Source organism: Phaeodactylibacter sp., from assembly GCF_022763345.1.
Classification (GTDB): Bacteria; Bacteroidota; Bacteroidia; order Chitinophagales; family Saprospiraceae; genus Phaeodactylibacter.
Map to the genome: position 1 here is coordinate 1 of NZ_JALEGS010000075.1, position 47847 is coordinate 47847.

42 protein-coding genes are annotated in these 47847 nt (G+C 50.5%); 24 read left to right on the forward strand and 18 right to left on the reverse strand.

Annotated elements, in window-relative coordinates; translation table 11 throughout:
• A partial coding sequence (locus tag MRY86_RS20400; RefSeq protein ID WP_293567077.1) for a T9SS type A sorting domain-containing protein occupies positions 1–1097 on the forward strand: 1097 nt, incomplete at its 5' end.
• Positions 1098–1295: 198 nt separating this feature from the next.
• Positions 1296–3365, forward strand: coding sequence for a TonB-dependent receptor (locus tag MRY86_RS20405; protein WP_293567078.1), 2070 nt, complete (start codon positions 1296–1298; stop codon positions 3363–3365).
• Here MRY86_RS20405 and MRY86_RS20410 read toward each other — a convergent pair.
• The gene (locus MRY86_RS20410) at positions 3362–3730 is read right to left on the reverse strand and encodes a phage holin family protein (protein WP_293567079.1); all 369 of its coding nucleotides are present in this window, start codon (positions 3728–3730) and stop codon (positions 3362–3364) included. The genes MRY86_RS20405 and MRY86_RS20410 overlap by 4 nt on opposite strands.
• On the reverse strand, positions 3730–4050 hold the full coding sequence (locus tag MRY86_RS20415; protein WP_293567080.1) for a hypothetical protein: 321 nt from the start codon (positions 4048–4050) through the stop codon (positions 3730–3732). The genes MRY86_RS20410 and MRY86_RS20415 overlap by 1 nt, the downstream gene beginning before the upstream one ends.
• A gap of 200 nt (positions 4051–4250) precedes the next feature.
• On the opposite strand from MRY86_RS20415, the gene MRY86_RS20420 reads away from it, so the two are divergent.
• Both MRY86_RS20420 and MRY86_RS20425 read left to right on the forward strand, forming a co-directional pair.
• Entirely contained in the window at positions 4251–5456 is a 1206-nt protein-coding gene (locus MRY86_RS20420) for an acetyl-CoA C-acetyltransferase (RefSeq protein ID WP_293567081.1), read from the forward strand.
• A 49-nt stretch (positions 5457–5505) separates the two neighbouring features.
• Positions 5506–7620, forward strand: a complete 2115-nt coding sequence (locus MRY86_RS20425; RefSeq protein ID WP_293567082.1) for a 3-hydroxyacyl-CoA dehydrogenase NAD-binding domain-containing protein — start codon at positions 5506–5508, stop codon at positions 7618–7620.
• Here the strand turns inward: MRY86_RS20425 and MRY86_RS20430 are convergent.
• The gene (locus tag MRY86_RS20430) at positions 7617–8927 is read right to left on the reverse strand and encodes an ATP-binding protein (RefSeq protein ID WP_293571856.1); all 1311 of its coding nucleotides are present in this window, start codon (positions 8925–8927) and stop codon (positions 7617–7619) included. The genes MRY86_RS20425 and MRY86_RS20430 overlap by 4 nt on opposite strands.
• A 243-nt stretch (positions 8928–9170) precedes the next feature.
• On the opposite strand from MRY86_RS20430, the gene MRY86_RS20435 reads away from it, so the two are divergent.
• The 4 genes from MRY86_RS20435 (at position 9171) to MRY86_RS20450 (ending at position 13371) form a co-directional block, all read left to right on the forward strand.
• The gene (locus MRY86_RS20435; RefSeq protein ID WP_293563389.1) at positions 9171–10403 is read left to right on the forward strand and encodes a lycopene cyclase family protein; all 1233 of its coding nucleotides are present in this window, start codon (positions 9171–9173) and stop codon (positions 10401–10403) included.
• Complete coding sequence (locus MRY86_RS20440) at positions 10400–11359, forward strand: Brp/Blh family beta-carotene 15,15'-dioxygenase (RefSeq protein WP_293563388.1); 960 nt, start codon at positions 10400–10402, stop codon at positions 11357–11359. The genes MRY86_RS20435 and MRY86_RS20440 overlap by 4 nt, the downstream gene beginning before the upstream one ends.
• A 113-nt stretch (positions 11360–11472) precedes the next feature.
• On the forward strand, positions 11473–12255 hold the full coding sequence (locus tag MRY86_RS20445) for a bacteriorhodopsin-like (RefSeq protein ID WP_293563387.1): 783 nt from the start codon (positions 11473–11475) through the stop codon (positions 12253–12255).
• 363 nt (positions 12256–12618) lie between these two features.
• Positions 12619–13371, forward strand: coding sequence for a hypothetical protein (locus tag MRY86_RS20450; RefSeq protein WP_293563386.1), 753 nt, complete (start codon positions 12619–12621; stop codon positions 13369–13371).
• 61 nt (positions 13372–13432) lie between these two features.
• On the opposite strand, the gene MRY86_RS20455 is transcribed toward MRY86_RS20450, so the two are convergent.
• The 3 genes from MRY86_RS20455 to MRY86_RS20465 all read right to left on the reverse strand — a co-directional run bounded on the left by MRY86_RS20455 (position 13433) and on the right by MRY86_RS20465 (position 17520).
• Positions 13433–15160 carry a M3 family oligoendopeptidase gene (locus MRY86_RS20455; protein ID WP_293563385.1) on the reverse strand — a complete coding sequence of 576 codons (1728 nt, stop codon included), beginning with the start codon at positions 15158–15160 and terminating at the stop codon, positions 13433–13435.
• Between the two features lie 312 nt (positions 15161–15472).
• Entirely contained in the window at positions 15473–15886 is a 414-nt protein-coding gene (locus MRY86_RS20460; RefSeq protein WP_293563384.1) for a DUF5606 domain-containing protein, read from the reverse strand.
• 284 nt (positions 15887–16170) lie between these two features.
• Positions 16171–17520 carry a hypothetical protein gene (locus tag MRY86_RS20465; protein WP_293567412.1) on the reverse strand — a complete coding sequence of 450 codons (1350 nt, stop codon included), beginning with the start codon at positions 17518–17520 and terminating at the stop codon, positions 16171–16173.
• Between the two features lie 78 nt (positions 17521–17598).
• Between MRY86_RS20465 and add the strand changes: the two genes are divergently transcribed.
• The 7 genes from add (at position 17599) to MRY86_RS20500 (ending at position 24778) form a co-directional block, all read left to right on the forward strand.
• Complete coding sequence (gene add / locus MRY86_RS20470) at positions 17599–18594, forward strand: adenosine deaminase (protein WP_293567415.1); 996 nt, start codon at positions 17599–17601, stop codon at positions 18592–18594.
• Between the two features lie 112 nt (positions 18595–18706).
• Positions 18707–21100 carry a TonB-dependent receptor gene (locus MRY86_RS20475; RefSeq protein WP_293567417.1) on the forward strand — a complete coding sequence of 798 codons (2394 nt, stop codon included), beginning with the start codon at positions 18707–18709 and terminating at the stop codon, positions 21098–21100.
• 217 nt (positions 21101–21317) lie between these two features.
• Positions 21318–22361, forward strand: coding sequence for a histidine kinase (locus tag MRY86_RS20480; RefSeq protein ID WP_293567419.1), 1044 nt, complete (start codon positions 21318–21320; stop codon positions 22359–22361).
• Between the two features lie 71 nt (positions 22362–22432).
• On the forward strand, positions 22433–22954 hold the full coding sequence (locus MRY86_RS20485) for a ferritin (protein ID WP_293567421.1): 522 nt from the start codon (positions 22433–22435) through the stop codon (positions 22952–22954).
• Positions 22955–22973: 19 nt separating this feature from the next.
• Entirely contained in the window at positions 22974–23429 is a 456-nt protein-coding gene (locus MRY86_RS20490; protein ID WP_293567424.1) for a DUF2007 domain-containing protein, read from the forward strand.
• Between the two features lie 55 nt (positions 23430–23484).
• On the forward strand, positions 23485–23877 hold the full coding sequence (locus MRY86_RS20495) for a hypothetical protein (protein ID WP_293567427.1): 393 nt from the start codon (positions 23485–23487) through the stop codon (positions 23875–23877).
• Complete coding sequence (locus MRY86_RS20500) at positions 23870–24778, forward strand: hypothetical protein (protein ID WP_293567430.1); 909 nt, start codon at positions 23870–23872, stop codon at positions 24776–24778. The genes MRY86_RS20495 and MRY86_RS20500 overlap by 8 nt, the downstream gene beginning before the upstream one ends.
• 414 nt (positions 24779–25192) lie before the next feature.
• On the opposite strand, the gene MRY86_RS20505 is transcribed toward MRY86_RS20500, so the two are convergent.
• Complete coding sequence (locus tag MRY86_RS20505; protein ID WP_293567433.1) at positions 25193–26641, reverse strand: hypothetical protein; 1449 nt, start codon at positions 26639–26641, stop codon at positions 25193–25195.
• 398 nt (positions 26642–27039) lie between these two features.
• Here MRY86_RS20505 and MRY86_RS20510 point away from each other — a divergent pair, with 398 nt between their 5' ends.
• From MRY86_RS20510 to MRY86_RS20530, 5 genes are all read left to right on the forward strand, one after another.
• Complete coding sequence (locus tag MRY86_RS20510; RefSeq protein ID WP_293567436.1) at positions 27040–27375, forward strand: HTH domain-containing protein; 336 nt, start codon at positions 27040–27042, stop codon at positions 27373–27375.
• Between the two features lie 68 nt (positions 27376–27443).
• Entirely contained in the window at positions 27444–28583 is a 1140-nt protein-coding gene (locus MRY86_RS20515; protein WP_293567439.1) for a 5'-methylthioadenosine/S-adenosylhomocysteine nucleosidase, read from the forward strand.
• A gap of 114 nt (positions 28584–28697) precedes the next feature.
• Positions 28698–29558 carry a hypothetical protein gene (locus tag MRY86_RS20520; RefSeq protein WP_293567442.1) on the forward strand — a complete coding sequence of 287 codons (861 nt, stop codon included), beginning with the start codon at positions 28698–28700 and terminating at the stop codon, positions 29556–29558.
• 6 nt (positions 29559–29564) lie between these two features.
• Positions 29565–30494 (forward strand): FlgO family outer membrane protein, encoded by a 930-nt coding sequence (locus tag MRY86_RS20525; RefSeq protein WP_293567445.1) that lies wholly within the window; start codon positions 29565–29567, stop codon positions 30492–30494.
• Positions 30495–30504: 10 nt separating this feature from the next.
• The gene (locus MRY86_RS20530) at positions 30505–31551 is read left to right on the forward strand and encodes a hypothetical protein (protein WP_293567448.1); all 1047 of its coding nucleotides are present in this window, start codon (positions 30505–30507) and stop codon (positions 31549–31551) included.
• Positions 31552–31613: 62 nt separating this feature from the next.
• Here the strand turns inward: MRY86_RS20530 and MRY86_RS20535 are convergent, their stop codons facing one another.
• The 3 genes from MRY86_RS20535 to MRY86_RS20545 are packed head-to-tail and all read right to left on the reverse strand — an operon-like array spanning position 31614 to position 35809.
• Positions 31614–34238 (reverse strand): TonB family protein, encoded by a 2625-nt coding sequence (locus tag MRY86_RS20535; protein WP_293567451.1) that lies wholly within the window; start codon positions 34236–34238, stop codon positions 31614–31616.
• Between the two features lie 11 nt (positions 34239–34249).
• Positions 34250–34621, reverse strand: a complete 372-nt coding sequence (locus MRY86_RS20540) for a BlaI/MecI/CopY family transcriptional regulator (RefSeq protein WP_044147240.1) — start codon at positions 34619–34621, stop codon at positions 34250–34252.
• A 6-nt stretch (positions 34622–34627) separates the two neighbouring features.
• Positions 34628–35809: a tetratricopeptide repeat protein gene (locus tag MRY86_RS20545; protein WP_293567462.1), complete on the reverse strand. Its 1182-nt coding sequence runs from the start codon at positions 35807–35809 to the stop codon at positions 34628–34630.
• Positions 35810–36054: 245 nt separating this feature from the next.
• Here MRY86_RS20545 and MRY86_RS20550 point away from each other — a divergent pair, with 245 nt between their 5' ends.
• Genes MRY86_RS20550 through MRY86_RS20560 form a run of 3 tightly spaced genes read left to right on the forward strand, consistent with a single transcriptional unit; the run spans position 36055 to position 38448 of the window.
• Positions 36055–37122, forward strand: coding sequence for an MraY family glycosyltransferase (locus MRY86_RS20550; RefSeq protein ID WP_293567465.1), 1068 nt, complete (start codon positions 36055–36057; stop codon positions 37120–37122).
• Positions 37123–37126: 4 nt separating this feature from the next.
• Positions 37127–37489 (forward strand): fluoride efflux transporter CrcB, encoded by a 363-nt coding sequence (gene crcB / locus MRY86_RS20555; protein WP_293567468.1) that lies wholly within the window; start codon positions 37127–37129, stop codon positions 37487–37489.
• Between the two features lie 20 nt (positions 37490–37509).
• Positions 37510–38448 carry a tryptophan 2,3-dioxygenase family protein gene (locus MRY86_RS20560; RefSeq protein ID WP_293567469.1) on the forward strand — a complete coding sequence of 313 codons (939 nt, stop codon included), beginning with the start codon at positions 37510–37512 and terminating at the stop codon, positions 38446–38448.
• Here the strand turns inward: MRY86_RS20560 and MRY86_RS20565 are convergent.
• The 5 genes from MRY86_RS20565 to MRY86_RS20585 all read right to left on the reverse strand — a co-directional run bounded on the left by MRY86_RS20565 (position 38445) and on the right by MRY86_RS20585 (position 44872).
• Positions 38445–39935 carry an O-antigen ligase family protein gene (locus tag MRY86_RS20565; protein ID WP_293567470.1) on the reverse strand — a complete coding sequence of 497 codons (1491 nt, stop codon included), beginning with the start codon at positions 39933–39935 and terminating at the stop codon, positions 38445–38447. The genes MRY86_RS20560 and MRY86_RS20565 overlap by 4 nt on opposite strands.
• Positions 39936–41039 (reverse strand): Wzz/FepE/Etk N-terminal domain-containing protein, encoded by a 1104-nt coding sequence (locus MRY86_RS20570; protein WP_293567471.1) that lies wholly within the window; start codon positions 41037–41039, stop codon positions 39936–39938.
• A 53-nt stretch (positions 41040–41092) separates the two neighbouring features.
• Positions 41093–42019 carry an FkbM family methyltransferase gene (locus MRY86_RS20575; protein ID WP_293567472.1) on the reverse strand — a complete coding sequence of 309 codons (927 nt, stop codon included), beginning with the start codon at positions 42017–42019 and terminating at the stop codon, positions 41093–41095.
• Positions 42020–42168: 149 nt separating this feature from the next.
• On the reverse strand, positions 42169–43614 hold the full coding sequence (locus MRY86_RS20580; RefSeq protein WP_293567473.1) for an oligosaccharide flippase family protein: 1446 nt from the start codon (positions 43612–43614) through the stop codon (positions 42169–42171).
• A 19-nt stretch (positions 43615–43633) separates the two neighbouring features.
• On the reverse strand, positions 43634–44872 hold the full coding sequence (locus tag MRY86_RS20585; protein ID WP_293567474.1) for an ABC transporter permease: 1239 nt from the start codon (positions 44870–44872) through the stop codon (positions 43634–43636).
• 68 nt (positions 44873–44940) lie between these two features.
• Here MRY86_RS20585 and MRY86_RS20590 point away from each other — a divergent pair, with 68 nt between their 5' ends.
• Complete coding sequence (locus MRY86_RS20590) at positions 44941–45114, forward strand: hypothetical protein (protein WP_293567475.1); 174 nt, start codon at positions 44941–44943, stop codon at positions 45112–45114.
• An 8-nt stretch (positions 45115–45122) separates the two neighbouring features.
• Here the strand turns inward: MRY86_RS20590 and MRY86_RS20595 are convergent, their stop codons facing one another.
• Genes MRY86_RS20595 through paaE form a run of 3 tightly spaced genes read right to left on the reverse strand, consistent with a single transcriptional unit; the run spans position 45123 to position 47310 of the window.
• The gene (locus MRY86_RS20595; RefSeq protein ID WP_293567476.1) at positions 45123–45632 is read right to left on the reverse strand and encodes a hypothetical protein; all 510 of its coding nucleotides are present in this window, start codon (positions 45630–45632) and stop codon (positions 45123–45125) included.
• Between the two features lie 13 nt (positions 45633–45645).
• Positions 45646–46230, reverse strand: coding sequence for a TetR/AcrR family transcriptional regulator (locus tag MRY86_RS20600; RefSeq protein ID WP_293567477.1), 585 nt, complete (start codon positions 46228–46230; stop codon positions 45646–45648).
• A gap of 9 nt (positions 46231–46239) precedes the next feature.
• Entirely contained in the window at positions 46240–47310 is a 1071-nt protein-coding gene (gene paaE / locus MRY86_RS20605) for a 1,2-phenylacetyl-CoA epoxidase subunit PaaE (protein WP_293567478.1), read from the reverse strand.
• Positions 47311–47847: the final 537 nt, after the last annotated feature.

Sequence of the window (47847 nt, forward strand, 5' to 3'; positions counted from 1 at the left end):
GGCTTGACTACACGATCACGCCACAGCGCGACGGCGACTACCTCAATGGTGTGTCTACGTTCGACCTGGTACTGATCAGCAAGCACATCCTGGGCGTAGAGCCGCTGGACAGCCCGTACAAGCGTATTGCGGCGGATGCGAACAACTCCGGCAGCATTACCACGCTCGACCTGATACAGCTGCGCAAGCTGATCCTGTCGGTCAGCACGGAGCTGCCGAACAACACGAGCTGGCGCTTTGTGGAAGCAAGCTATGTGTTCCCTAATCCGGAGAACCCATGGCAGGAAGCCTTCCCAGAGGTGGTCAACATCAACAACCTGCCGGCAACGGGCATCCACGGAGCGGACTTCATCGCCGTGAAGATTGGTGATGTGAGCGGCGATGTAGTGGCCAATAGCTTCTCTGCGATCGACGAGCGGGGCTTTGATGGCCGCTTCCAGCTGGAAACGGCGGACGAAGCCCTGAAAGCGGGCAACGAGTACCGCATCCCATTCACTGCGCCACAGCTGGCCGCCATTGAAGGCTTCCAGGGCACGCTGGAGTTTGATGCGCAGGCACTGGAGCTGGTGGACATCCTGCCGGGCACCCTCACCGAGGGGCACTTCGGCCTGACACAGGCCGCACAGGGCCGGCTCGCGATGAGCTGGAACTGGGCCTCGGAAGCGGCGGTGCCAACGAACAGCAAAATGTTTACCCTGGTGCTGCGCGCCCGCACGGACATACAGCTGAGCGAAGCCCTGGGCATGAGCGATGCGGTGACCCCACGGGAGGCGTACGGCAATGCCGGCACGTTTGAGGATGTGGCCCTGAGCTTTGGCGAGGCTACCGAAAAAGGCATGTTTGCCCTTTACCAGAACCAGCCGAACCCATTCCGGGAAGAAACGGTGATCGGGTTTGAGCTGCCGGAGGCGGTGCCGGCAAGGGTGGTGATTTCCGATGTATCTGGCAGAGTGCTACAGGTTTACCCCGTTGATGGAGTCAAAGGGTACAATCAGATTAGTGTGAAAGCCGCAGATTTAGGGGTTCGGGGAATCGTTTCTTATACCGTCAAAACTAAAGACCACAGCGCAACCAAGCAGATGGTTGTCATAGAATAAGGAGTTTCAGGAAAACCTGGATAATTATCAGAGGCCGGGCATTCAATTGAGTGTCCGGTTTTTTATTTGTAATTGAAATTTTCAAATGCCTAAGGCTGATCGATGTTTTCAGACACCGGTCCATTTAGATTAGAGCAGGGCCGTCGGCGTGGCATGGTTCAAACCTTTGGTTTACTTTTGGGTTCTCTCCTAAAAAGCATGTTCCGCTCCTTCGTTTTTATTTTGGGCTTACAAATGTTAGGGACAGCAACCAGCACTGCCCAGTTAGATACACTGCTCACCACTGGCTTGGACTCTATGGTAGTGGTCCGTGCCACACGCCTGCCCATACCCGCTATCAGAACCCCCTACAGCATTCATCAACTGCAGGAAGCGGACTGGCAAAATGGGCGGCAGCACCTTTCGCTGGCCCCGGTGCTCCATCAGCTACCCGGTCTGCTTATCCTCAACCCCAATAACTTTGCGCAGGACCTTCGATTGTCTGTGCGGGGCTTTGGTGCCCGCTCCGCTTTTGGCATCCGCGGCATTCAGATCTGGGTGGACGGTCTTCCGGAGACCACGCCGGATGGGCAGGGGCAGGTCGATAACCTTGATGGGGGCATTTTGAACCAGGCCAGCTTGCTCAGTGGGCCGGCTTCGGGCATGTATGGCAATGCTGCTGGCGGCGTCATTCAGTTGCAAACGGAAGCCCCTCCGGAATCAGCGATGGCGGAAGCCCGGCTAAGTGCGGGCAGTTACGGTTTTCAACGGTATACGCTGAAGGGTGGTGGCCGGAGTGGAGCTTACAGTTGGCTGGCCTACGGCGCTCACACGCGGCAGGAAGGCTATCGTGAACACAGTCGGGTAGAAAACACCTTGCTCAATGGCCGGTTGCGTCGGCAGCTGGGCGATCGCGGTCAGGTAGAGCTGCTGCTGAATTATGTCAACAGCCCCATCGCACAGGACCCCGGTGGGTTGTCTGCCGATGCCTTGTCAGAAGACCGCCGTCAGGCCTGGGGGCGCAATCTCCTCTACGATGCAGGGGAATCCGTAGAGCAGGGTAGGGCAGGGCTGACCTTGGATTATGCCTTGGCAGAGGATTTGCAACTGGAAGCTTACGGCTTTGCGTTGTTCCGGGACTTTTCCAATCTGTTGCCTTTTGAAGGGGGAGGGGCAGTAGGTCTTTTCCGCCAATTTAGTGGACTGGGTGGGCGCTTGCGGCATAGCGGAACCTTGCTTGGGCAGCCCTGGCGTCAGGTATGGGGTGTGGATGCTCAGGCACAGCGCGATCAGCGGGAGCGCTTCGATAATCTTGAGGGAGAACGGGGCGATCTTGTCTTTAATCAGGACGAAGTATTCCGGAGCTTGGGCTTGTATACGGTGCAGGAATGGCAGCCGGTCAACCGTACCTGGCTAACCGCCGCATTGCGCTACGATGCTAATTTCCTGTCGGCAGAGGATGCGTTTTTGTCAGATGGGAATGACTCCGGTGACCGGTCTTACCAAAATTTCAGCCCTTCTGCCGGCATCAGCTATGACTATGCATCGGGCCATCATGTCTACTTCAATTACAGCTACAGTTTTGAAACGCCTACGCTTAGCGAGCTGTCGGCTAATCCGGGCGGGGCGCAGGGGTTTAACGAAGATTTACAGCCGCAACAGGCTCATAATTACGAGGCAGGGCTTAAGGGGCAGTTCGCCTCAGCGCTGGAATACCGGATGGCTGCCTTTTACATCCAACTGGAGCAGGAACGCCTGCCCTATGAGCTGAGCGATAGCCCGGGCCGCGTATTTTATCGCAATGCGGGGCGCTCCCGTCGGCGGGGTGTGGAGTCCTGGCTGCAATGGTCGCCATTCTCTAACTGGAAGGGGCGGCTTTCGTACACTTTTTCAGACTTTGTCTATCAGGACTATGAAGCGTCAGGGGTAGCGTTTGATGGGAATATCCTGCCGGGCATTCCACGCCACCTTTGGTCGGGCATGATCGCGTGGCAGTATTTGCCGAAAGGCAGTGTAACCCTGGAGGGGCGTTACCTGAGTGAATTGTTTGCCGATGACTCGAATATGGCAACAGCATCTGCTTTTCTGGAGCTCAACCTTCGGACGACCTACAGCTGGGCCTTTTCCTGGGGCGAACTACAAGCCTTTGGCGGCATCAATAATCTGCTGGATGCCCGGTATGTCAGTAACATTCGGCTGAATGCCTTCGGAGGGCGCTTTTTTGAGGCAGCACCCGGGCGGAATGTCTACCTGGGGCTGCAAGTTGGATTGCAGCGGGATAAGTCCTAGAGAAATATTCCGTACAGCACTGTATTGAAAATGGCCAGCAGGATGGCCAGGAAAAAGGCAGATTTGAAATTATCAATGTGAAACCCTTTTAGGAAGTAAGCTGCAATAAGCAGTAATGCACCATCCACCACAAAGCTAAAGAGCCCCAGGGTGAGGTAGCGCAGAGGCGTGGTGATAAAGTCCAGCACACCGCCCAGCGTAGCGTTCAGGATAGCCAGAACTATGGCCACCAGCATGGCCCGCACAAAGTCGTCAATGCGTACGCCACTCAGAAAATGGGCGCCAGCCATGAGTGCCAGCGCGTTGAGGATGAACTTCAGCGCCCAGTAAGTGGGTCCGTGGGCATCGAGCAAAAGCAATTCCATTACTGGTTGTTTTTCAGTTGTTCCTGTAAGTCTTTGATGGCCTGATCACGCTCTTTGATTTCGCGCTTGAGGCGGGCATTCTCCTTTTTCAGGGCTTCAATGCTTTCTGTGGCCGGCTTATCAGCAGGCTTTTCTTTGTGCTTGCGGTCTTGAGCGGGGGCTTCCTGTGGCTGTTCCGTGGCCTCCATACCGGTCAGCGATTTGAAATTGGCAATCGGGTCTTCCCCGTTGATGTAGGAGGCGCCGGCAAAGGCCAGTGGCACAATGATGATCATAGCGAGCATGAACCGGGCGAATGGTGTAACTTTTCTTCTTGGCATCGGTAGTATTCTGTATTGATTACGGTACAAAAGTACATCCTGAGCTGACGAGTTGCCAGATATTTCTACTTAATCCGGCATAAATGCGATATACGTCCTCTGGTCAGGCCCTAAATTGATCGTTCTTATTTAGGATGGGGGTATTAAAATGATATTTTTGTGCAAGGTGGGGGCATGCCCGCTCATCAAAAACTACTGCTATGCCAGAAGCTTTCATTTACGATGCCCTGCGCACGCCCCGTGGAAAGGGGAAAAGCAGCGGTGCGCTCTACGAAGTCAAGCCCGTCGAGTTGCTGTCGGCCACCCTGCAGGCCCTGCAAAGCCGCCACCCTGTTGATCCGACTCAACTGGACGATACCATCATCGGCTGTGTGACGCCCATTGACGATCAGGGCTATAACATCGCTCAGGCGGCACTGCTGCACAACGGCTGGGATACTTCAGGTGGAAGCCTACAGATCAACCGGTACTGCGCCTCCGGACTGGAAGCGGTCAATCTGGCGGCAATGAAAATCCGGTCAGGCTGGGGAAACCTGCTGCTGGCGGGCGGTGTGGAAAGTATGAGCCGTATACCTATGGGTACAGACGGTGGTGCCTTGCTCTTTGACCCTGAGGTGATGGCAGGAGCGCATTATCTGCCACAGGGCGTTGCGGCTGACCTTATTGCCACCCTGGAGGGGTTCTCCCGGGAAATGCTTGATGAATATGCCTATCAGTCTCAGCAGCGTGCCCGGCACGCCATGGAAGCCGGCTATTTTTCCAAATCACTGGTCCCTATTTACGATCGCAATGGCTTATTGATCCTGGACCGGGACGAGGCGGTCCGCCCGGAGGTGACGATGGACAAGCTCAGTCAGCTGAAGCCTGCCTTTGAGCACCTGGGGCAAATGGGGTTTGACGATATGGCCCTGGAGCGTTATCCGGTGCTGGAATCTGTCCAACATGCCCACACTGCGGGCAACTCCTCTGGGATAGTGGATGGAGCCGCACTGGTGCTTGTAGGAAGTGAGTCCGCAGGAAATGAAGCTGGGCTGAAGCCCCGGGCGAAGATCAGGGCTGCTGCGACCGTTAGCGTAGACCCTACCTTGATGCTGACCGGACCGGCACCTGCAGCTGAGAAAGTGCTTGGGCTGGCTGGGATGACGGTAAAGGATATAGACCTTTGGGAGTGCAATGAAGCCTTTGCTTCCGTAGTCCTGAAATTCCAGCGCGAGCTCAAAATACCTGACAGTAAGCTGAATGTCAACGGTGGCGCAATCGCTATGGGGCACCCGCTGGGCGCTACCGGTGCCATGCTGCTGGGGACTTTGCTCGATGAACTGGAGCGGCAAGATAAGCAAACCGGTTGCGTAACGCTCTGTGCAGGCGGAGGCATGGGGATTGCCACCATTATTGAGCGGGTTTAGCCATACCTGTTTTCCATGAATTAATGCTCAGTGCCAAATCAATAAGCTAATGATCTACTATAAAAAAGATACGGACCATATCGTCACCCTTACTCTTGATATGGCAGGACGGGAAACCAACATCATCAACCACGAAGTGACCCGTGCCTTTCTGCCGGTCATTGAGCATCTGCGGGCAGAAAAGCAGAAAGGTACTCTAAGGGGGGTGATCATTACCTCTGCCAAAAAGACCTTCTGTACAGGTGGTGACCTGGAGTACCTTTCCAAAACTGATGATCCGGAAGCCATTTTCCAATTGGCAGAGCAGCTAAAGACTACTTTCAGGGCGTTGGAAAACCCCGGGGTTCCAGTGGTAGCGGCGATTAATGGCTCGGCATTGGGCGCAGGTTTCGAATTGGCGCTGGCGTGCCACCACCGTATTGCCATTGACAAAAATACCACCCGTTTTGGGTTTCCGGAAGCCCAGTTGGGGCTGATTCCCGGAGGAGGAGGTATTACCCGGCTTACCTGGCTGCTGGGCGTTCGGAAAGCCTATCCCATTCTTACCGGTGGGCATCGTTACAATCCTCAGGAAGCTCTGCAACTGGAGCTGATCGATGAATTGGCGGTCAACGACCGGGAAATGAAGGAAAAAGCCAAAGCCTGGATCATGAATACCCGGGAGGCTCGCCGTCCGTGGGACCAGAAAGGAGCAACGATCCCGGGCGGCACCGCTCAGGATCCGGCGGTAGCCATCTTTCTGCGCAATGAATCGGCACGGCTGTTTGCTACTGGCGCCCACCGCCTGCCTGCTCAGCGTGCCCTGCTCAGTATTCTTTACGAAGGGTCAAAGGTAGATTTCGATACGGCCTGCCGCTTGGAAAGCCGGCATTTTACGAGCTTACTGCGTAGCAAGGAGACCAAAAACATGATCAAAGCCTTTTGGTCAGACCAGAACTTCATTAAAAACGGTGGTAACCGGCCTAAGGGGTTCGGGAAATTCCGCCCGCGCAAGGTGGGGATCATCGGTGCCGGGCGAATGGGGTCCGGCATAGCCTATGTGTGCCTGGACTACGGTATGGAGGTGGTGCTCAAGGACGTATCCAAGCCCATTGCCGAACGCGGGCGCGACTACGTCAGCAAACGGCTGGATCAAATGAAAGCCAGCGGGCGCAAGAAACCCGAAGAGTGTGAAGCCATGCTCAAGCGGATTCAGACCACAGAGTCTTCGGCTGATTTTGAAGACTGTGACCTGGTCATTGAGGCGGTCTTTGAAAACCGCATGGTCAAGCAAAAGGTCATGCGGGAGGCCGAGGAGTACATAGATGATTACAGCTTGTTTGGGACCAATACGATTTCAATCCCCATCACGAAACTGGCTCAGGGGTCACTCCGGCCAGCGAATTACATCGGGCTGCACTTTTTTCCACCTGCTGAAGAAGTGCCGCTGGTAGAGATTGTGAGGGGTGCGGAGACTTCAGACGAATCGGTGGCCCGGGCCTTTGATTTTGTGAGGGCGATCCGGAAGACACCAATTGTGGTGAAGGACGATTGGGGTTTCTTTGCAGCTAGGGTACAGAATACTTTTATTTTGGAAGGTATAACCATGCTGTCAGAAGGGTATGCCCCTGCCTTGATTGAGAATCTCGGTGTGCAGGCAGGTATGCCTAAGGGCGCACTTGCTCTGGCCGATAACCTGGGGCTGAACATGGTACTACGCTACGAAAACCAGGCCGCAGAGCACTATGGTTCGAAGTACATTCAGCACCCCGCTGTAGAGGTGCTCCGGGTTATGCTGGAGGAGCTGCAACGCCCGGGACAGCAGAAGCGGGCGGGTTTCTACAATTATCAGGGAGAGCGGCCCACCGGGCTTTGGAATGGCCTTGAGGAAGCATTTTCCAGTAAGAAGAAGCGGGCGAAGCATGAAGAGTTGATGGAACGTTTTCTCTTTGCACAGGTCCTTGAGGCGGTTTGGTGCATGCAGGAAAAGGTCATCCACTCGGTGCCTGCTGCCAATCTGGGCAGTATTTTTGGCTGGGGCTTTCCGGCTTTCAAGGGAGGGGTGATCCAGTACGTCAATGACTATGGTGTGGAAGCCTTTATCAAACGTTGTGGCGTCTTTAAAAAGAAATATGGGCAGCGCTTCAGTGTCCCCAGTAAACTGAAGTCTATTGTAAGCCGTTAAATCGCTGTGTCAGAGGCGATTTTGGGTAATGATACTAAAAAGGTACTGCCTTTGCCTGGCTGAGATCGAAGCTGAATGGTTCCCCCCAGGCGCTGGGTCACTTTTTTGCACATTGCCAGGCCGATCCCAGTCCCGCTGTACTGATCAGGTGGGTGTAGCCGCTGGAACATGTCAAATACCTTATCCTGAAATTCAGGAGCGATACCAATGCCATTGTCTTTGAAGCTGATTATCCATGATTCAGAATAAGATTGAGCTAAGACCTCAATGGTGGGGCGGTCTGTAGTATTGTATTTGATGGCATTGTCTAGTAGGTTCATGCAAAGTATAGACAGGAGGCTGGGCGAAGTCTGAACGGTCGGCAAATGATGCATTTTTACCTCAAATTGGTCACCGTAAGTTGCGCTCAGTTGTTCAATACAGCTGGTCACCAACTCGTTCAGGTTGGTAGATTCTGTCTTTTGAGCTTTGGTACTGTTGAGGCGGGAAAAGTCCAGGATGTCCTCCACCAGGGTATTCATCTGGTGAGCCCCTGCCTTTGCGTACCCGAAAAAAGTATGCAGGTCGTCGTATTTGCCCTTTTTCAAGTCGCGCTCCGCCAGGCCCAGAAAACTGGAGATATTCCGGATAGGCGTCTTCAGGTCATGAGAGGCGATGTAAGCGAACCGCTCCAGCTCAATATTTGCTTTTTGAAGTGCAGCGTTGGAGGCTTTCAGCGATTTCATTAGTTGTGCCTGTTCCGCTTCGTACTTTTGGTTTTCATGAAAAAAGTAGGTGATCATAAGGCTGACGGCAAGGGAGGTGCCGATAAAAGTAATAATGCTATCAAGGGGGTCTACCCTATCTGCTAGTGGAGGGCTGATCGAAAGTAGCGCAATACTGGATCCGGTAAAAAGCAAAAGGATGAATACAATAAGTGCAATGCGGACCGTCCACTTTTTGTGAAAAATAATTGCGGTGGTAATAAAAACGAACAAAGTATAGCCTCCTCCAATCGAAGGGCCATAGAGTAAAAGGACAGCTGTAAGAAGCAGAGGCAGGACAATATTCGCAGCATAGCGGGCCAGGTTGTGCAGTTTTAGATAGGACAGGACTAATTCTCCAACGAAAAACATCAGAATCGGGATCAGCACGGTTAGCTCAAAGCCCTTGAGTATAATATCTTTTACACCTACGAGTACGGCTGCACTGGCGCCCGCAAGATTGAGGCGGTTCAAAATGACGATTCGCGCCACTTCCATCCGGTTAAGGCCAGGTGTGACGCCCAGGGAGGATAACCAGGCATATAGATTAGACTTGTTGTACATAGTTGAAAATGTCAAATCAATTCTAAAGTACTACGCTTTTGGGTTTCACCCCACTTTCCGTATATCTTTTTACCGGAAACTTTCTGGCTGGGATTATTGAAGGCTGAATACAGAATTAGATATCCACGTTTCGGGTTTTTTCCAAAAAGAATTCTGTTTTCTAAACCTTTTTGAAGGTGCTTTGTCTCACTTTTATAATTTAGTGGTGCCTGTGTTGGCACTGCAAAAGATGCATTAGTAAACATGTCGGAGCACTACGATTACATCATCGCCGGGGCAGGTGCTGCTGGGTTGAGCCTCGCCTGTAATATGGTAGACGGGGCGCTGTCCGGCGCTCGAATTCTGCTCATAGATCAGGACCTGAAGCAAAGTAATGACCGAACTTGGTGTTATTGGTCTGACCAAGCGGATGACCTTGAGCATCTGGTGTATAAGTCCTGGTCTCATTTGTCTTTCCTGAACGAGGCACATCAACACGGTGGGGCACTTGGCAGTCTAACTTACAAAATGATCAGGGGTGAAGATTTTTATGAATATGCCTGGTCTAAGCTGCGCAATTTCCCAAATGTATCATTTAGACAGGAACGAGTACTCCACTACCATCCCACCGCAAATGGAGCCGGGGTCGTAACTAACCGGGCAACTTACACCGGAAGATTCATTTTTAACAGCTGCATGCTGCCAAAGCCAGACCCTGGGTCGCATTTTCTCCTTCAGCATTTCGCAGGCTGGTGGCTAGAGACCGAAACGCCTTCTTTTGATCCTCAACGAGGCTATTTGATGGACTTCCGTACCCCACAGAAGGGCAGTACCCGCTTTTTTTATCTACTCCCGATCGATGAGCGCCGGGCGTTAGTAGAGTTTACTGTTTTTTCTCCTTCCCGCCTTCAGCCATCCGAGTATCAGTCCGAATTGAAAACTTATGTTGAACAACTTTTAGGGATTTCGCATTACACCATCACGGAACACGAATCGGGAGCTATTCCCATGACGGACCAGATAATGCCAAAGCAGATGTACCCTAACGTGATCAACATCGGAACAGCAGGAGGAGCAGTCAAACCCACGACTGGCTACGCCTTCTCCAGAATCCGGCGGCAAGCGGCGCAAGTTTGCGCTCAGCTTGAGTCGGGGCAGTATCCGGACAGCAAGGTCAAAAGCCCCGGGCGTTTTCGGTTCTATGACCGGTTATTGCTCAATATTTTGCAAACCAGAGGCGGTTTAGGGAAAGGTATTTTTTCAAGCTTATTCCGCTACACGCCCATCGAGACGATATTCCGTTTCCTTGCTGAAGAAACAAAGCTGCAGCAGGAAGCAAAGATATTTTTACAATTGCCCGTCCCTACGTTCCTTAAAGCAGTTTGGCGCGTATTCGGTGCAGGGAAAGCAACCCCAAGGCAAAAGCTTGCTGACGCGACTGAAAAGCCACCGGTTGCATGGGCGATTCCTGTTCAGGATAAATTGCAGACGCCATGACATCAAGGTACCCCGTGCTTTATCGGTCTATTCAGGGGATTGCGCTGCTAACTGTGCTGGTGAGTGTGCTGGTGCCGGGTTGGCTGTCGAGTGTACAGCTTATTGTTGCGCTGGTTATGATTCTGCTGATCGGAATTCCTCACGGAGCAACGGATTACCTTATTTTTCAGCAGCTCTCCCGGCCACTCTGGGGAAGCCGCGAAATGACCCGTTTTTACATCAATTATATCCTGCTGATGGCTGCTTTTGCAGCATTATGGTGGATACTGCCGAAAGCAGCGTTGCTTGTATTCCTCGGTATCTCGGTTTATCATTTTGGTCAGTCCAATTGGAACTATGTAGCTTTTCGTTCCAAACTGGAAGCTGCGGGGACCCATTTTTTATGGGGAAGTTTTGTGCTGTTCGTGCCCATACTCTGGCATTACGAAACCGCTGCGCCGATCATTGGCAGCATAACCGGGGCGCCTGCTCCACAGATCAGCGGGGCATGGAGAGAAGCCGTTAGCATTATACTGCTGGTGCTGAACCTGTGGATTTGCGTTTACTATTTTGTGCAAAGCAGGGTTACGAGAAAAGAATTCATGGATGAAGTCGTCAATCTGTTTGCATTGGCACTTTTGCTTATCAATTTGCCATTGCTGCTCGGGTTTGCCATTTATTTTGTCTGTTGGCACTCTCTGAGTTCAATGATGGATCAGATCCGGTTTTTCCGGCGGCAGGCGCAGTCTTACAATTTGGCGCAGTACATTAAGAATGCACTACCCCTGAGCCTGGCAGCAATCGGAAGCCTGGGATTATTTGCTTTCGCACAAGTGAAAATGGACATTCCGCTCAACATCGGGATCGTGTTTGTGTTTATCTCCGTGGTTACACTGCCGCACATGATTTTGATTGATCAGCTGTACGAAGAAAGCAATGCTGTTTCGGCATTTAATTCCATGAACAAAGAGTTTTGAATCATTTGGTTCGGTGGATTGAAAATTTGACAAATTTTTAAACCATTTTTTTGCGGCGCTGTTAGTGCAGTGTCCTTTAACAGTTCTTTAACGTAATTCAATAAATCTAAATCATGGACGCATTAGTAAACATCCAACCCTTGCTGCTTGCGCAGCTTAAGTCCGGTGATTATGTAGGTTTTACCTTCTTCATCGGTTCAATGGCCATGGCAGCTGCCACGGTATTCTTTTTCTTCCAGTTTAGCCAGGTAAAAGGCAAGTGGAAAGACTCCATGCTGGTATCCGGCCTTATCACTTTCATTGCAGCGGTACATTACTTCTACATGAGAGACTTCTGGGCAACCAATCAGGCTTCTCCAACGGAGTTCCGCTACATCGACTGGATTCTGACTGTGCCTTTGATGTGTGTTGAGTTCTACCTCATCCTGCGCGCTTTCGGTGCAAAAGTCGGTCTGCTTTGGAAGATGATCTTCTATTCTCTGGTGATGCTGGTAGCTGGTTACCTCGGTGAGACGGTATTCCGCGATCAGTCTCCGCTGTGGGGCTTCATTTCTACTATCGGCTACGTCGGTATTCTCTATGAGGTGTGGTTTGGTTCTGCCAAGCGTTTGTCCTCAAACTCGAATGATCCAAAGCTGCAGAAAGGCTTCAATGCATTGGCATGGTTTGTCTTTGCCGGCTGGGCGATTTACCCGATTGGCTACATGACCATCGACACAGGCTGGCTGGCAGGTGTAATTCCTGGCGAGTCTATGGATATCATCTACAACATTGGAGATGCTGTAAACAAGATCGGCTTTGGTCTGGTGATCTACTCTTTGGCGATCTCCAAGTCAGCTGACGGTTCAGAAGACTCCGTTGGTGTGGGTGCAGGCAAAGCGACAACCAACGCTTAAGCACAAGATACGATTTGCATCAAAGAAAAAACCTGCACTCAGGTTTTCACCTAAGCGCAGGTCAATAATGCATTAGTAAACTATAACTGCAAAAGTAAGTTTTTTAGAGCACATCCGAAATCATAGGATGTCGGATGACGTTCAAAAACACTTACAATCGTATCTTTTCAAAAAGAAACTTAGGGGCACGGCACTTTTGCCGTTGCCCCTTTTGGTATTTATACGGTGTAATGAGAAATATTTTCTGAAGTCAACAAACGGTTTTAGTAGGGAATTGCCTAAAAATAGCGCCTAATCCCAACTTTTTTTCCTTTTCGCTCTTTCCTGAGTGGATCCTATACTAATCTATTTTAAATTGATGCCATGCGCAAAACCCTGAAGATTATTGGAATCGTATTCGCCGCGTTAATCCTGTTGGCCTTAGGAGCGGCCTGGCTGGTCAACGAGCCGCTTCCGGAAGGCACGGCTAATGTCGAAGCAGATGCATTGGCGCGCAAGATGCAGCAGGCGGTTAATGTGGAAGCCTGGAATAATACCCGATTTGTACGCTGGTCTTTTCCCGGCGGGCATGATTATGTGTGGGATAAGCAGGCGGGGCTGGTCCAGGTGAAATGGGGCGCGAATGAAGTACTGCTTCGTACCAACGGCCCTAGTGGCAAAGCCTGGGAAAACGAGCAGCTGCTGAAAGGGGAGGCTGCGGAAGCGGCAATTCAGGAAGCCTGGTCTTATTTTTGTAATGACTCCTTTTGGCTGAATGCACCGGCTAAAGTCTTCGACCCGGGCACTCAGCGGGCTCTGGTAGACCTGGAAGGTGGGAAAAAGGCACTGCTTGTTACCTATGAAAGCGGAGGCGTGACGCCCGGCGATGCTTATCTATGGCACCTTGGGGCAGATGGTAAGCCGGAACTTTATGAGATGTGGGTCTCAATTATCCCAATCGGCGGGCTGAATGCCACTTGGGAAAACTGGACAAAATTGTCTACCGGTGCGCAAATTGCTACCGCTCACAACCTAGGTATCTATGAGATGGAGCTGACAAATGTAAAGGGAGGCAATACCCTAAGTCAGATCGGTCTGGAATTTTACCCCTTTGAGGCGCTCGGACTAAGGCAGTAATTTGTTGGCCCGGCCAGGGGGAGGGCGCGCCAGGAGTTAAAATAGGTGGGGACGAAAAAAGTTAATCGATCAATGCCTTGAGCTCTGATTTAATAAATGCGCCCAGCTCACTGACGTATGACCTGGAAAAATTAAACTCAATGCCAGCGGCCTGATAGATTTCCCGGACATTTCGGGTATAGCCTAGTTTAAGGGCATTCAAGTAATCCTGTATGGCTGATTCGGGATCTTCCCGGTACCTTTTCCAAATAGCAATAGCGCCAAGTTGAGCCATACCGTATTCGATATAGTAGAAAGGCACTTCAAAAATGTGCAGTTGTTTATGCCAGAGGTGTTCCAGATAATGCTCCAGGCCAGAGTGGTCGATGGTTGGAGAATTAAAAGATTTCATGATTTGCATCCAGGCTTCCTGCCGGTCTTCCTGTTGGTGTTCAGGATGCGTGTATACCCAATGCTGAAATTTGTCAATCGTTGCGATCCAGGGCAATACCTTTAGTACATATTCCAGTTGATTGATTTTTGCCCTCCGAAGTTCTTCCGGGTCTTCGAAAAAGACATCCCAGTGCTCCATGGTCAGCAGCTCCATGCTCATCGCTGCTAACTCTGCCACCTCAGAAGGCACGCGTTTAGCAGTCTTGAGTTTGTAGTGGTTGGTAAGCCTGCTGTGTACGGCATGCCCCGCTTCGTGCATCAGGGTGCGCATATCGCTCAGGGAGGTCGTTGCATTCATAAAGATGAATGGGATGCCAGTCAGGTGTAGCGGCATATTGTAACCTCCGGGGCGTTTGCCTGGGCGGGAATCCAAATCAAGATGGCCCAGCTCACTCATGATTTCGAGGGTTTGCCCAAACTCTGGGTGAACCTTATAGAGGCAAGTGGTCGATTTCTTCACCAGCTCTTCTATCGTCTGGAAAGGGCGAAGGGGCTGGTCGCCGGTAGGATCCACGAACAGGTCCCAGGGGCGAAGTTGTTGCAGCTGCAGGGTTTCTTTCCTGTATTGGTTGAGCTCATCAACGAGTGGGACAATCTCTGTTTGAATAGAGTGGTGAAAATCTTCACAGTCCCGGACTTCATAGTCAAAACGGCCAAGTGCTTTGAACTTAAAGTCCCTGAAGTTTTCAAACTCTGCATTCTTCGCCATCTGGTGCCGCATATCTTTGAGGGTATCAAAGAGGTCATCCAGAGGCGCTGTTTCTTCGAGCAGACGGGCGTGGATTTTGTGGTACACTTCCTCGCGATAGGTCCGGCTGGGCTCTTCGAGGAGAGAAGAAGCCTTTTGCAGGGTCATTTGCTTGCCATCCACTCCTATGGTCATTTCGGAGAAGATCTTAACGTACTCTTTGGATTTCAGTTGAATTTCAGTAGCCAGAGGGATATTTTCCTCCCGGAACAGGTTTACGGCATTGCGGATACTACGCAAGTGGATGAGGTATTGTCCGTCCTTTAGTTGCGTAATGTAGGGGCAGTTGACCAGTTTTTCATTGAGTTCGTTCTCAAGCGCAGTGATTTTAGGTGCCAGCTCCTGCACTGCATATTGATACAGGGATTCGGCTTTATCATCGGTGCTATCTACAGTAATTTTAATATAACGCCACGAAAAAGCTTCACTGACCACCGCGTCCAGTTCGCTCTTATCTTTTAGCCATTGTTCAAGTTCCTGTTTGGTATGGATCTGCCGTTTGAGCAAATCCCGATAGTAAGGCTGAAGCCTGGACCAGGTCGTCACTTTGAACTCCTTAGGCACAAATGCGCTTTCATGTTCTTGCAGAACAGTAGCCGTCTTGGTCATGAGAATCATGATTTAAGGGTGCCGCGATTATCTACAGTTATACGGGCACGCAACGGGAATGTAAATTCTCTCACAGTTGGTTGGTCCCCCGGGAACCACGAATCGTGAAATCTTCCCTTCAATGATCGAATGTTGTACCGGGGGGCACATTATATAAGAGGGTTTACGCTACTTACTGCTAATTGTTACCCAATCGGAGGAATTTGTTTGGGAAAAGCGCCGAAGAAAAAAAGGAGGTAGATGAGCTGGCACGGAAGCAAAGACATAGGGCGCTTAAGAGGGGAGGGGCGTCCGTGCCAGCTTGGTGCCGGGTTATTCTTCTTCGTCACTTTCTGCTGAATCGCTCAGCATTCCCGCTTCATCGAGGTAGTTAAACCACTTAATTACCTTTTTGATATCGCCGTTGAAGACCCGGTCACGGTCATAGGTCGGCAATACCTCAGCGAAGTATTCATGTAGTTCCTCAGATTTGGCAGAAGCAGCAGGGGGCGGATTATCCTCCTGTTGCTGTTTCATGTTTCGGAACACTTTCTTTAGCTCCATGGAATCCCCGTCATCCGTAAAGATGGAGATAGACTCCAGGGGGGTAAATTGGTGTTTCCGTGAAGACGCAAACCGGCGCTTGCCCGATTGTACATCTTCTATGATTAAGCCGTTACTGCGGTTGGCTGCCATTCGGTAGATGCCGGATAAGCCGCTTACCGCTATGAGTTGTTCTAAATTCATAAATTACGTGTCTCCTTATTTATTCAAGGCTGCAAATTTAACAACAAAAACGTGAATTGCTTAACCTAAAGAACTTGTTCTTTTCCGGAGATCACTACTGAAGGGGGGGGATGGGAGGCTATTCAGCATTGAGGGTAGCACAACAAAGCTACGGATTAATTCCAGTGGACACAATTATTGGCCGTATTTATTGGGATATTTGGACTAAGTCGTTGGTTTTACTGGCAGTGTGTTGATTGCGGCAGGCTTTGGCCCTGATCGAACGCTAACCTGAAAATATCAGGTTATTCTTCCTCTTCCCGCTTAGCGAGCTGCCGAAGCTGGCTCGGGAGCAGGCTGATTTTCCCTTTGCTGAACCGTTCCAGGCTCAGTGCCGTAACAATATACAACTCTGTAATACCAGGGACGGGCATGAAAATCAGGCTAAAGAATGGCAAAAACCTGGGCAGGTCTTTGAGTTGCTCCATAGCGGCCTTTATCTCCTGTTCAGATGGCAGCGGGGTATCTCCATTAGGCCGGAACTTCCTGCGCAACAAACGGCTAAGTGTGATGGCCATTTCACGGGTTTCCACGGCTTCCATCTTTGCTGCCCGGCCCAGTTTAAGTGTGTTTTCCGCTACGGCTTCCCACACCAGGTACATCCCGGCTTTGCGGGCTTTGTAGAACCGTAGCTGCTCGCCGTACTGAAACAGGAACAGGCCAAGGTTGGCTTTACTGCTGATCAGGTCATCTTCGGTAAGGCGGAGCCTGAAGGCCAGCTCCTCCAGGAGGTGGGTCTCCTGCAGATCAATTTCAGCATCAGCATACACGCCCATTAGTGCAATATCCAGCAGGAAGCGCCGCCCGGCCCAATGGAGGTTCTCCGGAACCTGTATGTCCCAGGCAGAAGGGCCTGAACGAATGAGGTTGCGAATGGCATGCTGCTCCCCCGGTGTCAGGATACGGGCGGATTTCCGGAATTGGCGGAGCAGGAATTTTTCCTGGCGCGTCACCTCCCAGTCGGCATGTACGGCTGCAGCAATAACCTTGAGCGTTAAAATCTTCAGGGCTTTCAGTTCTGATTGTAAAGCTGCTGCCCATTCAGCAGAGGGTTCCCCGCGAAGCTGCCTTTCGTAATACCGTTGAAAGCCGTAAATATCCCAAAATAAGTGGCTGTTAATGCCGCTGCGGCGAAAATCAAAATAACTGCGTTTGTACTGTACCCGTTCAAAGAGAATTTCCTCGACAAAGTTGTGCATTTGCCCGGTGCCCAGTCCGTGCAGCTGTTGGTAATATTGGCGCAGTGTACGCCCAAACCTCGCTACCAATTCCTTATATGCCTGCCCGGCAGGCTGCCCCTCGATAAGAAAGGCGGTGTAAAATAACGTATCAAGCAGAATGAATTTCGCTAAATCGGGGCGTTTCAGCCGCTGTATACGGTCATCTGTAGCCTCGAACGGGTAGGCAACGGGGAAACCAAAAGAAATCCCGGAGCGCTGCATGCATTGGTAAAGCGGGTGGTGAAGGCTTTCAAACCGCTCTCCATGCTGTCTGAGCGCCTCAGGCAGATCAACCGGTACTTTGGGCGTCAGCGGTTGGTCCTGACGGTAGGCCAGGTATTGTTCCAGCCAGCTCTTTGATTTAAAATTCAGCATGCCGTTGGGTAATGGCGAAAAATGTTTCCGTGCTTAAGATAAGGCCCGTAAGTTAGCACCTTCAAAATTATTCGCTCTATGAACTATTCTGCTCTGCCAAAAGTAGAGTTGCACCTACATCTGGACTGCTCAGTCAGCTATCCGGTGGCCCATCAGCTAAAGCCTGGGTTAACCAAGCAGGTCTTTGAGGAGGAGTTTATTGCCCCGCCCAAATGCAAAGACCTGGCTGATTTTCTAAAGCGGGCCATAAAGGGCTTCGAGCTGTTGCAGTCCCGTGAAGCACTGCGCATGGCTACGCTGGACTTGCTGGAATCCCTGGAGTCAGAAGAGGTCATTTATGCCGAGATCCGGTTCGCACCGCTATTGCATACGCAGCAGGGGCTGTCGCCTGAGGCAGTGGTGGAAACCGTACTTGAAGCCCTAAAAGAGGGGCAGCCGGGGAAAAGTATCCACACTGGCCTTATTCTCTGTACGCTTCGGCGATTTGGTGAGGCTCAGAGCATGGAGACTGCCCGTTTGGCTGCACGCTACCATGGTCAGGGCGTGGTGGGCTTTGATATTGCCGGGGACGAAGCCAATTATGAACTGGCACCACATATCTCCGCTTTCCAGTACGTGTACGAAAAAGGCATTCCGGCTACGGCTCACGCCGGGGAGGCCCGGGGCCCGGAAAGTGTGCGCGAGTCTATGCAGCATCTTCACCTGAGCCGGATCGGGCATGGTGTCCGCATCACCGAAGACCTCAGGTTGATGGAGGAAGTCCGGTCCGCAGGGCTGCACCTGGAAATTTGCCCCACGAGCAATATTCAAACCGATATTTACCCGGCTATGCCCGACCATGCAATCCACCAATTATTACAGGAGGGCTTCCCGCTCAGTATCAATACCGATGGCCGCACGCTTGTTAACGTTTCACTCAGTGAGGAATACCGGCGGATCGGGCACGCCTTTCATTGGTCGCCCGATCAGTACCGGGCAACCTTAGAAGCTGCCATTAATGCTGCATTTACAACGGAAACTATGAAATGCGGGCTGCGCAGGCAAATCCGTGAAGCATGGGGTGGCGGTTCATAATTGATCCGCTACGGTTCAGGGCCCGATATCTACGGCTGATCAGAAAGAGGTGGCGAAAAGAGGAGCAGGCGTGCACCTTTGTACCATCACTCACCAATAACCTTATCTGATCATGACTCGATTTTTCTTGCTTCCGATACTCTTACTAATTGCAGGGACCCTTTTGGCACAGCCGGTGCAAACCATTAAAGGGACCGTCACGGACCAACAATCTGAAATGCCTATCATTGGCGCAACAATTGAAGTGTTGAGCGTTGAGCCTTCCAAAGGTACCGCTACCGATTTTGACGGGCGCTTCGCCATTGAAGGCGTTCCGGTAGGGCGGCATCAGCTGCGCATTTCCTACCTGGGCTACGAAACCGTGACCATTCCCAACGTCCTGGTGACAGCGGGTAAGCAAACTGCCCTTAACCTCAGCCTGCAGGAATCCATCGTCCAAATGGATGAGGTGGTGGTTACTGCAAAGGTGGACAAAGGCAAAGCCCAAAACGAAATGGCGACCATTAGTGCCCGCTCTTTCAATCCCGAAGAAGTCACCCGATTTTCCGGTGGGCGCAACGACGTGGCCCGCCTTGCAGGCAGTTTTGCCGGGGTAGCTGTAGCTGATGACAGCCGTAACGACATCGTCATCCGGGGGAACTCGCCTACGGGCGTGCTTTGGCGCCTCAACGGCATCCCCATTCCCAACCCGAACCACTTTTCTACTTTGGGTACTACCGGTGGGCCGGTCAGTGCACTAAACCCCAACCTGCTCAAGACCTCCGACTTCCTGACTTCAGCCTTCCCGGCCGAGTATGGTAATGCCCTTGGCGGCGTCTTTGATGTGGGCTTCCGCAATGGCAACCGCGATGAGCACGAGTACATGTTCCAGCTGGCGGCCTTCAGCGGGGTAGAAGCGATGGCAGAGGGGCCGTTGTCCAAAGCCAAGAACAGTTCTTACCTGGTGAGCTATCGCCACTCCTTTGTTGGGCTGGCGGACCAAGCTGGAATCCCGGTCGGTACTAATGCCACGCCCAACTACCGCGACCTGAGCTTCAACCTGGATTTCGCCAATGGCAAAGCTGGAAAGTTCACCCTGTTTGGCATCGGCGCGACCAGCGATATTGACTTCCTCGGCGATGAAATTGATGAAACAGACCTTTTCGCCAGCCCGAATGAAGATGCATATGCCGATTCTCAACTGGGCATCATCGGTTTGCGCCACAACCTTATCGTTGGTGAGAATGCTTACATCCGCACTGTGGTATCCGCTTCCACCGCACGCACCGGTTTTGAACAGGACAACTTCCTTGATGACGGAGAACGCAAGCTACGGGTCACCGAAGTAAGCGACGTGACCAATACCCTGGCTGTATCTTCTTATCTGAATAAAAAGTTTAACGCCCGCTTTACCCTGCGCACAGGTATTGTAGCAGAAAACTATCAGCTTGATACCCGGGTAGATGATCGGGATGACCGCCCGGACCTTGATGCGGATGGTGAGCCAGACTGGGTAGTGGTGCGGGATTTTGAAGGCAGTATGACATTGATGCAGGCCTTTGCACAAGGGGTTTACCGCTTCAATGACAATCTCTCGCTGCAGGCGGGTGTGCATGCTCAATATCTCGACATCAATGAAACCTCGGCTCTAGAGCCCCGGGCCACCCTAAACTGGCAGGTGCACCCCAAGCACGCCTTTAGCCTGGGCTACGGCCTGCACCATCAAATGCAGCCGCTGCCGGTCTTCTTCTTCACAGAAACAGACCCTGCCACCGGCGAGCTTGTGCGGTCTAACGAAAGCCTGGATTTCACCCGTAGCAACCACTTTGTACTGGGCTACGACTGGAGCATCGCCCCTAGCTGGCGGGCCAAGGTGGAAACGTACTATCAGGCCATCAGCGATGTGCCGGTACAGCCTTTTGCGAGCAGCTTTTCCATGCTCAACGCTGGTGCAGACTTTGTTTTCCCGGAGACCGGACGTCTCGTAAATGAAGGCACAGGTACCAACTATGGCCTGGAGCTTACGCTGGAAAAATTCTTCAGCAATGGTTACTACGGCTTGCTGACCGCTTCTTTCTTCGACTCGAAGTATGAGGGCAGTGACGAAATCGAACGCAATACCGCTTTCAACAACGGATATGTAGTCAACTTCCTGGCAGGCAAGGAGTTCAAAATAGGCAAGGATAAGCGCAACGCCCTAACCTTTGACATGCGCCTGAGCAATGCCGGTGGCCGTTACTACACGCCAGTTGACCTGGAAGCTTCAAGAGCTAGCGGTGTGGAGGTCCTGCAGGAAGAACTGGCATTCAGTGAGCGCTTTGACCCTTACTTCCGCCTCGACCTGAAGTTTGGCTACCAGCTTAACAGTAAGAATAAGCGGTTGTCCCAGCAGTTCTTTATCGACTTTCAGAACATCACCAACAATGAAAATATCTTTGATTTGCGCTACAATCCTGAGACCAACAACGTTGACCGGGTACTGCAATCCGGGTTTTTCCCAGACGTTATGTACCGCTTGCAGTTTTAAAACTGGTAACTTTAGCAACTCTTGATTATCTTAGGAGTGGGCAAAAATAACGGTTCCAATTTTTTAAACGCTTTTGCCTTGAAAAGTCCTAAAATCTGCCCCAGGGTTGGTTTTGGGACTTTTCAAGGCAAAACCAAATTAGAACCGTTGTTTTTAGGCAAGCCCTTACCCACCGAAGTTGGGTTATTTCCAGCTCCGGTATTTTAATATCTAAGCCATGAAGCACCAAATGACAGTTAAGCAAGCCATAGGAATAGACGATCGGCTTTTGATGTGGATTGGGATTCCGGTGCTTAGTTTTTTTATTCCATTGCTGCTGTTTAATGGCACATTAGAGAATGGCCTGCTTCGGTATTTGCCAAAGTGGGGCATTTCGTTTATGTACACAGTAGCTTATTGGGTGGTTAGCCGTCAGATTTTCATTTACTTCCGCAGGCGCTACACTGGTGCTAATCAGACTACCATACGGCTCATCTATACCGGTATTGCCCTGCTTGTAGGATTTACATTAGTTAATGTAGTGCTTTGGAAGATTTGCCAACCTATCCTGGCCATGGTACCCGAGCAAAACGCGAAGGACACAGATATGATCGCTGGTTCTTTGCTCATTGTTGCGCTGGTCGGTACGATTTATGAGTCTATTTATCTCTACCAAAACTGGAGGCGCACTTTGCTGGAGACCGAGCAGCTGCGCCGGGAGCAAGTCGAATCCCAACTGGAGGGCCTGAAGAATCAGGTGAACCCGCACTTCCTCTTCAACAGTCTCAATACCCTGACTTACCTTATTCCGGAGGACCATGAAAAGGCCGTACAGTTTGTGCAGAAGCTTTCAAGGGTGTACCGTTACATTTTGGAAATGAAAGACAAAAAGCTGGTCACCCTCGCGGAAGAGCTGAAATTTTTACACGCTTATGTATTTTTGGTCAAGGAGCGATTTGGCGAAAACCTGCAGGTGGAACTGGACGTGCCGGAGTCCGCCAAATCCATGCAGGTGGTGCCCCTGTCGCTGCAAATCTTGTTTGAAAATGCGATCAAGCACAACGTTATTGCTCAGGGGAAGCCCTTAAATGTGGCGGTTAGAGTTGAAGGCGGCAACCTGGTGGTGGTCAATAAGCTTCAGCCCAAGGCACAGGTGATGCCTGGTACCGGTACCGGTCTGGCCAACGTGAAAAACCGCTACCGGTACTTCACAAATGACCCGGTGTCGATCTCGGCCGATGACGGGGTTTTTGAAGTCCGACTGCCAATGCTTCAGGTCTGATGGTTTTTCCGTAATTTCGTGGTTTCTGGAAAAAAAGCGGAGCAGAGCGCTCCCGGAAAATACCTGAAGTTATGATTTCAAAAAACATGGAAAATGCCCTCAACGAACAGATCGTCCTGGAGGGCTACGCTTCTCAGTTGTACTTGTCTATGGCATCGTGGTGTGATGCACAGGGGCTGGAAGGTTGCGCACAGTTTATGCACCGTCAGTCTGAGGAAGAGCGCATGCACATGCTGAAAATCTTTCACTACCTCAGTGAAGTGGACGCTTTCGCGAAAACACCGGGCATCGATCAGCCGCCTCACGAGTTTGAGTCTATACGTGTGCTGTTTGAGCAGGTGTACACACATGAGCAAAAGGTAACCGCTTCTATTCATAAACTGCTCAAGATTGGTTATGACGAAAACGACCACACCACGCTCAACTTCCTGCAGTGGTACGTGGAAGAGCAGCGCGAGGAAGAAGCCCTGATGCGCACCATTTTGGACCGCATCAAGCTTATCGGTGATGGGCCGCAAAGCCTCTACTACATCGACAAAGAGGTGCAGCAGGTCAATGCACAAGCGGAAGCTGCCGAAGCCGCTGAGGAATAATTCAAAACCGGTTTCCCGCATGGAAGAGCGAATTCTGGACTACTTTGGTCATTTTGATGAGGATAGCCGTATCGTTGCGGCGAAGCACTTTTTCAGAGTATCAGAAGCCCATCTCTATGCGGCCCGACTGCGGGAAGCCGGTATTCCCCACTATATTTCCAATGCCAACATCATGACCGCCCTTCCCCTGGGAGGTGGAGGTGAAATCGGTCTGCATGTCCGCGCTAAGGACCTGGAAGAAGCCACACGCATCATTGCCCGCCTGGATTTCCAAAAACAACAATCTGCGGACCCCGATTTCCGTGATGCCGACCTGGACGACATTGAATATCAACGCCAACTTAGCGAAACTTCTAAAGCGGACCGATTACATCCCTACTGGTACTGGGCCCTTGTCCTGATTGCCCTGCTTGTGGTATTGAGAGCCTATCTGCGTGCATCTGGGGCGGTGAACCGGTGGTGGGATTTCTTTTGAAATTGGGTACATTGTTTTATTTGCATTATATTGAAGAAATTTAATCTCAGATTCAATGGAAGATCAGGAGAAGGGAAAACAGCGTACCCGTATTACGGACAGTAAAAATGTAGTCAGCGGCTCGAATATTGAAGGGCAGAATATTCACATTGGGGATATCATCCACCAACATTCCTCTTCTACGCCTCTTGGTGGTCAGGAAGATGCCGAAGCGATCAGGCAGCTAATTGGCAAAGGCAAACTCAAACAAGCCATGGAGGCTTTGGCGGTTTTTGCCAAGGACAAGGGAGATAGTGATGTAACTGATCAGGTAGATCTGCTCAAAAGCCAATGGGCGGCTTTCAGTAAAGAAAATAGAATGGGGCTGCTCTCGTATGGGGATTCTACGTTGCAGCGCAACAAAATCACTCATAGCATGCTCGAATTATTACGCGAGTTTGATGAGTAAAAACTTAACAGAGCAGGATAGAAGAGTGGTAAAAGCTGGGGTGGAGCTATTACAGGCGCATTGTGCCTATACTCAGGCTTCTGTGCACAGGAAATTAACTCACCTCGGGTGTAAAGTAGCAATCGCTTCTTTGAACAACATTATCAACGATAAACCGATAGGCGCCCCTCTTGCCCGAAAAGTCCGTTTGTCCATGGAGAAACTGGTCTGGCATGAACTTGGACGGCAATGGAATACCAGCAAGCAACAATTCCTTTCTGATGAACGACCTTTAGGTTGGCAGCCTGATGTAGTATCTGAAGCACAGCAGGCCGAAGCATCCGGTTCTTCTTGTTCTATTATCCGGCCAGAAGGGCGTTTGTCGATAAACGATAAGGTTGGGATCATTAATGAGGCACAACATGAGGTGATTGAGTTTGGGTTAAGGCTGCGCACCTTTTCAAATTATTTTCTGACCAGAAGTGCGTATGAATTCAAAAACCATATTGTCGCTCAGCTCAACACAGGTGTCCATTTTAAGCTGTATTTGCTGGATCCTGATTGCAATGAAGCTCGGTTGTATTTCAATGACCGTGCCCGAGTATTGCCCGAAGAGCGTGAGGGGCAGGAACAAGCTCGTGCATCAGTTGAGCGGCTGTCTCAAATCAAAGAAGAGTTAGTGGCGGCAAACAGCCCGGGAGACTTTCAGGTCTTCTTTTACCGGCACATCCCCGTTGCGCACTTCTTAATTATTGATGGCGAAAGCTTGTCCGGGCAAATGGTATATGCTCCTTATCTATACGGCATCCGACGGGCGGACTGCCCGGTTTCAGTGATTAGCAAGCAAACACACCGTCAGCTTTTTCGAACGCATTACCAGTCTTTTCTCGCGCTCTCGAAGGATGCAACTCCTATTTTCTAAAGGTTTTAAACATGACAATGAGGCGGATGTCTGTGCCTGAATTTATATGAATTCATATGGAATAGTGTGAATGTCATTCCTGTTCATATTTGATGTTTAGTGCTCCCATCTTTGTGGTAAATACCATAGAAGCTTACTGGCTTTCCTGGTTTTCGCTTCCTTCCCGAAGCTAACCAATGGCAGCCGTTTCGTGCCACTTTAGGCAGAGCCCGTGGTATCCTAAACCACATTTTCTTATCTAAACATCTTGATTATGGATCTTATCCTGATGATGGAGATCCTGGAGATCATTATTGAGGAAATTGTATTGCCTTAATGTTTGGTTTTCAGTGATCCGCCGATTGCGGCCTTCAGTGCAGGACAGTTGCTTATTCCATGGAAGAAGCGCTTCGTAAACAACTTTCTGTGCTGGAGTTAGTAAATTTTTTGTTTGATCCAGGATTGGCACATGATGGGCTCGCCGTCTAGTTTTTCAAAGACGGCTTTGGCATTTTTATTGTTGGTAATTGCTTTGATAACCTTCAGGAGGTTTAGGAAAGCAACTTTTGCGGATTCCCCGATATCTTGGTGTGAGGAAAGGAAATCCTGAAAATTTTTGCAGTGGTCCATAATGATATCGTAGCCGGCATCTTGCTCAACAAATGCCAGTAACTGAAAGGTCCGGGCACGGGCTTCAAGCCTGGAAGGCACCGCTTTTCTTAGTGCCAGGAGTTGATGCACCCGGTCATATTGACCTTTGTGAAAGGCGATCATAGATTTAGCAATAGCAATGGCAACCTCCTGTTCTGTATCAGGCAGCTTGTTGCCGTTCTGGCTTAGGTATGCTTCTGCCCAGTCTGTCTCTTTTTCTACACAGGCTGTTGCAATGGTGTTCATGAAGCGGTTGCTGGTCAGTAAGTTGTGGTGGTGAAGCATTTCATTAAGGGCAGCGTTGTTGTACCAATCTTCGAAAATGGCGGTGTTCACGGACGCATCCTGATTTCTGCCCTGACGGCTCATAGCGTTGACGCAATAGCCGTGCAAGATCATCTGAAGGTCCGGGCTGAATTTTTGGCCATGTTCGATATAGAAAGCCAGCAGCGTATCGAGTTTGGCACCGTCAGTGTAGGCGTCATTCAGCCCTTTGGCCAGGTTAAGCCCTCTGCGCAAGAGGTCAAGCGGTCTGTTTTCAGCTGCTGTTTGGTCATCCACAGTGAGCTTCGCATGGTTGTCCACAGGGAGTGGGTCATCCAAGACATTTTCACGGTTTTTAAGCTCCGCCTGATAAAGGGTATGAGCGGCCTCATAGAAATCATCGAGCAACTTGGTTAGCACAATCAGCCTTTCCTGGCCGGTCTGAGTTTCCTTCTTTTTGGTATCATTGGTGGAGAAATAGAGCAGGTGGTTCAGGTATAGCTGATCAAATAAAGACCAAATGCTTAGGTATTCGGGCTGCTGAACCAACTGCCGGACTTGTTCTGATTTGCGCTCAAACAGATGATGGGCACCCTTTTCCTGGAAAATTTCAAGCATTAACAAGTCCCGTCGCTTTTGCCGGTTGGTTTTTTCCATGCCAGCTGCCGATTTAGGATTGAGTTTTTCCAGGATGAGAAAATCCTCCAATAGGCTATACAGGCGGCTAGTGGCTTCAGTGATGCTTTTGGGTAACACAGACTTAGACCGTTGTTCCCGCAGGGCTTTCGCAACTTCGGCTTCACTGAGGTACTCATCAGTTAGCTCATCAGGGTAGTGCTTTTTGAGCAGGGCAAGCAGGTCGGCCATCAAAGAGTTTTTACCAATTCCCCCTGCTGCATATTTGAAGAAGGCTTTTACCTCCTGTTCAGGCATTACCCGAAGTAGCTGTACGATTTTGGTGTTGAGCATAGCCAGTTATTTTACTGAAGCAGCATGTGCATTCAGTGTAAAAGTAGAAAGGGAAAGGGTAAGGATCAAAATGTACTAAATCCTGGAAAAAGCAGTATCGTTTTAAATTGTTGATTATAAGTTTTTTATGTCTTTAAGGCTCTGTTTTTTCTGCAAGAATGGCGCTAAAATCCGGTTGATAAACCAACAGGATAAGCTGACTTTTACACCATGCTACTGAAGTTCAGTGCACTAAGAAACTAAACTCGCATAATGTTTCACTCTCAGAGTGGAAGCCTTTTTGTGCTGGTGGGCCTGTGGCAACATAGGCTCACCTTCATATGCGAACAAAAAACCAAATGAATGAATAGCAACCGTCTGCCCTTCATCTGAATCCCCCAATCTCTAAACAGAGTTAGATGAGGCTGGCAGGATCACCCAAAAAAGAAAAGGCCATGGCTCAAGAAGTTAGAAAACAAGTTGTTGATGTTTTTACCCAAAAACTGCAGCGTAATTTTAGACTATACTGTCAAGAGCAATCATTACCATCGGATTTAGAGCAATTTACGACCTACCTTATTGATCACGGTATCGTTGACAAACATACGATTCGCCACTACGCCATTCTCGAAGTCTTCAAAGAGCTCTACCCGGCAAATGAACACAAAAAAACACAAACGGTGGAGCAGCTGGCCCGGCGGTTCAATGTGTCTGTCAGAAGTATTTGGAATGTGCTGCAGAAGCGTCGGTTGTAATAGGCCATTGTCGAATTGTCAATTAATTTTATCGTTTTGAAGTAATTTAACTTATATTTGGTTCTGATATGCATCTGCCTGCTAAAGTTATAATCTTGACCCCAATCGCGTTAGAATATTCAGCTATGCGCGATATGCTCAGTTCAGTCGAATCTTTCGAACTGGGGAGTTATGCATGTGTGAAAGGCAAGGTAGTGCAAGAGTCCGGGTCACTTAGTGTCTTACTTGTAGAGACGGGTTCCGGTAACCAACAAGTGGGCTTTGCGGCTCTTAAAGCGATGCAGGTTTACAAAGCAAATGCGGTCATTCTTACAGGAATTGCCGGAGGCGTTAAGGATGCCGGGCTGGGTGATATTGTAGTGGGGACCCGTGCATATGGGTACGAGTCAGGTAAGGAAACTGCAACGGGTACCTTAAGCCGGCCCTCCGTATTTCATTACAGTTCCGCCCTTCAGCTTCAGTGTAAAAAGGTAGCAGAAGCCGGGCAATGGAAGCGAAGTAGCGAAACAGCGGACAACTCAATGGTGCATTTTGGGCCTATCGCTTCCGGCGAGAAAGTGGTAGCAACCACAGAGAGCCCTGTGTACCAATCCATAAAGCAATATTACAATGACACCCTGGCCTTAGAAATGGAATCCATAGGTTTTGCGCGGGCTTTGCACGATTTCAAGGAGGTAGAATGCATCAACATCCGTGGGATATCAGATTTACTCGACGGCAAAACGTCGGGCCACGATAAAACCTATCAACCCATTGCCGCCAAAAATGCGGCTGCTTTTGTTTTTGAACTCCTGAAACAAATCGACCTAAAACCCATACCACATATGGACCCAAAAGAAATCGGGCAAGCCCTTGCCCAGAGGCTCCTGCCTTACCTGTCAGCAAAAGATTTACCAACTGGTCAACTTCCGCTTTCACCTAATGCCCCAGCTGTCATCCGGCAGCTATGGGGTAGCGTATGGCCTCTCCTCCAAGCCGACCTGGAGTTCATTGAGGACGAAGATAGCCTGAAACAATCCCTTACCAAAGAGGTCGGCAAAGCCACCAAAAAAGATGAAGGCCTTAAAGCTGAACTCGAAGCCCTACTGGCTAAGCTCCGGGAGGCCGATGCTGATAATAAGGGCGGTGTCTCTATTCAAAACAGCAAGAATGTGGTGCAGGGCAGTACGATCAGGGTGGGCGGTGATTTTCGGTTGGGGGATGGGTGAGCATAAACTTGTAAACGCTATTTTTGATTTGCAATTTTCAGCATAGCAAAATGTGCGTTGCAATAGCCAGCTTAGCTTTAGACACTTGCTTTCATTGACCTAAACCCTATTCTCATGACAAATAAACGAGGTCGGCATTCTCAAAAAAATAAAGTGGAGAACTCTCATGTGTCAGCAGGTGAACGCGTACACATAGGGGATCAAATAGTGAATAATTATAGTGGATCTAATCCCAGAAACGGAGGTAAATCAGGACTGAAGGTAACGCTCATTAGTCTGACGCTGTTGTCAGTGACGATTTTTAGTCTTTCTTTTTCAAATAACGAGTTCGTATTTCTTCAAGTCTTATTTGGAGAAAAGTCGGAGCAAATAATTAACAAACCTGCTTCTATACCACCGAATGAAGAGGAAGGTGGAAATGAAGAAGATCAACCTAAAGAAGAAGATCCATCTGGAAATGATGAACCTCTAGATGAACCGCCTACTGTAAAGCCCAAGCTGTCCATCGCCGATTACGCTAATATTAGTCTAAGTATTAAAACGGCATTTTGGGGCAGTCGCTCTGCCCAATTGCCCGCATTCCAGAAAGCAGTAGAAGAACAATTCGTGCGCCAGGATATCTCAGTTTCGAATCGATATTTCAAACCTGCCTTTGAAAATAAATTCGGCAGAGATTTGGAAAGGCTGGATGTGGGGAGTCTTCAGGACATCGGATTGTCGAAACATCTTAACTGTATTTGTGAGATAAGGGAAAGCATTAAATATGAGCCTAACGAAATTGAAGGTATGCACATGGTAACTGCCAGGGGAAGGGTAAGTGTTCTCCTGCTTAACCTCACGGAAGGGCGGCTGAGGCAGTATACTTTCACTGAGAATGGTGCGGGCATTTCTGAACCTTCAGCACTGGAAAGCCTCGAGGAACACTTACTGAAATCGCCAAAATTAGCAGAAATATCAGTTCAAAAATGCCAATAACATCATATGAGAAAATACTCGTTTTTACTAATCATTGCCCTGTCGTATGGTAGCCTGTTCGGGCAGAGCATCACTGACAGAGAACTCAATGAACTAGCTACAAAACTCGTCGACAAGGTAAACAATGAATTAAACAATCAAAATATTGCCATTGCCGACTTTGTCGATATCAACGATGAACCATCTGATCTAGGGCGGTACATTGCCGAAGAACTGAGCTTTAACTTGGTTGACCGAACGACTAAGTTTAAAGTAATAGATCGTACTCACTTCCGGAGATTAATGAAAGAAGCAGGCCTGGGAGACAAGGGCATGGTAGACCCTGCTTCTGTTCAAAAGCTTGGTCGTCTTGAAGGTATTACCGCGATTCTATATGGTAAATTAATACCAACCAGCAACACCATCAAGGTCTATGTAAAAGTGGTTCATCTGGAAGGTCAGGTTAATGAAGCTACCGTCCGGGGAACCATCACTCGTACACCCACAATTGATAATTTTCTCGGTAGTGGAAGTTCCGAACCGGAAAAAAGCGCCGCAAGCCAACAGGGAACGACTCACAGGAGCTCCCAAAGCTTTGTCAATGAAAATATAGAAGTTAAAGTGCTGCAGTGTACCAGGCGGGGGAATACTGTCGACTGCGAAATAGAATTTTTAAGCAAAGGGCGCAACGACAACCTTGTCCTAAGAACGAGTCAAAGCCGGTTGGTAGACGCCAATTGGAATAGTTACCCTGCTTCACGTGTGATTATGAACGGAAGACAGAGCTCACAGCAGCTAAACCAACCCCTTGCCGCCAATCAGCCCAAACGTGGTATTATAAGCTTTGGTAATGTACCTGCTTCACTCTCAAATGCTCAGCTTCTGGAAGTCAATTGTACGTCATTGGCGGCCTTCACCTTTACTGCCCAATTTGAGCACATCATTTTAAAACAATAAACAATTGTTTATGAAACCCTTCAACCTACTTTTGATAATAGCGTTTATGCTACCTACACTCGCCTTTGCACAGTCTACAGATCGGGAAATAGACAAAATTGCAGGTCAGCTAGTGAGTGCCCTAAATAACAATCGAAAAGTAAAAGCAGTAGGCGTTGCCAACTTTACCTATCGCGGAAATGCCCAAACGGCCATCGGCCGCTATTTGGCTAACGAGCTGACACTTGGTATGTCTATGCGTGGCCCACAATTTGATCTTATTCCAAGGGAAGTAGTTGCCGATAGGCTCTACGGTAGCCGTGACGCTGCAAGGCCTGATTTGGGTGCTATTGGAGGGAGCGCAAAAGAAGCAATATTAAAAGAAGACCACGAAACCGAAACGGATCAGCAAGGAGACATCCTAGATGCTGGAAAAATTGTACTTCAAGAGCTTGTCAAGCTCAAAGGCAATGGTTGGAAAAATAGCGATGCTCTGGTATCTGGAGTAATTGAGGATAAGGGAGATGAAATCCGCCTAATAATAACAGTGAACCTAAGAGAATCTGTAATTGGAGGAGCGCGCGGTAACTTCATCAAAACTCCGGATATACGGGATAAGATGGAAGAGCAAGTAGTAGTTGCTACAACCACCTATCCGAAAGGCCCGGTATCTACAAGCGTTCAACCCCCCGCGTCTGGTTCAGCAAATGTTGAACCCTTTAGGCTGGAAAATATGGTTTTCGAAGTGACGGGCTGTCATCAAAGTGCGCGTACTATAGAGTGTAACCTGAATATTGTTTCTGATAAGGACACTGAGCTTCAAACTTATTGCACTAATTCTAGGGTGATTGATGCTAGCAATTCTCATGAGTTCCATGCTATTGAAGTAAGATTGGCGGACGTATCCAGCACGAATTATGCTAGAAAATCAATGGTGTCAAATATTCCTATACAAGGATTAATTCGATTTGGTAATGTAGACCAAAAGGTGGTTACTATCGCCAAAATGGAAATCCAGTTCCATACAAAGCCGACTTATTATGCTACTGCTACACTTTATAATGTACCAGTTAGATAGGTGGAAATTAATTGGCGCGACAAATTTTCTTGCCGCGCCAATTGATTATTTTCACTGTGGTCCTACTTCACCACCACCTTCTCCACATAAACCCGCTCGCCCTGCCGGACCTCCAAAAGCACTGTACCTTTAGGCAGGCTGCCCAAGTCCAGCGTCTCATCCGCATGCCCGTCAAATCCCGGGAGCTGACGGTTTAGGAGCTCCTGCCCGCTCAGGCTGTGGATACGGAGCGTGGTGGGCACCGCTTCGCCCTTGAAACGTACTCTAAGCTCTCCGCTCGTTGGGTTGGGGGAGACCCTGAACCGCTGCAACTGCAAGGGCTTAGGCGTATTGGATTTCAGCTGATCATTTGTGCCTTCTTTGGTGAAAATCTCCACGACGCCATTGGCACCATCCTGACCGTACTTTTCGATAGCGGCCTCTCCTTTGAGGACATTGATCCGGTCAATGTTTTCGGGCTTGATGTCAAACTTGCTTTCAATGTCTTTGACGCCAGGATAGGCTTTGCCGTCCAGTACGATCAATGCCGCCGGGCCATCGGGGCCGCTCAGGCGAACAGACTTGTCCTCTTTTGGATAACCAATCACCCTTAGCGCATCTTTAGGAATTTCTTCTTCTTCCTCGTTTTCCAGGTCGGGCAGGCGGAAGGCTACGGGCAGGTTGAATTCAACAGCTACCTTTTTGCCGCCCTGCTCACCGGGGATCCAGGTGATTTCCTCCTGCATCAGCCGGGCAATACGGCGTACCTCTTCATCCAACACCGGAGCAACGGAGCGTACTATGCTGTATTCCCGAACCTCGCCGGTGGGTGCGATGATCAGCCTGACAACAACAACGCCTTCCGTGCCGGCTTTCCGGGCTTCAGCCGGGTATTTGATGTTTTGGTAAACGAATTCCAACAATCGCTTTTGTGCACACTTTTCTCTTGCCTGTGGTTCTTCCAGCTCTTCACAACCGGGAAAACGCGGCATTTGCTCCGCTACTTTGAAGGCCTCCCCGTCAGCCGGAGCAACTTCCTGTACTTCTTCGGCTTTGTCCTCCAGTTTAAAGCGGATGGGAAGCTGAAGGGCAACGTTCACCTTACGCCCACGCTGCACGCCCGGCACCCAGGTGATTTCCTGCTGCATCTGCTGAGCGACGCGCAGGACCTCGGCATCAAGCGCCTCATTGACCGGGCGGCTGATGCTGTAATCCTTGATGGCACCATCCTTGTCAATGACCAGCTTAAGCACTGGCATGCCCTCTATGCCGGCTTCTTTTGCGGCTTTGGGGTAGACCAGGTTTTCATAAATATAAAGCATGAGTTCCTGATTAGCGCAGGCCTGCCGCTCTTCTGCATTGGCAATGTCCTCACAGCCCGGGAAGCGGGGCATCTCTTCCACAACCTGGAAAACCTCGTCGCCACCATCGGCTGCCGGCAGCTTGAATTTGAAGGGCAAGGTCATTTTTGCTGCTACCGGCTGTCCGCTTTCATCCGTTGCCGGTACCCACTCGGGCAGTTGGCGAACGACAGCCACCGCTGCCTGATCAAGCGCCTCTCCGGCACTTTTAAGGACTTTGATGTCCTCAACTGCTCCGCTTTTGCTCACCGTAAATTCGACTACCGCCATACCTTCCTGCCCGGCCGCTTTAGCCGCTTCGGGGTACTTTAGTTTTTGCTGTATGAACGCCATCAGCTTTTCAGTGGTGCATTTCTGTTGGGCAGCCTCCGGTTCCAGGGTTTCGCAACCTTTGAAGACCGGTTGGGGGCCTTCCCCGTCATAGCTCGCTGATTTGGCCGGGCCTGCCGGGTTGGCGGGCAAGGTAAAGGCAAATGCCAGGGCGGCCAGCAACGGCAGCGTCAGCGCATACCGCAGTAGTTGATGTCGGTGTGATTTCTTCTTCGTCATCATTAGAATCCGTTTTTTTAATTGTACGTGTGAAAAATGGTTAGCTAAAGCAATCGCTTGTCCGGATTGCGATTGCCGGATCAACAAATGGCCGTATGTTGTTTTCTTGGAGTGGTGCAGCACGGCTTCGTCAGCCAGGTATTCGTGCACCGTACGCAGAGAGCGGGTATATAAATAAATGAGTGGATTGAACCAGAACAGCACGCCCAGGGTTTCAGCAATCAGAATGTCAAGGCTGTGCCAGCCATCCATGTGAGCTTGTTCATGCCGGATGATTTTTGCAGCATCGGCCTTGGGGTAGGGGAGTGCCTGGCTCCAAAAGAGCAACCGGAAAAAGGAAAATGGGGTGTGCAGAGTAGGGGTGCTGACCAGGGTATACGCCTGTCGTTTGTGTTGCTCACTTTTCAGGTACAGCGCATAAATCTGCCACATGCCATAAAGCAGCCGAATGCCTGCTACCGCCACCCCAATCCAATAGATCAGAAGCAAAACAGACCGCCAGGTGAGTACTGGAGCATTGCTTTCCGGGGAGGCTATTTCCGGTGTGGCAGTCACCACCACCTCCAGTTGCTGTACCCCAATGGTGATAGGCTGCATGTAGTAAGCCGCTTGCAAAGCTACGGCAGAGGGGGCTTCGGGCACCGGCCATTCCAGCGTCGGTAGGGCCAGGCTAATGATCAGGGTGAGCATAAGGTACGCCCGGTTCCAGCTGAAGAAGGTGGTCCGGCTAAGCAACAGTGCATAGAGCAGGAAAAAAATGCCCCAGCAAGCGCTGACTTGTAGGATGTAGGATAGCATGATCGTTCGGTTTATTCTTCTTCAAGTTTGCCCATCAGGTCATTGAGCTCCCGGAGGCTAAGGTCTTCCTCCTGCACCAGGAAGGAGACGAGGCGGTTCATGGAGCCTCCGAAGTAATCTTGTACCAGAGTACGTACGGACTGCCGGCTGTATTCGTCCTTGGTGACTTTGGGCTCGTACACGAAGGTCCGGCCATAAGCCGTGTGTTTCAGAAAGTCTTTCTTGTCGTCCAGTATGCGGACCATCGTGGACACGGTGCTGTGGGGCGGCTTTTCCAGCCCCATTTCTTCCACCATGTAGTTGCGGATGTCGCTCACCGTGCAAGGCGCAATCTCCCAGATGATCTGCATAATCTCTTCCTCCGCTTTCGTTAATTTCTTCATTGTGCGTTACTGTTGAAAGTGTATGATTTCTTTTAATTGCCCGATACGCTGCTCAGTGTAGGCCTGAAATTCTTTATGGCCGGTACCGCGGTAATCCTGATAGTGGCGTAGTGCAATACTTTTGTCTTTAAAGTACTGATCGGAAGCCCGGGCCAGGAAAAAATGCGTTTCCACAGGAGCACCGTAGGAAATAGCCGAGCGGTAGTGGTCAATAGCAGTCCGTAAGTCCCCTTGTTGTTCCGCAAGGTTGCCCAGGTCGTTGAAATAGAGCCCTATTTTGGGTGAAATCCCTTTGTCAATGGCTCGCTCGAAATGAGCCTGGCTCTGTTCGGGGTTGCCCAGTTTCCGGTGGACCAGCCCCAGGTAGTGGTGCGTATGCTCGGTGTCTTCTTCCCGGTCCACGATTGCCTGCAAATGTGCAAGCGAAAGCTCCAGGCTATCGAGGTGTAGATAGGCCACGCCGAGCATCATCTGGTAATACTCGCTGGTATCGCCTTGTGTCATGATCCCTTCAATTGTGGAGGCCACCAGGTCATGGTCCTTGCGCTTATGGTGCAGCCTGGCTTTTGCCTGCAGGAGGGGGATGTTCCTGGCATCCAATTGGATACCCTTCTCTACCATCTCTTCAGCATAGTTAAGCTCATCCATAGCCAGATAAATAGTGGACAGCCGGGTGATGACTTCCAGATCCGTAGGGTTGCGGGTATGAGCCTGAATGAACTGTTGCAGGGCGTGCAGGGCATCCCCCTGATGCAAGGCAATATTCGCTGACTTTTTATAGTAATAGCTGTTGGTGCTGTCTATTTGCGTAAGCTGGGTAAAGTAGGATTGTGCTTTTCTGTAGTTCCGCTCCCGCTCGTAGATACTGCCCAGAGCACTTAGAGCAGTGGTATGCAGGCTGTCTAATTTCAAAGCTTCACTGTAAAACAGTTTGGCATCCGGATAGCGGCCAAGCTGTGTGTGGCAATACCCGATCCGGAGCAGGTAGGGTATGTGCCCGGGCCGCTTGATATAGCAGGTGCTCAGTTGCTTTAGTGCTCCATCAAAGTCATAGGCAGCAATTCTACGTTCGGCTTCTGCAAAGTATGGCTCCAGCTTGAGGCTGTCCTCCACCTGTGCAGCACCAAAGAACGGGAATAGCAGGATAACTGAAAATACTAAAAGCCTCATGGTATACTTATGCTTCATGATGTACAAATTTATAACGTATTCTTTAGTTATAAAAGTTTTTAACTAATTTTTACGTTATAAAACTAAATTTACCGTTGTAGATGCGCAGCGAATAGATTTTGGTGTGCGGTACATAAACTTTCCCGAAAAAAGAATTAATTTTAAGCTGGCAAACACTCGATAAACATAACACTTACCCCAGTTAGCGCGAGCCGCGCTGCTGAAAGAACGACCTGTTTACCTCATGAAAACCCTCCACTGCCATGTTTATCTTGTTGCTATGTTTTCTTACTGCATTTGCCATGTCCTATTTGGCTATTCCCTACATCATCAAAATTGCACGGGACCGCAATCTTTGTGAGGTGCCCGGCGAGCGTAGTTCACATACCATCAGCACTCCTGCTTTGGGGGGGATCGGAATTTTTTGCGGCACCATTTTTGCCGTATTAATGTGGACACCCTTCCAGAACTTTGCCAATCTGCAGTATGTTCTGTGCGCACTATTGCTGATGTTTCTGGTGGGCTTAAAGGATGACCTGGCGCCAATTCTGCCGCAGACTAAATTTACAGCTCAGTTTTTTGCATCGCTGGTGGTCGTTCTACAGGGCGGCATTTACCTGGAGGGTTTTTACGGGCTGTTCGGGGTATATGACTTTGCCTACATCAATATATTCCGTGCCTTAACGGTCATCGTCTTCATGCTCATTATCAACGGCTTCAACCTCATTGATGGCATCAACGGCTTGGCCGGCAGTATTGGAACGCTGGCAGCGGGTATTCTGGGGGGCTGGTTCTTCTGGGCAGGGCGCATTGAGCTATCGGTGCTATCCTTCGCTTTGGTGGGGGCCTGCGTAGCCTTTCTTAAATTCAACTACACGCCTGCCAAAACGTTTATGGGAGACTCCGGCTCTCTGGTCATAGGTATGGTCTGTGCCATTTTGATCACCTCCTTCATAGACGTTAACCACCATTTGCCGGCAAACAGCCCGTACAAAATTGCAAACGGGCCAGTTTTCGCCATTAGCGTAGCTATTTTGCCAATCTTTGATACGGTGCGTGTTTTTCTGACCCGTATTGCCCGTGGGCAGTCTCCCTTTGCGCCCGATCGTCGCCATATTCACCATTTGCTCATTGATTTTGGCTTTAGCCACACCATGACCTCGGCTATTCTCACTGGTGTCAGTATTCTTTTTATTACCTTGGTGGTGGTGCTGGATGGCTTGTTGGGGCTTCATGCACTACTATTGTTAATCATCAGCCTGGCGAGTGCACTGACGTACTACCTACACTGGGCAGTAGGGCGCTACCGGGCAAAGAAAATGGCATTCTAGCTTCATGCAAGCCGTATTTTGGGTGTTTCTGGGTGGTGGATTAGGTAGTTTAGCCCGCTTTGGCATTGCCCGGGCGCTGCATTTCTGGAATCCCGGCTTCCCTTATGCCACACTGATGGCGAACGTAGTTAGTTGTATCCTGCTTGGTTACCTGATGGGGCAAACCCTGCACGGGCGTATCAGTCAGGAAGGGCAATGGCTGCTTATGACGGGTTTCTGTGGCGGCTTTAGCACCTTCAGTACTTTTTCCGGGGAATCCTTTAGCTTGCTACAAAGCGGGCAGTATGGTTATGCACTGTTAAATCTTGGAGGGAGCCTCATCCTTGGGCTGATTTGTATATATTTGGGGCTACGCCTTAGTGGATAACCAAATTGCAGCACAACCCTATGGAGCTTACCCACGAAATCCTGGAACGCCTTGAACAGCTGGAGGATAAATATTCTGTCATGGGGCAGGATATCCTTTCTTATCTGGACGGCTTACTGTACGCCGATTACCTCACTTACTGGGATTACATTCACCTCGACACCCTGTTGAGCCTACAAACGCCGGAGACGCCTTTTCCAGACGAGAAGATTTTCATTCTTTATCATCAAATTACGGAGCTTTACTTCAAACTCAGCCTGCTTGCTATCGAGCAACTGCTTGATGCGGAAGCGCCGGGGCTTGATCTCTTCAAACGGCAGGTCACCCGCGTCAACCGCTACTTCGACAGCCTGGTCAGCTCCTTTGATATTATGGTAGAAGGCATGGACCGGGACGAATTTCTTAAATTCCGGATGAGCCTGCTTCCCGCGAGCGGCTTTCAGTCGGCGCAGTACCGGAAGATTGAGTTGATGAGTACGGATATGTACCGCCTGGTGCACGGCAGCAAACGGGAAGAAGTAGCCCCGGACAGCCCGGTAGAGGAATTGTACCAAAGGTTATACTGGAAATCGGGTGCCACCGAACTGGCGACCGGTAAGAAAACCCTCACCCTGAAGCAATTTGAGCAAAAGTATGCAGAGGAATTTCAGGACCTGGGCAGGGAAATGCGCTACCGCAATCTTTGGCAGGCCTACCTGCGCCTACCGGAGGCTGACCGTCAAGACGAAGAACTGAAGCAACTGATGCGCCATTACGATTTCAATATCGAGGTGCGCTGGCCGCTTTCTCATCTGCGCAGTGCGGTACGGTACCTGGATGCTAAACCACAGGTGATAGAAGCCACCGGCGGGACGAACTGGCAGGACTATCTGCCGCCCCGCAAGCAGCGCATCATTTTCTTTCCTGACTTGTGGACGGATGAGGAACTGGACAACTGGGGCAAGAGTATCCGCTTTTAAACACCTTGCTCTTCCTGTAAACGGCGGCGGTACTTAAGGTCAAGGTTGACTAAAATAGCTAGGGACATAAAGAAAAACGGCCCTACCTTATCGGTCTCAATCAAATCATTGATGAGTTGCATCACAGATATGATGATAATGCACAGCATCGCCATCATGGCAATCTGCTTGTCCCGTTTGGTGCGGGCATTGGCGTATATGACTTCGCCCCGGACCAGTGCATAGAAAATCAATATCAGAAAGAGGAGTAACCCCGGTATGCCCTGTTCCACGAGGGTCATCAGGTAGTAATTGTGAATGCCGGATCGTTCCGGGTTGTCACTGACATAAGTTGTGAAACTCGTGACGGTATAAGACTTATAGAAAAAGTAAAAGTTGCCCGGCCCAAACCCGAACAAGGGCTCCGCAGCGGACATATTAAAGCCTGCAACCCACCGGTAGAGGCGTTCCATCGTTGAGATATCTTCCAGTTCGTAGGTGGCTTGTATCAGGTTGTTGAAATCCTTATGAGTCACGGTCGTTTCATAGTTGGGCGCATAGTCAAGATAGCGGTTATTGTTGATCATATAAACCAGCCCGGCGATACTACCAGCTACGGCCAGAGCCAGCGCCCACTTCGTCAAGCGCCAACGCAGCACATAGTAGGCGCCGATCGCTGCCACAACGGCTACGTAAGCCGCCCGGGTGTAGGACAGCTGTATCGCGATCAAAAGGACCGGCAGGCTTAGGGTAATCGCCCAGCGGGCCAGACTGCCTTTAGGGTACCATTGCCGCATGAACCACACAAACGGGGTAAATAGTACGATGATGGCCGCGTAGGAAACATGGTTGCGGTAAAAAGGGGTAAGCACCCAGTGGATTTCCGCAAAAGTGAAGCCCTGAGTGGCATGGCGTGCTGTAACGATCAGGATGGTAACGATCAGGGGGATAAAAACCGACCAGAAAAAGCGTTTGAGGTCTCGTTCTGTTTTCAGCATCCGTATCGCCAGGAAGTAGAATGGGGCAATATACCAAAGCTTCCCTGCCAGAAACTTAAAGGATACGACTGGCTGATGGGACAAAAAAGCACTGATGGCAATCCATCCGATATGAAGGCTGAGCAACAACGAAATCGGATGAATTAAGGGGCCCTTGTCCAGCTTAGGCCCTCTCTGTATTAACAGCAGCAAGCTGACCAGCATCAAGCCAATCATCAGGGGCTCTGTGGGAAGGTCCAGTCCCAACCCATTGGGCAATTGCAGTTCGGTGGAAAGCGGGATGCAGATAAGCAGCAGGGTGAATACCGCCCGCACATCTACTATTGTAAGGTAAGCAATGAGGCATACCGCAGGGATAGCCGCCAGGAAGTACCAGGAGCCGGCTATACCCGTAAAGAGCGAAAGCAGGATCAGGGCAGCGTAGGCCAGGAAAAACCGTTGTGGTTGTCCCTGCTGTGCCCACCAATGGCGGATTCGGTCTGAGATGCTATGTACTCCTTTTGCTTTCAATCAGGATCCTTTGTAAACAGATTTCCAGTCGACATCCTGATAGGTGTCCAGGATCAATACCCCAATGACGGAGAAAAGAAAGGCAATAGCTACTGCGCCAATCACGATGAAACTCCGTTTGGGGCGGGATTTTATAAGCGGCACTTCTGCTTCTTCCACCACCACAATGGATGGTATATCAGAATTATAAACAGACAGGGTCTGCTTCAGACGCTCCTTATCTTCACTCAAGGTAGCATTCGCTTCCAGGTATTGGCGATTGAGGGTACCCACTTCAGCCATACCATCATTGAAACGCTCCATACGCTGAGAAACATTGGCATAAGCCCCTTCGAGGCCCCTGACCGAAGCCCGCAGCTGTAGGATGGTGTCTCGGGGTACGCCCTGCGTTTCCTCAAGAGCTTTGAGGCGGGCCTGGCTTTGCACGAGCTTTGCTTCCGCTTCTGATACCTGACTGGTCAGGGCTTCAGATTGCCCATCGATGTTATAGATTCCGTAGCGGCGGCGTTTAGCGATCAGGCTGTCACTTAAGGCTTTTAGCTGAGCTTCTTTGCTCTCAATATTACTTTGATAGGAGTTTATAGTCCGTAGCTGCCCTTCCCGGATGAGTTGCCGGGCCATTTCGCCGATTTTGCGGCGGGCGGTATTGGCCATAGCAGCGGCCATGGTGCGGTCTTTGTCCTCCACACTCAGCTCAATGGCATCCCGCTTGGTCTTTTCTACCTCATAGAGCCTGGCAAATTTATCTCTTACCTTAAATTCCGCCTTAGGCTGGTCCGGGTTAATTTTATAATGCTGATAGAGCTGGAACGTATCCACCAGGAAGTTGAGTAGCATGCCAGACTGAGCTATAGTAAGCAAGCGGTCGATGTCATTTTCATTACCATAATAGGCCGTCCGGGTTTGCCCATCGCCAAAGAGGGCATCAGGCTTGGCCTGGTCCGGGCTGACGGCGAGAAATACCGTCTTGCCTTTGTAGTAATTGGGCAGGAACAGGCTGATCGCTACGGCCCCTATACCTGTCAATGCACAAACGGTGATGATCTGCTTCTTCCAGCGAAAGAGCGTCCGAATGATATCTAAAAGGTTGTCTTTCTGTTCCATGTATGTGTACTGGTCAAAAATTTTGTGCAAAAGTACTTCCTTTAGCTTGAATTTTAAGGCTTTGCTAAAGTTGGATGCACGAAAACAATATTATCAGAATCTATGCCCTGCTCCATATACCAGTTTTCAATATCTGGCAGGGGTAGCAAGCTGCCGTCTTGCTGAATAGCATGGGGCGTATATCCTGCCTTCAACAGGTCGCGTGCGGCTTCCCGATGTGGGGTATTGCCCCGTTCCGGATTGAGGTACTCCATCACAATCGGCACAGGGTGTTTATGCAAAAATGGCAGTGCGCCCTCAATGACAGCCGCTTCTCCGCCTTCCACATCAATTTTGATCAGGTTTGGGGTCATGGCCGTTTCTTCTAAAAAACGGCTGAGCTGCACACCTCTGACTTCTTTACGCTTTGGCTGATTGCCTTCAAACCAGTCCTGCCCCTCAAATTGCTTCACGTCCGTAGAGTTATACTCTGAATGCAAGGGGTCAAATTCGAAAAAAGTAACCGCCTGCCCATCAGCATTAACGGCTGCATGTACTGCCAGACAGTTGGGAAGGGGCTTAAGGTTGGTAGAAAGGCAGGAAAAGGTGTCCTCAGCCGCTTCAAAAGCGAATACTTTACCGCCTTTTCCTACAAGCGTAGCCGCAAGCAGAGAAAAGTAGCCAAAGTGCGCTCCAATATCCATGAATACATCGCCAGGTTCCAGTTGCTGAATCATGAACCGGGCCAGTCGAATCTCTGAGCTATGGGTTTTTCCGCCAACGAGATAAAGGTCCGTGCCGGCGGGAAGGACTACCTGCATCCGTTCACCAAAAAACGTCTGTATTGTTTTTAGTTTGCCCTTGCGTTGATAACGATACAGCGTTTCTCGGAACCCAATAGCATAAAGGTATCGTGCGGGGGTAGCCTGCAGGCGTTGCCATTTAGACCCCTCCGCGAAATGCTCGACCTCTTTCAGGGCTTTTAACAGTTGTTGCTTCATGGATGTGACAAAAACTTGAAGAGGCGAAGGTACAAACTTCGGCCTATTGTCTGTGTACCAGTATTCGCTGGCTTCCAACCAGCTGTCCACAATGAGTGGCGGTTAGGAAATACACGCCTTGTGGTAAATGTGCTACCTGAAGACTGGAACTAAGCTGTGTTTTTGCGGTCAAAGTCAATAATCGGATTGCTTTGCCATACAAATGACAGTGCGAGCACTCCACCTATACCTAAAATTGCGAGAAACGACCAATACCAATCGAAAGGAGCCCAGTAATTTAGGCTTTGCGCAGCCGCCAGCAGCAGGAGAAGTGAGCCCGCCAGTTGCCCCCAGGTTGTGAGTGGGACCCTGAGCTGCAACTGCCGGGAAGCCACCCATAGCTCACCTGCAATAATAAACACCTGTGTAGCCAGGGTCGCAATGGCAGCGCCCTCTGCCTTAAGGCTGGGAATGAGCCAAAGGTTCAGGGTCAGGTTAATGCCCAGTCCGATACCGAATACATAGTTCAGTTGCCGGGTATGGTTGCTGGCAACGAGCAGGGTGCCAAAGACATACGTCCCTGACACGGCCAGGTAGCTTGCACAGAGGAACACAAGAATGCGGCCGGAATAAGCCGAGCCACTATCATACAGCAGCTCCATGATCTCGGTATGGTAGGCCCCTGCGCCCACCAGTAAAATGAGGCCGCTGAGTGTGATGAGCTTGAAGCTAAAATAAGCCAGCGGTGCTACCGAAGTTTGCTCCTTTAGCATGCGCGAGAATAGAGGCAAAAGTAAGCCGGCAAAAAGAAAGCCTACCATGTTTGCGGCTTCGTAAAGCCGGTAGGCCGAAGCATATAATCCAGCTTCCGTTGCTCCGTCCGGCAACAACTGCTCAATCATTAGGCCGTCCAGGCGGTAATAAGCTGACATAAGGAAAATACTCAGGGCATAAGGGGCACTTTCCCGAAGCAGGTAGCGCAAAAATACCGGGTTGATGCGTAAGCGGAAGCGGGGGAGTCTGCGCGCGACAATACCCATGGCGATCAGTGCCGTCATGCTGAGCGATGCGGTTTGTGCCCAGACAAACCATTCTATCCGAAAAGGCCCTGGCACCAGGTTGCCCCAAAGCAGCATACTGCAAATCAAGATGAGCAACAACCGATCGGTAACCGAAAGGAGGCTGTCCAGCCGGTAGCGCCCCAGCCCGGATACATTCGAGCGGAGGTACAGTACGAGCGAAAACAGGATTTGATTCAATGCGATAAAAAGCAGGAGGCTAAAGTGCGGCAGGGTATAGCCCGCCCACCAGCCTATGCCTAACACAAGGGCCAAATAGAGGATCGATAGGAGCCCTTTTAACACGATCAGGTTTGGAAAGTACTTGACCAGCAAGTGCCTGTGCTGCGCAATATTCCGGTTGTTGTAGTTCTGTATCCCGAAGTCGTTGACGATCTGGAACAGGAACGTGAAGTTGAAGAGGGCGAAGTACAACCCGTACTCGCTTTCCGATACGGTATTCTGCACCGTCCGGTCGATGCCAAACAGGTAGAACGGCTTGATCAGCAGGTTGGCCGTCAACAGGAAAACGATATTGAGGAGGAACTCACGCTTCATGGGCGCAAGGTAAGGCCTTTTACTCGTACCGCAGCGATTCGATGGGGTCCAAACGGCTGGCTTTCATCGCCGGGTAGAGCCCGGAGAGCAGACCGACGCCGGTACAGGTGACAATAGCAATGATGACCCATGCCCAGGGGAAGAGGAAGCTGCCGCTGGCAATGATGGCCACCACGTTGCCCGCCAACACCCCCAGAAAGATCCCCACCAGCCCGCCAATCAGGCTAATGGTTACCGCTTCGGTTAGGAACTGGGTGAGGATATTGCTTCGCTTGGCCCCGATGGCTTTGGAAATACCGATTTCCCGGGTACGCTCCGTCACTGAAACCAGCATGATATTCATCAGTCCAATAGCAGCGCCGATGAGGGTGATCAGCCCGATGCCTACTGCAGCCCAGCGGAAGTACGTGGTGTTCTCCCGGATAAGGCCGATGAGACTGTCGCTTTTGGTGATTTCGAAGTCATTGTCCTGAGCGGCTTCTAACCCACGGACATTACGGAAAACGGCTGTAGCATAATCCGTTCCTATATCAATCTGATTCGCATCATTTACAGCGATCATGAGGTTGTAGTTGGTGCGGCTGCTGCCGTAATAACGCTTGCCGGTCTGGAGCGGTATAAGCACGCGGCGGTCTTCATTGCCACCCATACTCGATCCTTTCGACTGCATGGCGCCTACCACCTTGAGCTTGATGTTGCCGGCGTGAACGTACTGACCTACGGCTTTCTCGGGTTGCCCTTTGAACAGCTCGTCCACTATTTCAGAACCAATAATGGCAATAAACCCGCCACGGATGGATTCCAGATAGGTGAAGTTCCGCCCGGCGGCCAGCTCAAAGCCTTTGGATTCCAGGTAGTTCTCGTCAATGCCGAAGAGGCCTACGTTGGGGTTCGTTTTTTCATCCGCGCGTTTGATGGTGGCGGTACCAGAGCAGGGCAGGGATACGGAAACCCGGGCTGGGAAGTCGTACGCTTCTTTGAAAGCCAGTGCCTGGTCATAGGAGATGGGCTCGCCGATCTTTTCGCGCCTTCCACCGCGGTGCCCCCGCACGCCTTCTCCACGGGGCTCAATGTCGAAGGTATTGGCACCAAGATTAGAGAGGTTATCGCTCAGGGAGTTGATGCCTACGTCGATGGCGGTAAGGATGCCTACGAGGGCCATAATTCCGAAAGCAATGATCATCAGGGTGAGGATGGCGCGGAGCCAGTTGGACCGGACGGTGCGTAGGGCGAGGGTGATGTTTTCGCGTAAGCTCATGGCGTGGCTTTGTTTTTACAAATTCGAATGTAGGGGTTTTTTGGGGAAGGTGGGAAAAAGTTCGATGAATGGGGGTGGGGAGTCGGCGGTTGGGTAGTTTTGGAGTGGGCAGTGGGGTAGTCGGGCAGTCGGGCAGTCTTGGAGTGGGCAGTGGGCAGTCTTTTAGTGGGCAGTCTTGCAGTTTTGTAGTGGGCAGTGGGCAGTGGGCAGTCTTGCAGTTCTGTAGTGGGCAGTCTGGGTAGTGGGTGGGCTATAGGCCGCCGGGGAAGAGTGGGGAGTGTTTGAGGTCGCCACTGAGGTAGGTCGCGCCGGAGGAGGTGTTGTCCATATCGATTAAAGGTATATGGTAGGTGGGGCAGTAGAGGCCGTCTATGAATGGCTTTGGTGTATGCAGGGAGAGGTCTAAATAGTAGAAGCCGGAGCGGAGTGGTTGGAGCTGATAGATAGCGGGCTCGTAACCAACGAAGGAAACTTCAAGCGTTAGTGCGGTATTTGAAGGGACGGTAAGGGTGAATTGGCCTTCGGTGCCCGTCTCCACGCCTCCGAGCAGGGTGCTGTTCTGATAGATGGCGATAGAGGCAAACTTTAAGGGCTGTTCGTTGGGGAGGTAGGCGATACCCTGTAGTATGGTATTGGAACTGGGGGTTGTAGCGTTAGAAGGTGCAAAAGGCGTGGGCGTAGCTTGGATTATAGAGTCAGTGGTGGTACAACCGGATAGGATGAGTGCGAGTGCGGCAAAGTATACTTGGATGCGCTTCATAGCAAGGTTGTTTCTATAAAGAACGCAGGCCGCCCATAAGGAGTTCTATGACTTCGGCTTCCACCTCCTCGGCCGAGCGGGACTTGCCATCCTGAAACCAGTCGTAGAGCCAGCGCACGGAGGAGAAGAGGGTGTAAAGCATGACGTTGGGGTCCATTTGCCGGAAGGCACCGCTCTTCATACCGGTACTGAGGATGTTGCGGAACCGCTGCTCGTAGTCCTTGCGGAGCGCCTTGAATTCGGAAAGGTAAGGCTCATTGAGGTGGCGCCACTCGTCGTTAAAAGCGGTGACTGAGGTGGCGTCTTCCATAGCGGTCCGGATGTGCAGGGACAACAGGGCACGGACCTGTGCGGGCGCATCGGCACCGGATTTTTCCACCTCTTCCATACCGGAGATAAAGCGGTGGGCATTATCAAAGCAGATGTTGCGCAGGATTTCTTCCTTGGAGGAAATGTGGTTGTACAGGCTTGAGGCCTTCAGGTTGACTGCTTCAGCCAGATCACGCATGGAGGTGGCCGAGTAGCCCTTGTCGCGGAACAAGTGGGCGGCGGCTTCCTGAATGATTTCCTTCTTGGTCTTCTTCGTTGTCGTTGTCATGCAGCAAAGTTAACTATCAAAATCCACAGCGACCCGGTCTGTTTTGGGGTGGGCCTGACAGGTGAGGATGTAGCCGGCAGCCAGCTCATCGGGCTCCAGAGCGTAGTTGACGTCCATTTCCACTTCCCCTTCGGTTAGTTTGGCGCGGCAGGTGCTGCAGACCCCGCCTTTACAGGAAAAGGGCAAGTCGGCACCCGCTTTCAGCGCACCATCAAGCAGGGATTCAGCATCGGAAGCGAGGGGGAATTCCACCGTGGTACCGTCCAGGGTGATGGCGACCATAGCGTCCACCTTAGGCTGATCTGCACTGCTTTTGGCTTTGGGGGCGGGCGCTTTTCCGTTGCCGGTATTGAAGAGCTCGAAGTGGATTTTTTTGCGGTCCACGCCGTGTTGCTCCAGCACCTCCCGGATGCCCTCGATCATCGGGAGCGGCCCGCAAAGGTAGAAGTCATCTACTTCCGCTGTATCAATCAGCTTATCGCAAATCGTAGCGCACTTATCGGCAGAGATACGGCCGCTCAGCAGCGGGCTGCCCAGCTTTTCGCGGCTGAGTACGTGGTAAATGCGTAGCCGGCCCATGTGCTCGTTCTTCAGCCCTTCGATTTCTTCCCGGAAGATGATGCTGTCTACCATACGGTTGCCGTAAAAGAGGGTGAACGTACTCATCGGCTCCTGCTCCAGTACGGTCTTCATAATGGACATCACCGGCGTAATACCCGATCCCGCCGCGAAGGCTACATAGTGTTTGGCTTTCGCCTGATCTGGCTCAGCGGTAAAGCGGCCCATAGGCGTCATCACCTCCAGCTCATCACCAGCCTTCAGCGTTTCATTGGCGTAGGTGGAAAAACGGCCCTCCGGCACCTTCTTCACTGCCACGCGCAGCCCTTCGGCCGGCGTACTGCAGATGGAGTAGGAGCGGCGCACCTCTTCACCATTGATTTCCGCCTTGAGCGTTAGGTATTGTCCGGGCAGAAAGGCGTACTCCGGCTGCAGCGCTTCCGGCACTTCAAAGGCTATGGACACACATTCTTCGGTCTCAGGCCGCACTTCGCGTATCTTCAGAGGATGAAACTTTGGCATTGCTGTTCAGTCTTTTCTATGAATAACGATACGAATGAACGTTCGTTTGCAAAGATAGGAAAAAGGTTGGGAAGCTTTGCGTCCGTCTCCCTAAAGTGATGCTAGTCTAGCGTTTAAGCTTGGGTATTTCCATGAGCGCTGCCCCAGCTTCAATCTCCAGACAGGTTAACATCGCCATAGCAGAAGTCAGAACGCTCTGTTTGCGCTGTCTTTTTTAGAATGGTTTTGCGGCTTTTTCGAAAAGGAGATGTATTAAAAGCTGCTAATTTGATAGAGCAAAAATCAAAAATAAACAGGGCAGCTAGGCTTTGTTCATTCAACCTGCACTAAATTCTGCCCTGTCTTTTTCCCGCAAAACTGTCACGAAGAGAAAGCCAGGACCATTGTATATTGTGGTTAAGAATGGATCAAGCCGCTTATCTACTGTTTATTTTATGTGGTTATACTGACGATTAAGTGGTTTGCCGCGGCAAACCTACTCAATGTCAGATGCTATGTTTAGCATCTGAGCAAGTTCTTTGAAAATTTCATAGATTA

Bases quoted from the DNA above. Each gene is read 5' to 3' on its own strand.
- MRY86_RS20405 (WP_293567078.1), top strand. From the start codon at position 1,296: ATGTTCCGCTCCTTCGTTTTTATTTTGGGCTTACAAATGTTAGGGACA.
- MRY86_RS20410 (WP_293567079.1), bottom strand. From the start codon at position 3,730: ATGGAATTGCTTTTGCTCGATGCCCACGGACCCACTTACTGGGCGCTG.
- MRY86_RS20415 (WP_293567080.1), bottom strand. From the start codon at position 4,050: ATGCCAAGAAGAAAAGTTACACCATTCGCCCGGTTCATGCTCGCTATG.
- MRY86_RS20420 (WP_293567081.1), top strand. From the start codon at position 4,251: ATGCCAGAAGCTTTCATTTACGATGCCCTGCGCACGCCCCGTGGAAAG.
- MRY86_RS20425 (WP_293567082.1), top strand. From the start codon at position 5,506: ATGATCTACTATAAAAAAGATACGGACCATATCGTCACCCTTACTCTT.
- MRY86_RS20430 (WP_293571856.1), bottom strand. From the start codon at position 8,927: ATGTACAACAAGTCTAATCTATATGCCTGGTTATCCTCCCTGGGCGTC.
- MRY86_RS20435 (WP_293563389.1), top strand. From the start codon at position 9,171: ATGTCGGAGCACTACGATTACATCATCGCCGGGGCAGGTGCTGCTGGG.
- MRY86_RS20440 (WP_293563388.1), top strand. From the start codon at position 10,400: ATGACATCAAGGTACCCCGTGCTTTATCGGTCTATTCAGGGGATTGCG.
- MRY86_RS20445 (WP_293563387.1), top strand. From the start codon at position 11,473: ATGGACGCATTAGTAAACATCCAACCCTTGCTGCTTGCGCAGCTTAAG.
- MRY86_RS20450 (WP_293563386.1), top strand. From the start codon at position 12,619: ATGCGCAAAACCCTGAAGATTATTGGAATCGTATTCGCCGCGTTAATC.
- MRY86_RS20455 (WP_293563385.1), bottom strand. From the start codon at position 15,160: ATGACCAAGACGGCTACTGTTCTGCAAGAACATGAAAGCGCATTTGTG.
- MRY86_RS20460 (WP_293563384.1), bottom strand. From the start codon at position 15,886: ATGAATTTAGAACAACTCATAGCGGTAAGCGGCTTATCCGGCATCTAC.
- MRY86_RS20465 (WP_293567412.1), bottom strand. From the start codon at position 17,520: ATGCTGAATTTTAAATCAAAGAGCTGGCTGGAACAATACCTGGCCTAC.
- add (WP_293567415.1), top strand. From the start codon at position 17,599: ATGAACTATTCTGCTCTGCCAAAAGTAGAGTTGCACCTACATCTGGAC.
- MRY86_RS20475 (WP_293567417.1), top strand. From the start codon at position 18,707: ATGACTCGATTTTTCTTGCTTCCGATACTCTTACTAATTGCAGGGACC.
- MRY86_RS20480 (WP_293567419.1), top strand. From the start codon at position 21,318: ATGAAGCACCAAATGACAGTTAAGCAAGCCATAGGAATAGACGATCGG.
- MRY86_RS20485 (WP_293567421.1), top strand. From the start codon at position 22,433: ATGATTTCAAAAAACATGGAAAATGCCCTCAACGAACAGATCGTCCTG.
- MRY86_RS20490 (WP_293567424.1), top strand. From the start codon at position 22,974: ATGGAAGAGCGAATTCTGGACTACTTTGGTCATTTTGATGAGGATAGC.
- MRY86_RS20495 (WP_293567427.1), top strand. From the start codon at position 23,485: ATGGAAGATCAGGAGAAGGGAAAACAGCGTACCCGTATTACGGACAGT.
- MRY86_RS20500 (WP_293567430.1), top strand. From the start codon at position 23,870: ATGAGTAAAAACTTAACAGAGCAGGATAGAAGAGTGGTAAAAGCTGGG.
- MRY86_RS20505 (WP_293567433.1), bottom strand. From the start codon at position 26,641: ATGCTCAACACCAAAATCGTACAGCTACTTCGGGTAATGCCTGAACAG.
- MRY86_RS20510 (WP_293567436.1), top strand. From the start codon at position 27,040: ATGAGGCTGGCAGGATCACCCAAAAAAGAAAAGGCCATGGCTCAAGAA.
- MRY86_RS20515 (WP_293567439.1), top strand. From the start codon at position 27,444: ATGCATCTGCCTGCTAAAGTTATAATCTTGACCCCAATCGCGTTAGAA.
- MRY86_RS20520 (WP_293567442.1), top strand. From the start codon at position 28,698: ATGACAAATAAACGAGGTCGGCATTCTCAAAAAAATAAAGTGGAGAAC.
- MRY86_RS20525 (WP_293567445.1), top strand. From the start codon at position 29,565: ATGAGAAAATACTCGTTTTTACTAATCATTGCCCTGTCGTATGGTAGC.
- MRY86_RS20530 (WP_293567448.1), top strand. From the start codon at position 30,505: ATGAAACCCTTCAACCTACTTTTGATAATAGCGTTTATGCTACCTACA.
- MRY86_RS20535 (WP_293567451.1), bottom strand. From the start codon at position 34,238: ATGCTATCCTACATCCTACAAGTCAGCGCTTGCTGGGGCATTTTTTTC.
- MRY86_RS20540 (WP_044147240.1), bottom strand. From the start codon at position 34,621: ATGAAGAAATTAACGAAAGCGGAGGAAGAGATTATGCAGATCATCTGG.
- MRY86_RS20545 (WP_293567462.1), bottom strand. From the start codon at position 35,809: ATGAAGCATAAGTATACCATGAGGCTTTTAGTATTTTCAGTTATCCTG.
- MRY86_RS20550 (WP_293567465.1), top strand. From the start codon at position 36,055: ATGTTTATCTTGTTGCTATGTTTTCTTACTGCATTTGCCATGTCCTAT.
- crcB (WP_293567468.1), top strand. From the start codon at position 37,127: ATGCAAGCCGTATTTTGGGTGTTTCTGGGTGGTGGATTAGGTAGTTTA.
- MRY86_RS20560 (WP_293567469.1), top strand. From the start codon at position 37,510: ATGGAGCTTACCCACGAAATCCTGGAACGCCTTGAACAGCTGGAGGAT.
- MRY86_RS20570 (WP_293567471.1), bottom strand. From the start codon at position 41,039: ATGGAACAGAAAGACAACCTTTTAGATATCATTCGGACGCTCTTTCGC.
- MRY86_RS20575 (WP_293567472.1), bottom strand. From the start codon at position 42,019: ATGAAGCAACAACTGTTAAAAGCCCTGAAAGAGGTCGAGCATTTCGCG.
- MRY86_RS20580 (WP_293567473.1), bottom strand. From the start codon at position 43,614: ATGAAGCGTGAGTTCCTCCTCAATATCGTTTTCCTGTTGACGGCCAAC.
- MRY86_RS20585 (WP_293567474.1), bottom strand. From the start codon at position 44,872: ATGAGCTTACGCGAAAACATCACCCTCGCCCTACGCACCGTCCGGTCC.
- MRY86_RS20590 (WP_293567475.1), top strand. From the start codon at position 44,941: ATGGGGGTGGGGAGTCGGCGGTTGGGTAGTTTTGGAGTGGGCAGTGGG.
- MRY86_RS20595 (WP_293567476.1), bottom strand. From the start codon at position 45,632: ATGAAGCGCATCCAAGTATACTTTGCCGCACTCGCACTCATCCTATCC.
- MRY86_RS20600 (WP_293567477.1), bottom strand. From the start codon at position 46,230: ATGACAACGACAACGAAGAAGACCAAGAAGGAAATCATTCAGGAAGCC.
- paaE (WP_293567478.1), bottom strand. From the start codon at position 47,310: ATGCCAAAGTTTCATCCTCTGAAGATACGCGAAGTGCGGCCTGAGACC.